We start from the raw sequence: 57,671 nt of genomic DNA, 5'->3' as shown, positions 1-57,671 counted from the left end.
GAAATTGGTGAAGTCGTGTATCGAAAATATGAAAAGCCCGAAAAAGAAGATTCATCCGATACCGCTTGTAATACGAGCGCTTCTGATGCTCTTGATTATGGATTTTGGTATTGTGATTTGGTTAGGAAATAATCTATTTAGTGGCTACTAAATTCATCGCTTTAGGATTGATTTCATTTTTTATAGTTAGGGCTTTAAAATAGAAAAAGAGCATCAAAAGTTTTTCAACTTCTGAGTACTCTTTAGCAAAAGTGCTTCATAATCCTAAAATTAACCAAAACTAAACCTTATGAAAATGTTCAATAAGCACTTATAATTTACTTTTCATATTCTAATCCGGGACCATCGCAATAGCTCCATGTACTGGACAAAGAATTATTGGCATTCAAAAACAGTACTTCTTTTTGGTTTCCATAACAGCTTCCTATAATTTCGCTGTCATTGGGATATGTTAATTCAAAAAATATTCCGTCAGATTGAGTTGTGGTCGTATAAGTTCCCGAAAGTGTTGTTTTTACAGAATTTTCCTCTCTGGATTTTGTAAAAGTTCCATTGGTATTGAACAAATAAAATTCTTGCCAAGCCATTGCTGCGCCTGTAGTTTCAGAATTAGGAATAGAACCCGACATCGCAACCAAAGTCCATTTTCCATAATAACCACTGTTATCTATTGTTACACCATCATCTTTAGAACAGGAACTGAAAATAGTAAGGAAAACAACAAAAATGATTAGTATTTTCATGTATCAGATTTTATAGATATTCTTAAGACGCTACTTCTTACAAAAGGTTGCGTCAAATTATAATTATTTTTTTCTAAAATAAAAAAAGTTAAAATAGTTTCTGAAACATCCTTGTTTTGACTCTAAAAAAACACCGCCAATTCGCAATTTTCAAATGGATGATAACATTTAAAAATTAGCAAATTAGCGGTCAAAACAGACTTAAGTCTTATTATCTTTACTCGTACATTTTAAGCAGTTGCGTAACTGTATTCCAATTGCGAATTGTTGCAATAACATTCAGTTTTTTCTCGATATATTTTTGATCGAATCTGGTTTTTCCGGCGCCAACAGCATATTTTATAAAAATTCTGTTGCCATCAATACTGGCTTCATCCGGTTTGAATTGACTAATTTTTAAATCATTCATACTGTTGCTCTGCAAAGTAGTCGAAATGAAAGCCACATATAACTTCTTAGTATCAATGTCTATTTCCTTCAAGAAAGGATTATTCTTGAAACATGCTTCCAAATCTGTAGAACCAATAACCACAACTGGTACTTCATGACCAAAAGCCTTGAAAATTTCCTGCTTTATTTTGAAACCAACAGCTGCAGGATTCTCCTCCTCAGTGTCTACGAAAACATTTCCGGATTGAATATACGTTTGAACATTTTGAAAACCAATGGCTTCCAAAGTCGTTTTTAACGCCTCCATTTTTATCATACTGTGACCGGAAACATTGATACCACGAAGTAATGCGAGATGAGTTGTCATGATTTAATTCTTTTTTTGCAAATGTATTATCTATTTAGGATAAACAATAGGTTCAGCAACTCAATATTCCAAATTGCTTTTTGAAATAACAATTAATGATGCTAAACTCTTATTTAAATTGAATTGGAATCCATACTTCCTCCTCAGAATTGGGATTGTTTTTTTGATATTTTTCTCCAAGAATTTCAAAATGCGGACGATCTGCCAATTCATAAATAGAATTTGGCAACCAACTGCTATAAATCGATTCAAAGAAAGAGGGTGCCGTTGATCCATCTCCTTTGTACACAAATACAGCATACAAGCCAGCTGGAATAATTAATATGTCCATTTCGGAGGGAATGTCTTCTAAAACACTTACCTCGACCGCGGCCCATTTCTGAAAAGTATTTTCTGCATTAAAAGTATTCCAATACGAGTTCCCAAATACCTGAATGGATAGATAATCAAGACCTACTCTATTTTTGATTTCATTGCGCCTTGGCATAAAACGTTTCCAAATTTCTTGCGCTTTATAATCAGCATAGGACATGTTTTGGTTCAGACCAATACATTTTTTTTCAGTGAGTCTAGTTATTGTTGGATTCATCTATTAAGCGATTTATTTGTAGGTAACATCAAGAAACCATTTGTATTTCAAACTATTATTTAAAGCAAAAGTAACTAACCTCAATGACAACAAAAGAACATTGCTTCTTTTGTTGTTTTTTTGATCTTATATTTTATATTTAACGAAATAAGGTTGGATTTTTTAAGTGTTTTTTCTTTTCAGATCGACTGAATTCAAGAGTTAGCTGTTCTTCAGTGTAAAGTAACTCATAGTCATTGTTTTACACGATTTGTGCGACACCACTTTCAGTAACAGAATAGGGAGCTAAATAGGTATATTTAGAAAGGTAATTTTGAAAAAATTGTTTGGATGCTGTATTAATTTCTTTGTCGGACCAATAAAAAATAAAAAATCTGCTCGATAAACACCTGGATTGAATTCTTCTATTACTCCTAACTCAGTTTGAGGATAGACGGTTTGACCTAATTTTACAAATATTAGATTTTTTTTAAATCCATTGTATATCGCTGTTGTTCCATCTGAATGTTCCACAGTGATAGAATTTCTTTTACTTGTCTACATCATAGAGCGCTCACCTCTAAAGTCAGGAAACAAATAGCTATTAGCAAGATAATTTTATTTCGCATGGAATTTAAAATAATTTAATTGTTGGATTCCAAATATACCAATCCTTCGTGAATGCCCCATACGGTATCCCGTAAATACAAAAAAAGCCTAAAACAAAATATGATTTTGATTTAGGCTTTTTGTTAGTAGCCATACTATAGTATTGTATGACAGAACTTAATACATTATTTTACTTGTACGCTACTACAAACTCTTCGGTTGGTACTCTTACTTTTTTCATAGGAGCAATCCAGTCGTTTGGAGTATCAGCATAACCAACGTACATTAGTGAAACACTTTTTAGCCCTAATTTGTCTAATTCTAGTATTTCATCTACTACACTGTTTTCAAATCCTTCAACAGGTGTACTGTCAACTTTTAACTCTGCAGCTTGAGCCAATGCCAATCCTAATGCAATATAAGTTTGTCTGGCAATGTGCGCAAAGTTCTCCTCAGGTGCTTGTCCCAAATAAATTTTCTTCAACATATCGGTATAACTATTAAAGCGACCTTGTGGCAATCCGCGTTCAGTAGTAGTAAAATCGTATACTTTATCAATTCGTTCTGCTGTGTAACGATCCCATCCTGCAAAAATAATTACATGAGAACAATTGCGCATGCATTCTGGATTAAGAGCACCTTGTACTAATTTTTCTTTCAACTCTTGATTTTCGACAACCAAAACCTGAAAAGGTTGTAAACCTGAAGAGGTTGGTGCCAAACGAGCAGCCTCGATAATCTTATCAATTTTGTCCTTGCTTACTTTTTTTGTAGGATTGTATGCTTTTACAGCATGTCTCCAATTTAAATCCTCAATTAAAGCCATTTTTTTATCTTTTTTTAGTTTTGAACCTCGTCATTTGATACCGTTAATGTCACTTCCATATTTCCTCTAGTAGCATTAGAATACGGACAAACCTGATGTGCTTTTTCTATTAAATCCTGAGCAATATCTAGTGTCACACCCGGAATATTGGCATGTAAAGCAGCTTCGAGAGCAAATCCTCCAGTTGTGTTTGGACCAATTCCCACCGTGGCACTTACGCTTGTTTCACCAGTTTCGATTTTTTCTTTTTTAATTACTAAATTGAGTGCACTATCAAAACAAGCGGCATAACCTGCTGCGAATAACATTTCGGGATTCGCAAAATCATCGGTTGCTCCGCCTAAGGCTTTTGGATATTGAACAGCCAAGTCTAAAATTCCGTTTTCACTTTTTACTTGTCCATTTCTGCCTCCTAGGGCAGTTGCTTTAGTATTGTATATTGTTTTCATTTTTTATTATTTTTATTTGAAATTTTTGAAATAATGTTTTTTAACTCCTGTAACTCTTCTACCGTTACATTCATGGCTTCGATTAGTTGTGCGGGAACATTTGCTGCTTTTATTTGCAAAGCTTTACCATTTTGCGTCAAGGCAATGTTTACAATACGCTCATCACTGCTACTCCTAGTGCGTGTTACCAATAATTTTGATTCCATACGTTTAAGCAAAGGTGTTAGTGTACCACTATCTAGTTTTAACTTTTCACCTAATTGATTTACGGTTTGTGACTCAAATTCCCACAGGACTAGCATTACTAAGTACTGGGGATAGGTCAATTCAATCGCATCTAATAAAGGTCGGTATTGATTGATAATTTCCTTTGCAAAAGCATAAATAGGAAAGCAAACTTGCTGACTTAAAATTTGTTGCTTTTTCATGTTCTAGTTTTAATGATACAAAGATATCAGTTAAATAAATTGCACACAATTTAATTGTTTACAATTAATATTATTTTAACATTTGAGTCATAATGCACAACAACCTCCTTTTGAAGACCTTGATTGCAAATGGTTTTAAAAATAATCAGCAACAGGATATGGAATGTATACTTTTACGTATTTATCCTTGATGGCAAAGAAAAGTCTTTGAGAGAAAAAAAGTTTTGTGCCGCAAAGCTTGTAATGCATAGCGATAACGGTTACTAAAAAAAGGTAGTACAGCACCACGTTGCAATTCCTTGTGTGAATGACGCTGCAACAAGAATATTTTTTTGCCTTTGCTCTATTTTCGATTTACCAAACAAAAAACTATCTTCGCTTCATCAAACTAAAAATCCGTTTTTATCCGCGTTTTTGCTTTTGCAAATCCGTTTTATCCGAGTCCAAAAAAATCTAAATGCAAAACCTCCTACTTACTCAAATAGAATACCTCAAAGGCGTTGGTCCCAATCGGGGCGAATTACTGCGTAAGGAATTGGGAATTTATAAGTATCAGGATTTAGTTAATTTTTTTCCAAACAGATACATTGACCGGACACGGTATTATAAAATTAACGAACTGCAAAACAACATTGCCGAAGTTCAGATTATCGGTAAAATCATCAATATCAAAACTGTGGAATTTGGCAAAAACCAGAAACGATTGGTAGCGACTTTTGTGGATGATACAGGTCAAATGGAACTCGTTTGGTTTCAAGGTCACAAGTGGATTCGGGAGAGTTTAAAGTTGAACGAAATGTGTGTGATTTTCGGAAAATGCACTTCTTTTGGGAGCACCTTTAATATGGCGCATCCGGAAATTGAGTTGATGAGCGAGCATGAAAAAAGTCTTCGTTCAGCCATGCAACCAGTCTATCCTTCTACCGAAACCTTGACAAATCGCGGGATTTCAAACCGAGTGATTAATAAATTGATGCAGCAATTGTTTTTGGAAACGCAAGCGTTATTCACGGAAACTTTACCGGATTATTTAATCAACGAATTAAAGCTGATTCCTAAAAAAGCGGCTTTATTCAATATCCATTTTCCAAAAAGTGCAGACGTTTTGGCGAAAGCCAAATTCCGATTAATATTTGAAGAATTATTCTTTATTCAGTTGCAATTAATCACAAAGAATCTCATCCGAAAACATAAAATAAAAGGACATCCGTTTGCAACCGTAGGAGAATATTTCAATGATTTTTATCAGCATCATTTGCCTTTTCAATTGACTAACGCCCAAAAAAGGGTCATCAAAGAAATACGGACGGACATGGGAAGCAACGCCCAAATGAACCGATTGTTGCAAGGCGATGTAGGTTCCGGGAAAACAATTGTAGCGTTTATGAGCATGCTTTTGGCACTTGATAATGGCTTTCAAGCGTGCTTGATGGCGCCCACGGAAATCTTGGCAAATCAGCATTTCATTGGTTTGTCTGAATTGGCACAAACGCTAAATATAAATATCCGAATCCTAACGGGTTCCACCAAAATAGCACAACGTAGAATTATCCATGAAGAACTGGAAAACGGAACGTTACACATTATCATCGGAACGCATGCTTTACTAGAAGACAAAGTAAAATTTAAGAATTTAGGACTGGCCGTGATTGATGAACAACACCGTTTTGGCGTAGAGCAACGCTCTAAATTGTGGAAGAAAAATGTGATTCCTCCACACGTTTTGGTAATGACCGCCACGCCTATTCCGCGAACTTTGGCGATGAGTTTGTATGGCGATTTAGACATCTCAGTGATTGATGAATTGCCTCCAGGACGAAAACCGATTCAAACCGTACACCGATTTGACAGCAACAGATTGAAGGTTTGGAAATTCCTTCGGGATGAAATCGCTTTGGGTCGCCAAATCTATATTGTGTATCCGCTCATTCAAGAATCAGAAAAAATGGATTTCAAAGATTTAATGGACGGCTACGAAAGTGTTTCCAGAGATTTTCCATTGCCACAGTATTCGATTTCAATCCTTCACGGAAAGATGAAACCAGCAGAAAAAGATGCTGAAATGAAACGTTTTTCGGAAGGGAAAACCAATATTATGGTAGCTACAACTGTAATTGAAGTTGGCGTGAATGTTCCTAACGCAAGTGTGATGATCATCGAAAGCGCGGAACGTTTTGGATTATCGCAACTCCATCAGCTTCGCGGTCGTGTGGGTCGTGGTGCAGAGCAAAGTTATTGTATTCTGATGACGAGCCATAAATTGAGTTCAGACAGTAAAACCAGAATGGAAACGATGGTGCGAACGAACGATGGTTTTGAAATTGCCGAAGTCGACTTAAAGCTTCGTGGTCCCGGTGATTTAATGGGAACGCAACAAAGCGGCGTGCTTAATCTTCAAATTGCCGATTTAGTTCGAGACCGAGATACTTTGGCTTTAGCCAGAAATTATGCTTTAAAACTTCTAAAAGAAGATGCAGGTATGCAAAAACCGGAACACGCATCTTTAAGAGCTGTTTTTATCGAAATGACCAAAAAGAAGAACATTTGGAATTATATTAGTTAGTTTAATTTTATTCATTCCTTTTATAATATAAAAAGTCATTTGAGAAATTATAATTTGATAATTTCTCAAATGACTTTTACGATAAAATCGCTTATTATTTATAGTTTACTGATAAAGCTACCGTAAATATCCTTGAACTGATAGCCCTCGGAAAAGCGGTCTTTGCTCAGTTTTTTATATTCAACCAATCCCCAAAGAATAAATTCCTTCATGAAAAATTTATCTTCATTTTCCAGTTGAGGTTGGTATTTTTTGATTAAAATTTCAAGTGGAACAATACTTCCTAGGATTCTTTCGTATTCTTCATCAGAACAATCGTCTAATAATTCAAAACCGCTTTCGGCAAAAAACCATTCGATGATATCCGTATAGGCATTTTTTACGCCTTCTTTCTCTAATTTTTCAATTTTTGGAAAATAAGCAGGAAAAAAAGTATGAATTGCGTCACCTAATAAATGTTGTGCTACAGCGGCAGCTCCCTCCTGCTCTCCTTCATAAACCAATTCGACTTTTCCAGTAATAGCAGGAATAATTCCCATAAAATCAGACAAACGCAAAGTTGTTTTGTCAGCTCCGGACTTCAAAGCCCTTCTTTCTGCAGTACTTAATAAATTCTCAAAAGCGGTTATGCTCAATCGCGCACTTACACCGCTTTTGTTATCAATATATTCGCTTTCTCTAGCTTCAAAACTGATTTGTTCCAACAAATCCCTTGCTAATGACGGCACGTAAACCATATCATTTTGCGTTGCATCCAGTTTTGCTTCCTGTTCTGTAATTGTTCTGGCAATTTTAATGGTTTCTGGGTAATGCGTCAAGATTTGAGAACCTATTCTGTCTTTTAATGGCGTTACAATACTACCACGATTCGTATAATCTTCTGGATTTGCCGTAAAAACAAATTGCATATCGAGCGGCATTCTTAATTTGAATCCACGAATTTGAATATCGCCTTCCTGCAAAATATTAAACAATGCTACTTGGATTCTCGCTTGTAAATCAGGTAATTCATTGATTACAAAAATACAACGATTCGCTCTTGGAATCATCCCAAAATGTATCACACGATCATCTGCATAAGACAATTTTAAATTGGCTGCTTTTATTGGATCGACATCACCTATTAAATCAGCAACGGTAACATCCGGCGTAGCTAATTTTTCGAAAAAACGCTCGCTTCTGTGCAACCAAGAAATTGGAGTTTCATCGCCTTTGGTTTCAATAATGTCTTTTGCAAAACGTGAAATCGGTTGCAACGGATCATCATTAATTTCGGAACCCGTCACAAATGGAATGTACTCATCTAACAATTCAATCATTTTACGTGCCAATCTGGTTTTGGCTTGACCACGAAGACCTAACAAATTGATGTTGTGACGTGATAAAATAGCACGCTCTAATTCCGGAATTACGGTGTTTTCAAAACCATGAACGCCATCGAATGTTGGTTTTCCAGATTTTATTTTTTCTCTAAGATTAGAACGCAATTCATCTTTAATGCCTTTGCTTTCATAACCTGATTTTTTTAATTCTCCGAGTGTTTTTATATTTTCTATTTTCATTTTTTTACTTTATTGTTATTTATTGGATCAACTAAACACTAAAATCTGAATATTGATCACTTATTTAATTCTCTTCTTTCGATTGGTTTCATAATCCTCAAAAATCATTTCGCCCAGTCCTTTTAATCCGGTATAAAATGCTTTACCCTGATTTGATTCCGTGAATTTATTTACGAATTTTTGCAGATACGGATCATTTGCAATCATAAAAGTAGTGATTGGAATGTGCAATTTTCGGGCTTGTTGCGCCTGATTGTAGCATTTATCAACGATGTATTCGTCGAGCCCGTTACTGTTCATGTAATAGGAACCGTCTTTTTCGCGAACACAGCTCGGTTTTCCATCGGTAATCATGAAGATTTGTTTGTTGGTATTCCGTTTTCGGCGCAAAATATCCATGGCTAATTGTAAACCAGCAACCGTATTCGTATGATAAGGACCCACTTTTAAATACGGTAAATCCCGAATTGCAATCGTCCAAGCATCATTACCAAAAACTAAAATATCTAAAGTATCTTTTGGATAACGGGTCGTAATCAATTCAGCTAGAGCCATTGCTACTTTTTTGGCAGGAGTGATTCTATCTTCGCCGTACAAAATCATACTGTGACTGATGTCAATCATCAAAACCGTACTCATCTGCGATTTATACTGTGTTTCTTCGACAACCAAATCATTTTCGGTCAACATAAAATCCGCTACTCCATTGTTGATTTGGGCGTTACGTAAACTTTCGGTCAATGAAATTCGTTCGAGTCCGTCACCAAAATGAAATTCCCGAAATTCACCGGTGTGTTCATCTCCATTTCCGGAATGCTTCGTTTTGTGATTCCCGCTTCCGGAACGTTTTAGATTACCAAAAATGTTATCTAAAGCTTGTTGTCTAATGGCGCGCTCCGTCTTAGCAGTAATTCCAATTCCCGAAGTTCCATCCTCTTTGAGTTCGTCGCGGATGTATCCTTTTTTCTTTAAATCTTCGATAAAATCATCGATTGTGTAGTGTTCATCGGTGAGTTTATATTCTTTATCTAATTCCCGCAACCAATCGATTGCTTCATCAAAATCTCCCGAAGTGTGCGTAATTAACTCTTTGAAAATACCAAAGAGTTTATCAAACGGAGATTGAAATGGGGCTTCGTATTGCTTGAAATAAAATCCTTTTTTATTGTCATTTTTCATAGACAATAAAATTACATTAATAAAAAATGTACTCTGTACAAACGTTTATTAATTTTTAGTTAAAACAATACTGTGAAAAGGATACTCTGAAGCTAATTAAAAAATTGTCCATCAACATAGAACCAACTTCCATTTTCGAATTTGAAAGTCGAAAGTTCATGATGAATTTGTTTTTGAAGTTTGCTGTCTAAAAAATAAGCTTTGAATTCAACCGTATTTTCTGTAGCATTAACAATCTCTAATTGAAGCCAATGATTGTTGGTTGCCCAATTTAAAATTTCGGATTTCGAATAGTATTTCCGTTCTGGAATATGAGTGGTTTCCATCAAATAATCTGCCTGATGTGTTGCATAAGCAGAATATCTGGAACGCATCAAGCATTGAGCTGTTGTCGCTTTTTGAATGCCTTTTATAATCGGTTCGCAACAATCCTGAAAAATTATATTTGAACCGCAATAACACTTATTTGTCATTATTTTTGATAATAATCGTTTAAAGAGATTCCGTTGCCTGACCATTAAGTCCTACTATTCGTTGATGCAGCTGATTCAATAATACCTGATAGCGACTAATTTCCACTAGATCTTCATCTTCCTCTGCAAAATCGAGTAATTCATCCAATTCTTCGCTAACTTCTGCTAATTTGTTGTTGGCCTCTTTGGCATTTTTCTGTGCTATAAAATCAATTATTTCCTGAACACCACTTTTTACTTCGTCAAATCTATTTTTTTTCATGATATGAATGTATATTTTATTCTTCTGAAGCCTTATCTTCATTGAACTTTTTAGTAATTTGTTTTAGTTTTTCCTTGCGCAATAGCACGGCTTGTTTGGCTTTATCTTGTGCTTTATGCAACTTATCATTATGCTTTTTGATATTTCTTTCGTTATTTCTGCTCATGTGTTTATTTTTAAATAATCAAATCACGTATTAGATTCGAAAACCGCAGCAAAGTTCGGATTTATTATCGAAATTATATTCATTTAGTTTGTTAGTTTCTTTCTTGTTTAAAATTGAAGCTATGATTTGGTAATTAAATATTTGGAGAATAAAAAAATATTTATTTTAAAACCATTAAGGCTTAAATTATGAGTTTTAACAAAAGTTTGCCTACTTCACAGATTCATTAAAAAGTATTTTAAAAACTATTAACTGAGAATAAAACTATAATTCACAAATAAGTATGGTCATATATTTATTTTTTATATATTTATTTTTTGAACCAAATTGCCGCCCAAACCTACTAATAAATTAAATGAAGTCTGAAAAAAAATATCCTAAATTCATCAGATGGTTCTTAAGAAGGCCGAAAACAACTGGTTTTGTAGTATTCCTATTTTTAAGTTATGTTGTAGGTTTTATACTCTTACAGCAATACAAACTAATAAAAGAAGATGAGCAACGTGAAATGAATAACATTTTGAATGTTGTTCATCAAAATATAGAACAAGCGCTAAAAAACTGTTATACGACCACTTTAACGCTGGCACTAACAATAAATGATAAAGGCATTCCTGAAAATTTTGACTACGTGAGTGAAAAATTAATGGAATCAAATGCAAATATTAGTACGGTCCAATTGGTTCCAGATGGCATAATTAAGTATATTCATCCATTGAAAGGTAATGAACCCGCTTTAAATTTAAATATTTTAACTGAACAGAACCTTAAGACAGAAGCTTTAAAATCAATCGCTAAAAAAAAGATGTATTTTGCTGGTCCTTTTGAACTAAAACAAGGCGGAGTAGGCATTGTTGGGAGGTTTCCGGTTTTTCAAAATAATAAATTCTGGGGTTTTTCTGCTGTTATCATCAAATTAGAAACTTTTTTAAAGGCCTCGGGGATCAAAAATGTAGATGATTCAAAGTATTACTTCCAATTTTCAAAATATGATGTTGAGAAACAAAAAGAAATCTTTTACCTACCCAATCAAACTGATTTCTCAAAAAAATACAGCATCATCAGAACAATCCCTGATGGCGACTGGAAGTTATTTTTGATCTCAAAAAACAACAATTATATATATTTCCAAATTATAATTCCTGGGATTATTGGAATTATTCTTGCTGGACTTTTTGGTATCCTAATTTATTTTCTTGTAAAAACACCCGAAGAATTGCAATCTTTAGTTACCGCACAAGCTACTAAATTATTGAATTCTGAAATCAAGTTTAAAATTATTTTTGATCAAGCAGCAATTGGGATTGCTAGTGTAGATCTTTCTACAGGGACTTTTTTGGAAGTAAATAATAAATTTTGTGACCTTTTGGGCTATACTCAAAGCGAAATTAAACAAAAAAATTTTCAGTCCATAACTCATCCTGACGATCTTGAAACAGATTTAATATATGTAAGCAAACTGAAAAATGGAATAATCAATGAATATTCCATGGAAAAAAGATATTACACAAACCATGGAAAAATTATTTGGGTCAATTTGACGGTTACACCAATAATAGACAGAAAAAACAAACAAATTACTGCTATTTCAATTATTGAAGATATTACTTTAAAAAAAGAAGCTGAAGAATTAATCAAAAAAAGTGAAATTCGATTTAAAAGTTTATTTGATGATTCGCCTTTACCATTAAGAGAAGAAGATTTTTCTAATGTTAAAAAATACCTTGAAGAACTTAATTTAATGCATGAAGATATAGAAGTTGTTAGAAACTACTTTGAAAAAAATCCAAATATTGTTGATAAATCCCATTCGTTAGTTAAATTAATTGATGCAAACAAAGCCTGCCTTAAACTACATAAGGTTAAGACTAAAGAAGATTTAATCCAAACAAAATCTAATTTATTCAACAACAAGGCATTATATTGTTTTACCGAGCATCTTATTGCAATAACTCAAGGTGAAAATAAATTTATTTTAGATACGATTATAAAAAATTCAGAGGGAGAATATCGTAATATAAATTTGCGTTGGAATACAATCCAAGGATATAAAAATTCATTAGCAAGAATTATAGTTTCTACCGAAGATACTACTGACAGGAAAGCTGTAGAAAAGATTATTCTTGAAACAAATCAAAGAATGGAATCCTTGATTAATACAATTGATGGGATTGTTTGGGAATGTGACGCAGTAACTTTTAATTTTAATTTTATCAGTCAGAAAGTACAGAATATATTAGGTTACAGCCCTGAAGAATGGCTCGAAAGTCCTACTTTTTGGCTAGACCATATTTATGTAGAAGATACTGAATGGGTTCAGAATTATTGCAGGATAAAAACTAATGAGAAGGCAGACCATGATTTTGAGTATAGAATGGTCGCCAAAAATGGAACCTTAGTTTGGCTCCGTGACATCGTAAATGTTGTCATTGAAAATGGCAAAACAAAAAGTTTGCGAGGTATCATGATTGATATCACTAAAACAAAAGAAGCTGAAAAGGAACTGAATAACTCCTTCAACCTGGTTACCGAACAAAATAAAAGACTACTAAATTTCTCCTATATCGTTTCTCATAATCTAAGATCGCATACCAGTAATATTTCCTCTATTGTAACTTTGATTGAATCCTCGGAAACTGAAGAAGAAAGAGAACAAATGATGGAGTTATTAAAAACAGTTTCCTGTTCGTTAAACGAAACCATGCTTCATTTAAACGAAGTCATTAACATTAGAACAAATATTGGTTTAGTATCGGAACCTTTAAATTTAGAGCATTACATTACAACAGTAAAAAATGTACTTTCGGAACAAATCACAACCAATGAAGTTACGATTTTAACAGAAATACCCGATGAAGCTATAATTAATTACAATCCTGCATATCTGGAAAGCATCCTTTATAATATCATTTCAAATTCAATCAGATACAGACATCCATCACGCAAACCAATTATAACAATTAAATTTTTGATGGAGAATGACATGAAAATTCTACAAATTTCGGATAACGGGATAGGAATTGATCTTGTCAGAAATGCAGATAAAATTTTCGGGATGTACAAAACATTTACAAACAATTCCGACTCAAAAGGAATTGGATTATTTATCACCAAAAATCAAATAGATGCAATGGGAGGAAATATTACAGTAGAAAGTGAACCCAATATTGGCACTACATTTAAAATCTATATTCAATGACAAAAAAAGCAATCTGGATAATAGACGATGATGCAATTTACCAAATCATCGTTAATAAAATAATTCAAAGATCCGAAATGTTTTCAGAGAGTTCCTCTTTCAAAAATGGAAAAGACGCTATTGATGAATTGCATAATGCTTTGGAAAATAACGAATCCCTTCCGGATATAATTTTATTGGATATCAATATGCCAATAATGGACGGTTGGGAATTCATGGAGGAAATGGGAATGATTAAACCTAAGTTTCCAAAAGAAATAGTCGTTTATATTGTAAGTTCTTCCATTGCGGTAGAAGATAAAAACAAATCAAAATCGTACTGCAATATTTTAGGGTATCTATCTAAACCACTTACAGTAAACGATTTGATATTAATTGCTTCAAATGATTAAAAGTTTAAGCTTAATTATAAATAGCAGAAAAGACAGGAATTAGAAACCTTAGATGAATTGTTTTTTTATTTCCTCCAAAGTTTTAGTGGTAAAAATTAATTCATGGATAATTTTTTTCCTCAAATCATCTATGTCTTCATATTCAAAATACTTGGCCCAAGAAGTAAGACTGAATAAATTCCGAATTTGTTTGATGCGTTTAGTGGTTTCAAAGCTGGTTCTTAATATTGCCCTTTTATCGTAGTTTGGATTATTCTTGTGTTGGTAATTGACCGTTCGGTTTTGGTAATTTGCTTCTAAATAATATAGTTCTTCAACAGCATTATCGGGATAAAAATTTTCCCAAGAAGCATAACCCAATTTAATTTTGGATATGGTTTCAGGTTCCAAAGGTTCTAAACGCCATTTGCTATTAGCCAAGCGGCCCCAATGATTTGATAAGCGATACATACCTGTTTTTGTATAGTAATATTTACTTCCAGATTTACTGTCGTATTGAATTTTCAATCCATTTATAGACTCAATAGCCACTTCATCAAAAACACAGAACGTATTTTTAAACGAATTGGGATTTGGTCGAAAATTTTTTTCCATGATACAAAGGTAATCAGAAAGGCTAATTCATAGCAAGACAAACTATATTTGATTAACTTTGCGAACTAGAATTATTAAAATAAACGGATTATGACTAAAGCTTCTGAAGAAAGAATGTTACAAAAAGGTGTTTTCACCGGAATTATGGAAAAAGATGAAAACAACAATTTTTTTTGTGGTGAATACCTGTTAGACTATAAAATGGCTCAAAAACATGCTATTGGAGATTGGATTACTATTAAATCAATCATAGAAAATCCAAGCGATATCAGTTATAACAAATATCCAAAAAAATCTAAAAACTTCGATAAAGCAAATAATAAGCCGCAACAATAGCTTTTTTTAACTTCAGTAGTATTCAAATAAGAACTTTAAAAAGTACTTTTTGATTAAAATTTATTGGTCTGAAACCAAAAAAATAAAAAAAAGTGTACCTTTGCAAAAAATTGTCGATTTTGAAATCAAATTATATTGATTTTATAGTAAAAGACAAGTAGTTACCTTATTTATGAAAAAAATAGTTGAATACCGCAAACTGCTAAATGTAGACAAAACTGCAGAGCTAAAAGATTTGAAAACAATTTATCGCAATGCGATGAAAGAATCACATCCTGATAAATTTTCAGGTGACGAGGATGGATTGAAAGCTGCAGAAGAAAATAGTAAAAAAATTATTGAAGCCTACCACTTTTTGGTGAGCATCAATCCTGAGACTATAAAAGCAAATTTACCAGAATATACTGAAACAATCTCTACATCAACAATTACAGATTACAAATTTGTTGAAGGACGATTAATAATTAATTTTTCTAACGGCAGCGTTTACGAATATATTAGTGTTCCTAAAGCAACGTATGTAAAAATGGTCAATGCTGATTCTCCTGGCAGATTTGCAAAAAGACACATTTTGAATTCATTTACTTGGAGAAAAACGATCAATCAAGATTAATTTTCTACAGATAGAATACATAAGCATCCTAATCAAGGATGCTTTTTTTGTTTAAAATAATTTGATAATTAAATTAAAAAATCATTTAAGCAATTCAGATAATAAATTATGTTGCGTAATAAACTTGATTATACTAAATTAGCATCTCAAAATTATACAAACTTACCTTACATATTATGATAGACTTTTGCAAGATATACAAGTCGCAATATAAAAAAGCAAAAGAAATACTTGATGTATTAAAAGAGCAAAGAAATCAAATTGATTTTAAATTACAATCAAATTCATCTTGCGCAATTCTTCATAAAGAACTAAGGGATATAAACTTAGATATTAGAATTACAGAAAATGAAATAGAACATGCTGAATCCGTCATAATTAGACACAACCAAAGCAGCGTAATTTAACTGTAAATAATTTCTTAGCATTACAACGCTTTACATCCTTAAGCTGCAACTTTACTTTTTACAAGAAACAAACAATTCCGCTACCAAACATAATAAGTTTCGATATTTTTGAAATTAAAATCCTATTTCGAATACGATTCAAAAATCCTTTTTCCGAATCTTGTTTGGTGTAATCTATAAATCTCTTGACTTTTTAAATAGTATTCAATTTAGCTATCAGCCAAAGACTATAATAATAAGGGTGGATTATTTCATAATTAACTCAAAACAATACATAATTATTACTAAATTATAACAAAAATTTAGGTTCTAAAATTATTTGTATTTTATATTTTTTAAATACTTTTGCACACTTAACTCAATTAACTAATTAATAATGAAAAAAATAATTTTATTACTTTCGGCTGCTGTTGTTTTAATTTCTTGTAACAAAGTTGGCAAAGATGAATACCTTATTTCAGGAACTGCAACAGGAATTGACAATGGTAAAACGATTATCTTAGAAACACAAGATGCAACAGGAATGATGTTACCAAAAGATACTGTAAAAGTTGAAAATGGTAAGTTTGTAATGAAAGGAACTATTACAGAGCCTGCTTTTTATACGATTCAATTAGAAGGAGCACAGGCTAAAATACCTTTCATATTAGAAAATGGCGAAGTTACTATCGCTATTAACAAAGACAGTATTCAAAAATCTAAAGTTTCTGGTACGTATAATAATGATGAGTACGTATCTTTCAATGAAGAAATCACTAAAGTTCAAAAGAAACTAATGGATTTCCAAACTAAGAATATGGAAGCCATGAATGCTGCACAACAATCTAAAGATACTGTTGTGATTAATAATTTGATGCAAGAATTCTCTAAAATTCAAGAAGAAGTCGGTGTTGCTTCAAAAGCAAAATATGTTGCTTATGCTGAATCACACCCGAAATCGTTTATTACTGCTTTGATCATTCAAGGTATGTTAAACGATCCAACTGCTGACATTGCAAAATCTGAGAAACTTTACAACGGTTTAGATGAATCATTGAAAAAAACTAAGCCAGGTATAGCAATTAAAACTAAACTTGCTGAAATGAAAGCTCCTTCTGCTGTAGGCGCTGCTCCAGCTCCTGCTGGAGAAGCTAAATGAAGAGCAGATTTTTCAGGTCCTAATCCTCAAGGGAAAACTATTTCTCTAAAAGAAAGTTTAGGTAAAGTAACAATAGTTGATTTTTGGGCCTCGTGGTGTGGACCATGCCGTCAAGAAAACCCGAATGTTGTTGCTCTTTACAAAGAGTTACACGGAAAAGGTCTTAACATTATTGGAGTATCTTTAGACAAAGATGCTAAAGCCTGGAAAGATGCTATTGCAAAGGATAAATTGACTTGGAATCATGTTTCAAATTTAAAATTTTGGGATGAGCCAATTGCAGCACAGTATAAAGTAGAATCTATTCCGGCAACTTTTATTCTTGATGCTTCAGGAAATGTAGTCGCAAAAGATTTAAGAGGTGAAGCGCTTAGAGCTAAAATTTTAGAACTTTTGGCAAAATAAAGACGTACTTCGATACAAAATAAAAAAATCTCCCTAGTGGAGATTTTTTTATTTTATTCAATACCAAGGCATTAAAAATAATAGTAAAATTAAGTGCAAATTTAGTTTGGAAACATCAAAACAGTTTTTATATTTGCACCCGGTTAGCACAACAAGCAATGCTTGTTAAGTCTTGGGGAGATACTCAAGCGGCCAACGAGGGCAGACTGTAAATCTGCTGTGCAAACTTCGCAGGTTCGAATCCTGCTCTCCCCACTAAAACTCTTCAAGAAATTGAAGAGTTTTTTTATTCACACTAATTGATACTTTCATCATTTTATATTTAGCTTATTCAAAAAAAAATCCATCTCATTTTATCTGAGATGGATTTTTTTTTAAATACAATTTTTAGCTTCTTTACTCTAAGATAAAACTTACTGTAACATTAGCTGTAATATTGATTTCTCCTACCGCAAGAGTTTCTCTTGGTTCACTGGCATCACTTCTTTCCATTGTTTTCATCGCTGCATACATTGGCTGTGGATAATACGTTTGTGAATTGTCAGATATGGTCATCGCACGACCCACTTTTTGTCCCAATACTGACACATAATCTTCTGCTTTTAATTTTGCCTCTTTCATCGCTAATTTTCTAGCCTCCGATTGATATTGTGCTAATTTCGAAGATTGGAACGTAACGGCATCAATTCTATTAATTCCTTCATTCACCAAGCCTTCCATCAATTCATCATATTTTGATAAATCTCTTAATAAAATTTCAATGGTTTGAGTAGCGTTGTAGCTGTGCTTCTTTTTTTCGTAATCGTATTGCGGATTCAATGAAACACGTTGCGTTTTATAATCTGCCGGTGCCAAGTTCATTTTTTTAATAAACTTTAAAACAGCATCAATCTTTTCATCATTTTGTTTTTTTACATCTTTAGCATTGTTCCCTTTTGTCTCAACAGTTACTGCTATAGTAGCTTGATCCGGAACAACCTTTACTTTACCTTCTCCGTTTACATTTATTTGAGGAATTTGCTTCACTTCTTGTCCATAAGACATGGAAACAAATAGAATAGACAGAATCAATAGTGCTTTTTTCATTTTTATATAAATTAATTGTTTGTACTAATTCCTTTTCAAAAGTTGTGCCATTAAAGTTTTCCCATTTTTTCCATCACGAAAAGAATGACTATTGGAATAGCCAATAATATGACCATCAAAGTATGATCTACTAATAAAGTAGGTTCCTTTAGCAAAGTAATCAAATAACCTCCTACAGCGCCCCCAAAATGCGCCGTATGACCAATATTATCATTCTTAGCTTTCATTCCGTAAATGGAATACAGCAAATAAAGGATTCCAAAAATGTAAGCAGGCATTGGAATAATAAAAAAGATTCCCAACATCATATCAGGTTGCAGCAATATTGCCGAATATAAAACTCCCGTTACAGCTCCAGAAGCACCTACTGCCCGATAGCCGTAGTCATTTTTATGAAAAACCATCGTCAACAAACTTCCAAAAATCAAACTTCCAAAATAAACCAGTAAAAACGAAAAATCACCTAAATAACTAATAACGACCGGAGCAAAAAACCAAAGTGTCAACATATTAAAAATCAAATGGGTCATGTCAGCATGCAGAAAACCTGACGATAACATTCTGATTTGTTCTCCTGAACGAATACTTCCAATATGGAATTCGTATTTTCTAAAAAAAGAAAGGTCATTAAAACCTTTGTAACTAATTAAAACATTTACTACAATTATTGCAATTAAAACGGTATTCATAAAGTATATTTATTGTGAATTGTAAAGATAGTCATTCTCAAATACGGAAGCAGTAAGCTGTCAAAATTTATATCAGTCTACATTTTTGACTTATATTTGCATAAAAAATTCTGCATGCAATTCCTTATTTTTATTATTGCTTACCCCTTTCTTTGGATTGTTTCTATACTGCCATTCCGTATTTTTTATGGATTGTCAGATGGAGTTTATTTTTTAGTTTACCATATTATTGGATATCGAAAAAAAATAGTTCGCGCAAATCTAGCTCTTGCTTTGCCGCATCTTAAAGATGAAGAACGTCTTATTATCGAAAAAAAATCATACCATCATTTATGCGATATGTTTATGGAAATGATAAAAACCATGACTATTTCATCGGAAGAAATGAACAAAAGATTCACAATCACAAATCTGGAAGTCATCAAAGAATATGAAGAAAAAGGAAAAAGCATTATGCTTATCGCCTCCCACTATGCAAGTTGGGAATGGCTGATTACACTGAACCAAAAAATATCTTTCCGAGGAGTAGCAGTTTATAAAAAATTAGCTAATAAATATTTTGATAAACTCGTAAGGGATATTCGATCTAAATACAACACGGAATTAGTACCAACTAGTAAAACAATTCCTTTAATTTCCGATAATCAAAAAAATGGTATTCATTGTGTGTATGGCCTCGCCAGTGATCAATCCCCAAAAGCAGATCGAATATTTCATTGGGAAAGCTTTATGGGCGTTGAAGTTCCTGTGCATACCGGACCTGAAATGTTAGCCAAAAAATACGATATGACCGTAGTTTTTGCAAAAGTCAAAAAGGTAAAAAGAGGATATTATGAACTTACTATAATCCCAATTAGTGACAATCCTAACTCGATTCCTAATTTTGGAATTACGAGTGCCTATATAAAAGAAGTTGAAAAACAAATCCGGGAAGCACCTGAATATTATTTCTGGACTCACAAAAGATGGAAACATAGAAGATAGTATTCAATCGCAGTTTTCAGTTAAAAAAAATCACTAATTCAAAAACATAAGCTTTTGAATTAGTGATTTTTTTTATTTTTAAAAGTTCAATTCTATTATAATGAGAACCAGTTTTTTACCAATTCATCTTCTAGAGGTTGAGCGTTCTTATTCACGAACTCATTTGTAGCCGAATTATAATTATAATCCAAAGCCCAAGTTTTATGGTTTTCCGCCAATGTTTTTATTCCGTTACAAACAAATTCAATTTCAGCATTTGTAGTTGTTGGATGAATAGACATCCTGATCCAACCTGGTTTTCTGATTAAATCTCCAAGTGTAATTTCGTCAATCAATTTATGAGAAGTTTCCTGATCTACATGTAATAAAAAGTGTCCGTAGGTTCCGGCGCAACTACAACCGCCACGAGTTTGAATTCCGAATTTATCATTCAGCAATTTTACACCCAAGTTAAAATGTAAGTCTTCCACAAAAAAAGAAATCACTCCTAACCTATTCTGATGCTGTCCTGCAAGAATTTTTATATTGGAAATATTTCCTAATTCAGAGAAAATATAATCCACTATTTCGTGCTCTCTTTTTAAGATATTTTCAATTCCCATTTGCTCTTTCAACTGAACAGCCAATGCAGTTTTTATGACCTGAAGAAAACCCGGAGTACCACCATCTTCCCTATCTTCAATATTATCGATGTATTTATGTTCTCCCCAAGGATTCGTCCAACTTACTGTTCCTCCACCAGGATTATCAGGAACTAAATTTTGGTATAATTTTTTATTAAAGACCAAAACTCCGCAAGTTCCGGGTCCGCCCAGGAATTTATGAGGCGAAAAGAAAATGGCATCCAAATAACTTTCAGCATCTTCAGGATGCATATCGATTTTCACGTAAGGTCCTGAACAAGCAAAATCCACGAAACAAAGTCCGTTATGTTGATGCATTATTTTTGCCACTTTATGATACGGCGTTCTGATTCCCGTTACATTTGAACACGAGGTAATAGAAGCTATTTTAAAAGGTCGTTCTTTATATTTTTCTAATAAAATTTCCAGATTTTCTATGCTGAACAATCCATCTTCCGTTGAAGGAATAACTTCAACATCAGCAATTGTTTCCAACCATGACGTTTGATTGGAATGATGTTCCATGTGAGAAATAAAAACAATTGGTTTCTTTTCGGCTGGAATAGTGATGAAATTTTTTAAATTTTCAGGTACTTTTAAACCCAAGATTCGTTGGAATTTATTGACAACACCTGTCATTCCGGTTCCATCAGTAATCAAAACATCATCAGTACTGGCATTGACATGATGTTTAATAATGTGACGCGCCTGATGATACGCTTTAGTCATTGCAGTTCCTGAAACAGTGGTTTCTGTGTGCGTATTGGCCACAAAAGGACCAAATTGATTCATTAATTTTTCTTCAATAGGACGATACAAACGACCACTCGCCGTCCAATCCGTATAAATAATTTGTTTTCGTCCGTAAGGAGATTCAAACCCTTGATCTATTCCGATTATGTTATCGCGAAACTGTTGAAAGTATTGCTCTAATTGTGTTGGCGCTTCTTTGGTAATCATTGTATGTCTAATTTGAGTTCAAAGATATTGATTTTTACTAAATAGTCATTTTCAATTTTTGTTAATACTGATATCAAATAAATCAATAAACATGATTCAAATGTAAAGTAGCCGACAAACAGTAATCTTGATTCTTTTTATATTTGATTTGCGAATTTAAAAAAGGTTTACCATGAAAAGAATTATTTTTATACTGCCTCTACTCTTGCTTTTAATTTCATGTGAAGTTGAAGGCGATTTGACCCGTGATGTTGAGTTAACTTCACCAATCCCTGAAAATACTCCTCCTCTTGCCACCGGTAATTTCATGCCAACCTCAGGAATTAAGGTAACCGGTTCTGCCAAAATTTATTTAAATGGAAATCAAAGCGAAGTTCGATTAGAAGATTTTAGTGTATCAAGCGGGCCCGATCTTAAAGTATACCTTTCAAAAAATGACACCCCTCTAGAATTTGTGAATCTGGGCAATTTAACATCTTCTACTGTGTACTCAATTCCAACCCAAGTCAATGTTTCTGCCTATAAATATGTACTAATTCATTGCCAGCAATACAGTCATCTATTTGCAGTGGCACAATTATCTCAAAATTAAAACCTAATTTATGAAAAAACTACTGCTAATAATCGCTTTCGGAATGTTCTCTAATTCCTATGCACAAGGATGTAGCGATGCTGGAATTTGTTCCATTGGAAACAGTTTCCAAACTACAGACAAAGAATCAAAAAATGGAATTGAAGCAGGAGCTATTTTTGGCACAGGCGAAGCTGATGTTACTTATATCTCACCGTACCTAACTTACACCAGAACTATAAACGAAAGATTATCTTTGAGCTCTAAAATTACATATTCCGTTGCCAGTGGAAGCTTTGGTCAGCGAGGCGCTTTTGGTGATGCTTTTTTGATAGGGAATTACAATTGGAAACCAAAATCGCATACACAATGGAGTTCACTTTTAGGTTTAAAAATCCCTTTTACGAGTTCAAATCTTAAAATAAATGAGTTTTCACTTCCTTTGGATTACCAATCCAGTTTGGGAACATTTGATTTAATTGCAGGATTGAATCTTAACTATAAAAAATGGGATTTTAATACTGCTGTCCAAATTCCCGTTTTCAATAACAACAAGAATTCTTATTTTAGGGAGTTCTCAAATACAGATGATTTTCCTTCCACTAATTTATTCGAAAGAAAATCAGATGCTTTGTTTCGAACCACATATACGTTTCAAACCACTACAAAAAAATTCACTTTTAAACCCAATGTTTTATTTATTTATCACTTAGGAGAAGATAGTTTCGAGAATGCTTTTGGACAAAGAGAAACGATAAAAAACTCTGATGGATTGACCATTAACGGAAATATAATTGGCGCGTACACCATTAATACTAAAAATAGCATCGAATTATCTCTGGCCACACCATTTTTAGTTCGAGAGGTTCGCCCAGATGGACTAACTCGGGGATTCACCGCTGGAATAATTTACAAAGTCTCTTTCTAATAATAGGTTAATTCTCTTTGGAAAAACATAAAAAATGCCCAAGAAATATACTTGGGCATTCTTATTAAAGAACAAATCTATTATAGAATATTAATTTTATTTTCCTCCATTGGCACGAAGATCAGCAATACACTGACTATCGAGTTGGGGAGCTGCACCACTGGAAACCATATTCCCATTTCCTCCTCCTATTTCAGATGACTAATACATTAAACACGTTTTTTCAATATAGTGTTTAGGATGCTCAGCATCTTCATGGTTACTCTGTAAAGCTGCACCTAGATTGGTCAAGCCTAATATATGCCCGAATTCATGAGTGATTACGGTGGTTTCTAATAAACTTCTGTTGGGTTCAAATAGGCTGTCACTTAAAACTTGAAACGTTTGTTCATTAATAACAAAAGAAGTATTTCTATAAGCCGTTCCCAGAATAACAGAGGTATCCGTATCCTTCGAAGATTTTCCATCTGCAAAAAAGGCCCAAACTGCTATTTCATCAGCATTATTGTATTTTGTTCTGTTCGCATCTTCAATACTCACAATCTCCTCATTTGTATAAGGCGAAATTCCTAGGGATCGTATGGCTCTAATTTTGTTGGCGCATTTTTGGTAATCATTGTATGTCTACTTTGAATTAAAAGATATTGATTTTTACCAAATAGTCTTTTTCAAATTTTTGTTAAGACTAATATTTTTAAATAAATATCGTAAACAAGACCCAAATGTAAAGTAGCTAAAAAAGTGTGATTTTGATTCGTTTTATAATTGAAATAACAACTATTGCTTATTTACGCATAAAAGCAGAAATTAGAAAAGATCTTTGATATTTAATTTATAAAGGATCGTATTATATCATAAATATTGCTTTTCTATTTGCTACATGTATACCAAAACTATAGTCTTATGAATCAATAATAAGAAATTCAATCTAGAAGAAAATATATTATAAAACTTGTCTGATAAAACCCATAACGGTATTATCCGGAACGATATGATAATTGTCATACTCGCATCAAAAGTTAAGTCAGTCATTTGTACTATATTTACACTAAAGCAATAATAAATATGTTTAATAAAATTTTAAGCTGCCCCAGATCTGCACAAAGGGATAGAATTATCTTACTGACTTTTTTGAGCCTTTTTATAATTCTTCCAATGAAAGCGCAACAAAAAGACCGCACTTCCTCAACGGATACAATCAAAAACTATTCGGCTTACAAGAGAAAATTGAGCTTTGCTGGCGTACTTCAAACTCGATATGTCTTTTCATTAAATAAGGATTCTGATGTGAATGGAAAGAATTTCGATCCCGATGCAACAAATGGCATTACAAATACTTTTATGCTGAAACGAGCAAGAGTAATGTTAAAAGCTGATATCAACGATCATTTTTCAGCAAACGTTCTAGCCAATTTTGCCGAATTTAATGATAATCCTTCTAACAAGGTACTTGAAAATGCCTATATAAAGTATACCGTTAGCAAATACTTCAGCCTTCAGGCAGGACAATTTCGCCCTTTTTTCGGTATTGAAGATGCTGTTCCTGTAGATATTATACGCACACTTGATTTTTCGAACCAATATTATGCATTTGGGAAAAATGGATGGCAGAGTTTCCAAGTGGGACTTTCTATTTTTGGGAAAATAGTTCCTGACGGGAGCTTACGTTATTACGCGGGAGCTTATAATGGAAATAACAAAAACCAAAAAACAGATGACAATAATTCTAAAAACACCTATTTGAGACTGGAGACTGATTTTAATAAGAGTCTGACTTTAGGAGCCAATGTTTCCAGAGGTAGCTTTGGCGAAAGCGGTATTGGCAACGCATATGGTGCCGACCTAACGGGTAAATTTGATTTTTCAGATAAATGGCAACTTTTAATCATGGCGGAAGGAAAGATAGGAACGAACTTTTTAGCTTACAGTGCAAGCAAAGCCGATGAAAACCAAATAGTAAAACCTGCTCTTGACCAATTCAAAATGCATGGTTTTTATCTGCTGCCCACTTTACGATACAATTGCCAGAACCGACGGCTAAGAGCAATTGAGTTTTCTTCTCGATATGAATATTTTGATGAAAATTACAAATTAGACAGTAATATCAGACAGACAATTATTCCCAATCTATCGCTGATTTTTGCAGATGATTTTTATGCCGCACTTCAAATGGGTGTTTCTTTAGATATTTATAATAAAGATATTCCCTTAACAACAACAAATACACACAGCCTTTCCTACGTACAATTACAGGTAAGATTCTAAAAACAATTATTATGAAAGAAATCAATTTCAAATCAGGTCTAATTACCTGCGTTATAGGACTAGCTATCTGGTTCATTCCAGCTCCAGAAGGCGTCCAGCCAAATGCTTGGCATCTCCTCGCAATCTTTGTGGCCACCATTGTTGGAATCATTTTAAAAGCGGCTTCTATGGGAACCATGGCTATTATTGGAATCACACTGTGCGCAGTCACACAGGTTTTGGCTCCTGGAGATCCTACAAAATCGATCGTTAATGCCTTGAGCGGTTTTGGAAATTCTACCATATGGTTGATTGGTCTTGCGTTTTTTATCGCAAGGGGATTTATAATAACCGGCCTTGGAACCAGAATAGCGTACAACTTTATCAAAATATTTGGCAAAAGCCCGTTGGGACTTGCCTACGGATTGAATACGGCTGACCTTATACTCGCACCAGCCATTCCGAGTAACACAGCCAGAGCTGGAGGTGTCATTTATCCCATCATGAAATCAATTGCCACAAACATGGGATCTTATGCTGAAAAACCAGAAACACATAGGAAAATTGGGGCATTCCTTACTCTTAGCAGCTATAATGCCAACATGATTACTTCTGTGTTATTCTTGACAGCTACCGCGAGCAATCCGATGGCGCAAAAATTTGCTGCCGATTTAGGAGTAGAAATTACTTGGGGAAGCTGGGCACTTGCGGCATCGGTTCCCGGGCTAATCTGTTTCTTGCTGATTCCTCTATTTCTGTACAAATCCTATCCACCTGAATTAAAAGAGACCAAAGAAGCTCCGGCAATAGCGGCAAAACAGCTCAAGGAAATGGGACCGGTTTCTTTAAAAGAATGGTTGATGGTAGCCACTTTCATCATATTATTAGTACTATGGATATTCGGGAACTTATTTGCAATCGATGCAACAACCGCAGCGCTTATTGGACTATGCATTCTGTTGTTGAGCGGCGTATTGACTTGGGAAGATGTCAAATCAGAAAAAGGAGCTTGGGATACCATCGTTTGGTTCTCTTCTCTGGTAATGATGGGATCGTACTTAAATTCGTTAGGTTTGATAGGTTGGTTCGGAAAATTGGTTGGCGATGAACTGTCACAACTTAGCTGGAAAGTAGCTTTTCCTTTGATTATAATCGTGTATTCTTATTGTCATTATATGTTTGCCAGTGCAACGGCACAAGTTGCCGCGATGTATTCTGTGTTTCTAGCAGTGGGTATCGCAGTGGGTATTCCGGGCACAATGCTAGCAATATTTCTGGGAGCCTGTGCTTCGCTAATGGGATCGCTTACCCATTATGGTCATGGACCTGCTCCTATTTTCTTTGGTAGCACCTATGTAGATCTAAAAGACTGGTGGAAACAAGGTTTTTTTATGAGCATTTTATTTCTTCTTGTATGGTTTGTAGCTGGCGGGCTTTGGTGGAAAGCAATTGGGCTTTGGTAAATAATAAAGTCCTTAAAACATAAATTCGAAAATTTATTGATCCTATGAAAAACACGTTAAATAACAAGCTGATCATGGCTTCAACGGGACTTTTCCTATGCTTTTTTCTGGTGATTCACCTGCTTGGTAACTTGCAGTTATTGTTGCCCGAAGATGTTGCAAGAGAACAGTTCAACTGGTATTCGCACATGCTTTCAGGTAATTTATTGATCAAGATAATTTCTTGGATATTATATGCTTCGCTTATTGGTCATGCGGTATATGCTTTAATTATTGCTGTAAAAAATAATACCGCCAACGGAAAAAGCTACCAATATGACAAGAGAAATTTTGCCAGCGCATGGAACAGCAGAAATATGGGAATTCTGGGTACCATCCTACTCTTGTTCCTCATCGTTCATTTCAAGGATTATTGGTACACCTACAAGTTTACTGCATTGCCGGTTGATGCTAATGGTAACAAAGATTTGTACGAGATTGTTGTAAGTTCCTTTTCTCAAGCATGGTATGTTATAATTTATGAAATATCCTTCTTGGCATTAGGCTTTCATCTATTGCATGGTTTTTTTAGTGCATCCCGAACACTAGGGTTGTATCATCCAAAGTATGCAAAAGCAGTGAAAATAATAGGATGGTTTTATTCCATCGCCATTACCGGAGGTTTCATGGCAATACCACTTTATATTTATTTTAAATAATATGAAAAAGATAGATTCGAAAATACCGGAAGGACCGCTTGCTGACAAATGGAATAATTACAAAGCAAAGGCAAAATTGGTAAATCCAGCCAATAGAAACAAGCTCAGCGTTATTGTAGTGGGAACGGGACTCGCCGGATCGTCCTGTGCTGCTTCGCTTGCGGAACAGGGGTACAATATTAAGTCGTTTTGTTTCCAAGATTCTCCAAGACGCGCCCATTCTGTGGCAGCACAAGGTGGCGTTAACGCTTCCAAAAATTACAAAAATGACGGTGACAGCACTTTTAGAATGTTTTATGACACGATAAAAGGAGGCGATTTCCGATCTCGAGAAGCTAATGTTTACCGTCTTGCTGAATGTTCCGCTTCTCTTATTGACCATGCGGTAGCCCAAGGTGTTCCCTTTGCCAGAGAATACGGTGGCTATCTGAACAATAGGTCTTTTGGAGGTGTTCAGGTATCGCGTACTTTTTATGCTCGCGGGCAAACGGGGCAACAACTTTTATTGGGTGCCTACCAATCTCTTTTGCGTCAGGTTAACACAGGAAAAGTAACGATGCACACCCGTCATGAAATGGTGGAATTAGTCGTTATTGATGGAAAAGCAAAGGGAATTATCGCTCGGAATTTAGAGACAGGAACTCTGGAACGCCATGAAGCAGATGCGGTAGTACTGGCTACAGGAGGCTATGGCAAGGTTTATTATCTTTCTACACTAGCTATGGGTTGCAATGGATCAGCTATCTGGCGTGCACACAAAAAAGGCGCTTACATGGCCGGAGTAAGTTGGATTCAGTTCCATCCTACTTGTCTTCCTCAGCACGGTGAAAATCAGTCTAAACTAACCTTGATGTCAGAATCTCTTCGAAATGACGGACGCATCTGGGTATCGAAAAAAGTGGGTGATGACAGATTACCCAATTCCATTCCGGAAGAAGAGCGTGACTATTATCTGGAGCGTCGCTATCCTGCTTTTGGAAATCTTGCACCGAGAGATATTTCTTCGCGTGCAGCAAAAGAACGGATCGATGCCGGCTTTGGCGCAGGCGCAATGAAAAATGCAGTGTATCTCGATTTTTCAAAAGCTATTATTGCTCAAGGCGTTGACAAAATCAAAGCTAAATATAGCAATCTGTTTTCGATGTATGAAAAAATCAACGGAATCGATGCTTACAAAGAACCAATGCTGATTTCTCCGGCAGCACATTTTACTATGGGTGGACTTTGGGTCGATTATGAATTGATGACCACCATTCCCGGACTATTCGCACTTGGAGAAGCTAATTTTTCGGATCATGGCGCAAATAGACTTGGAGCTAATTCCTTGCTACAGGCCTGCGTTGATGGTTACTTTATAGCACCTTACACGATTCCGAACTATCTTTCTGGGGAATTAAAAACAGACAAAATCACAACGGATCACCCCGCTTTTGCGGAAGCAGAAATAGCCGCCCGAAGACAACTGGACCGTTTCTTGAATACTAAAGGGAAATTCTCAGCGGATTATTTTCATAAAAAAACAGGGAAGCTACTTTATGAGAAATGTGGATTGTCAAGAAGTAAAGAAAATCTGGAAGAGGCAATTATTTCTTTAAAATTACTTAAAGAATCGTTCGAAAAAGATCTACTGATAACTGGCGATGACACGCTAAACAGCGAATTAGAAAAAGCCGGTCGCGTAGCGGATTACATCGAATTGGCTGAACTGATGTGTCACGATGCCCTGCAAAGAGAAGAATCCTGCGGAGCGCATTTCCGAGAAGAATACCAGACCACAGAAGGTGAAGCAGTACGGAATGATAGTGATTTCTGTTATGTTTCTGCCTGGGAGTGGAAAGGCGCACAACAGCCTCCTGAACTTTATAAAGAGCCGCTTACGTTTGAATCTGTGGAACTTGCCGTACGAAGCTATAAATAATTTGAACCTAAAAAAGTATATATGAAACTGTTTTTAAAAATATGGCGCCAACTAAATGCTTCCTCAAAAGGAGAAATGGTAAATTATGAGATTGACGGCATATCCGAACAGATGTCTTTCTTAGAAATGCTGGATCTTTTAAATGAATCGCTTATTCAGCTTGGGGAACGAGTTATCGAATTTGACCATGACTGCAGGGAAGGTATTTGCGGGCAATGCGGTATTATGATAAACGGAAGAGCACACGGTCCGCTAAAACATACCACCACCTGCCAGCTGCATATGCGAAGTTTCAAAGATGGTGATACCATTTATATAGAACCTTTTAGGGCAGCTGCATTTCCTATATTGAGAGATCTCAAAATTAACAGAAAATCTTTTGATGCCATCATTACTTCGGGTGGGTACATTAATGCAGGAACGGGACAAGCGCCGGAAGCCAATAGCATTCCCATTACCTATGAACAGAGCGAAGCTGCTTTTGATACTGCCGCATGCATAGGCTGTGGCGCGTGTGTGGCGACTTGTAAAAATTCAAGTGCGGCCTTGTTTACTAGTGCCAAAGTGACACATCTTTCTTTGCTGCCACAAGGACAATTAGAAGCCTCGAAAAGAGTCATTGCGATGGTTCGCCAGATGGATGCGGAAGGTTTTGGAAGTTGCTCGAATACGGAAGCTTGCGAAGTGGAATGCCCGCAGGACATATCGGTGCTATCAATTGCCAAGATGAATTATGAATACAATAAAGCGGTACTCTTAAAAAAATAGTCTGTTCTCTATTAATTTAGCTAATTCGTGTAGTACTTAAAAGCAACAAATTACTTGATAAAAAATGCTAGTTTTTGGTTTAAATAAAAGTAAATAAACGCCTGATTCTAAAATAATAATTTGAATTAAAACTGCTACTTTCACGTTTTATGTTTAATATTAAAAATAGTTAAATCACAAAAAAATCTCCAAACTCAAATGATTTTGGAGATTTTTAATTTTATATTTTTTCTACTTGCAAAACTTAGCTTTGCGCCAAAGTTATTCTTCAAAATAATTACTTCCCTCCATTAGCCCGAAGGTCCGCAATACATTGCGCGTCTAATTGTGGAGCTGCACCGCTTGAAACCATGTTTCCAATACCGCCTCCAATTTCAGATGACCAATACATCAAACACGTTTTTTCAATACAATGTTTTGGATGTTCTGCATCTTCGTGATTGCTTTGCAAAGCTGTGCCAAGATTAGTCAATCCTAATATGTGCCCGAACTCATGAGTGATTACTGTTGTTTCTAACAAACTTCTGTTGGGTTCAAATGGACTGTCACTAAGACCTTGAATGGTTTGCTGGAAAATTACAAAAGAAGTATTTCTGTAAGCCGTTCCCAAAATAACAGACGTGTCAGTGTCTTTTGATGATTTTCCATCCGCAAAAAATGCCCAAACCGCTATTTCATCAGTATTATTGTATTTTGTTCTGTTCGCATCTTCAATACTTACAATTTCTTCATTCGTATATGGCGAATTTCTAGGCGAAGGTATAGCTCGCTTGACAACAGTAATCCCGTTTGGCTTATATGTTCTTGCTGTAAGAAAGTTTATAAAATTATTTATAGCAGTATTGCTTGGCTCAAAACCGGTTACATACACTACTTCAATAACCATTTTCTTGAACTTTTTATCCGATAATAAATCGTTAGCAGAACTTCCTGTTGGTTGTTTGTTAGTTATAGGATTTACTGCAATCGGATTATCTATGGGATCATCTTCTTTTGAACAGGATACTACTGAGAGGAACAAAACAATCGCGAGTAATGTAAATATTTTTTTCAAAGTTTTTTTAAATTAGGAGTATTGATACTATCTTAATTGAACATAAATTATATGTACTTAATCATCTACGAAAACTAACGCCTTTTGGATTAATATTATTGTCTTCCATAATTTAAACGAAAAGTCAGACCATCATATCTCAAACGAAAAAACCCTTTCAAATGCTATTTTGAAAGGGTTCGTTTTATATAAAAATGCGGGATTATATTCCAGCCACTGCTTTTATTTCGTCAATGATTCTAAGCGCCAAAGCATCTGCTTTTTCTTGCGAAGCCGCTTCCGTATATATACGTATAATTGGTTCTGTATTCGATTTTCTCAAGTGAACCCAATTTTCAGAAAAATCAATCTTCACACCGTCTATAGTTGTAATATCTTCATTTTTGTATTTTTCCGTCATCGCAACAAGAATAGCATCCACATCAATTTGTGGTGTCAATTCGATTTTGTTTTTGCTCATGTAATATTCCGGATACGAAGCACGTAAAGCAGAAACCGTCATTTTTTTATTAGCCAAATGCGTTAAAAACAAAGCCACTCCTACCAAACTATCACGACCGTAATGAAGCTCCGGATAAATGATTCCGCCGTTTCCTTCTCCTCCTATTACAGCATTATTCTTTTTCATCAACTCGACTACATTCACCTCGCCCACGGCACTTGCTTCATAACTTCCGTTATGCAAATTAGTCACATCACGCAACGCACGGGAAGACGACATATTCGATACCGTATTTCCTGGTGTTTTACTCAAAACATAATCGGCGCAAGCCACCAAAGTATATTCTTCACCAAACATTTCTCCGTCTTCACAAATGAAAGCCAAACGATCTACATCAGGATCCACAACGATTCCTAAATCGGCTTTTTCTTTGACAACCAATTCGGATATATCAGTCAAATGTTCTTTTAACGGCTCTGGATTATGAGGAAAATGTCCGTTTGGTTCGCAGTATAATTCGACCACTTCAACGCCCATTAATTCCAATAATCTTGGAATAATAATTCCTCCCGAAGAATTTACACCATCCACAACCACTTTAAATTTAGCTGCTTTCACCGCATCAACATCTACTAAAGGCAAATTCAAGACTTCATCAATATGAATATCCATGTACGCATCGTTAATCATAATGGTTCCTAAATCATCCACATCCGAGAAATCGAAAGCTTCCGCTTCAGCAATTTCAAGAATTTTTAAACCTTCTTCTCCATTCAGGAATTCTCCTTTTTCATTTAATAATTTCAAGGCATTCCATTGTTTTGGATTGTGTGAAGCGGTAAGGATAATTCCGCCTTCGGCTTTTTCTAAAGGAACAGCCACTTCAACAGTTGGTGTTGTCGAAAGTCCTAAATCAATCACGTCAATTCCTAAACCGATTAAAGTATTTACCACTAAATTGTGAATCATTGGTCCTGAAATACGGGCATCACGACCTACAACAACAGTGATTTTTTCTTTACCAATATATTTTTTCAACCAAGTTCCATACGCCGAAGCAAATTTAACTGCATCAACAGGTGTCAGGTTATCACCTACTTTACCTCCTATTGTTCCACGAATTCCCGATATTGATTTTATTAATGTCATTGATTATTATTTTAATTTTTGAATTATAAATTTTAAATTGCTCACAAATATAATAATTGACGGTTTATAAAAGTCATTTAGAATTCAAAATTCATCATTTAAATTCCTAAATTAGGCGAATGAATTTTCTAGCACACATCTATCTTTCTGGTGATAATGATTTAATAAAAATTGGCAATTTCATGGCCGATGGAATTCGTGGGAAACATTTTGAAACTTATCCAATTGATGTTCAAAAAGGAATCATTTTACATCGTGCCATTGACACTTTTACTGATGCGCATCCCATTTTTAGACAAAGCACCAAAAAACTGCATGAAAAATACCATCATTATGCAGGTGTAATTGTGGATGTTTTTTACGATCATTTTTTAGCTAAAAACTGGAATACGTATTCCGATGAAAAATTGGAAGAATTTGTAGCCCGTTTTTACCAATCCTTGCACAATAATCACAGCATTCTTTCGGAAAGAACTAAGGGAATGATGCCTTACATGATTGAACACAATTGGCTGGTGAGTTATCAAACGGTGGACGGAATTAATCGAATTTTGACGCAAATGGATCAACGCACCAAAAACGAATCTAAAATGCGGTTTGCTACCAATGAACTTTCTGAATTTTATCTCGAATTTGAAAATGAATTCACCAATTTCTTTCAAGAATTAATATTATTTACGAATACTAAAATAACCACTTTATGAAAAAAATAATTTTCCTACTCGCCTTTGCCATTTTAGGTTGTAAATCGAATGAAAAAACGGTAGAACCAACGGGCTTAGTAACTTCAAAAGCTATGGTTGTCTCCGCACGTGAAGAAGCTTCACAGATTGGAGTGGAAATCATGAAAAAAGGTGGAAATGCTTTTGATGCGATGGTTGCCACAGAACTGGCTTTGGCAGTTTCACATCCACAAGCAGGAAATATAGGTGGTGGCGGCTTCATGGTTTTCAGAAAAGCAAATGGCGAAACTGGCGCTATCGATTATAGAGAAAAAGCACCTTTAGCAGCCACAAAAGACATGTACTTGGACACAAAAGGAAATGTAATCGAAGGAAAAAGTACCGCAACGGCTTTAGCATCGGGAATTCCGGGAACGATTGCAGGAATATTTGAAGTCCACAAAAAATATGGCTCTTTACCCATCAATGAAATTCTGAAACCTGTAATTGCTTTGGCAGAAAGAGGCGTTGTTGTCACTAAATTTCAAGCCGAAAGCTTGGCTTATTACAGAGCTTCCTTTATAAAAAGTAATGGTAAGAATAGTTTGTTTTCGAAAGTATACAAAGAAAATGACACCATAAAATATACTGCATTAGCAGCAACATTAAAAAGGATTGCGAAAAACGGTCGGGATGAATTTTACAAAGGAGAAACAGCTCAAAAGTTAGTTGCATTTCTGGCTAAAAAAGGCGGAAATTCTACAATTGAAGATTTAAACAGTTATAATGCCAAATGGCGAACTCCAATTACTTTTCAATATAAAAATTTAAAAATCACTTCGATGTCTCCACCAAGCAGTGGCGGAATTTGTCTGAATCAAATCATGAAAATGATTGAGCCTTTCAACCTATCGCAAATGGGACACAATAGTATAAAAACTGTTCAAGTAATTACAGAAGCCGAACGACGGGCGTATGCCGACAGGAATTATTTCTTGGGTGATCCTGATTTTGTAAAACTTCCTGTAAAAGAATTACTAAGTCCATCCTATTTAGAAAAAAGAATGAGTGATTTTTCATTCGATCAAGCTTCTAAATCTTCGGATATTGCCCATGGGGAAATTAAAGGATATGAAAGCAACCAAACCACCCATTATTCAATTGTGGATTCAGAAGGAAACTCAGTTTCGGCAACGACTACTCTGAATGATAATTATGGTTCCAAAATATATTGCGACGAATTGGGTTTCTTTTTGAATAATCAAATGGACGATTTCAGCGCCAAACCTGGAGTTCCCAACTTATACGGACTGACTGGAAGTGAAGCTAACAGCATTGCGCCGGGAAAAAGAATGTTGAGTTCCATGACGCCAACGATTGTAGAAAAAGATAACAAACTTTTCATGGTTGTAGGAACGCCAGGAGGTTCCACTATTATCACATCGGTGTTGCAAACGATATTGAATGTGTATGAATTTGATATGAGTATGCAAGAAGCGGTAAATGCACCCCGTTTCCACCATCAATGGATGCCGGACGAAATTACATTTGAACCCAATTCTTTCGATAAAGAATTATTGAATGGTTTAAAGAAAAAAGGATATTTCATCAATGAAAAAAATAAAGAAATTATTGGTGAAGTAGACGCGATTTTGATGTTGCCAAATGGAAAATTGGAGGGTGGCGCTGACAAAAGAGGCGATAACAAAGCCGTTGGTTTTTAAATTTATAGTATTCAAATGAAAAAAATTATTATTCTATTGAGTGTTCTTTCTATTGGTTGCAAAACCCAAAATGTATTGGTTCAATCCACAGGACTTGTTGCTAATGAAGCAATGGTTGTTTCGGCACGTGAAGAAGCTTCAAAAATTGGAGTTGAAATCATGAAAAAAGGCGGAAATGCTTTTGATGCGATGGTTGCTACTGAATTAGCTTTGGCTGTAGCCTATCCGTTTGCAGGAAATCTTGGAGGTGGCGGCTTTATGGTGTATCGAAAAGCAAACGGAGAAATTGGTTCTTTGGATTACCGAGAAAAAGCGCCATTAGCTGCAACTAAAGATATGTTTCTTGACGAAAAAGGAAATGTAATAAAAGGAAAAAGCACCGAATCTCCTCTTGCTATTGGAGTTCCCGGAACAATTGCCGGTGTTTTTGCAGTTCATGAAAAATTGGGTTCATTACCGATTGAAGAGATTCTAAAACCTGTAATTGAGTTAGCAGAAAGAGGGGTTATTGTTACCAAAAAACAAGAAGATAGATTAGCGGCGTATAGAGACAAAATCATAAAAGTAAATGGCAACAAAACATTATTTGCAACTGCTTTCAAAGAAAATGATGTTATAATATATCCTGCGCTGGCAACTACATTGAAAAGGATTTCAAAAAATGGCAGAGATGAATTTTACAAAGGTGAAACAGCTAAAATATTAGTCAAATACCTTCAGGAAAAAGGAGCAATAATTACTTTGGAAGATTTGAATAAATACGAAGCCAAATGGAGAACGCCACTCACTTTTGATTATAAAGATTTAAAGGTTATTTCAATGCCTCCACCCAGCAGTGGCGGAATATGCTTGGCTGAAATATTCAAAATGATTGCCCCTTTTGACCTAGCTAAAAAGGGCCATAATTCAACCGAAGCCATTCAAGTTATTGTTGAAGCTGAAAGAAGAGCGTATGCCGACAGAAGCTATTATCTGGGCGACCCAGATTTTGTAAAAATACCTTTAAAAGCTTTAATGGCAGATGATTATTTGAAACAAAGAATGTCGAATTTTAGTTTTGAAAAAGCCACTTTATCATCGGAAATAAAAGAAGGAAAAGTAACTTATAATGAAAGTACGGAGACCACCCATTATTCGATTGTAGATCAGTTCGGCAATGCGGTTTCGTCCACTACTACATTAAATGACGGTTATGGTTCTAAATATTATTGTGCTGAACTGGGGTTTTTCCTCAACAACGAAATGGATGATTTCAGTGCCAAACCAGGTGAACCCAATATGTTTGGGTTAGTAGGAAATGAAGCCAACAGTATTGCACCGCAAAAAAGAATGTTGAGTTCCATGACTCCAACAATTGTAGAGAAAAACGGAAAATTATTCATGGTTGTGGGTTCTCCCGGCGGTTCTACCATTATTACATCAGTATTACAAACAATATTAAATGTTTATGAATATAGTTTGAGTATGCAGGAAGCTGTAAACGCACCTCGTTTTCACCACCAATGGTTGCCGGATTTAATCACTTTTGAGCCTAATACTTTCGATACTAAAACCTTTGAAAACTTAAAATCGAAAGGATATTTAATCAATGAAAAAACGACTCCAGTAATAGGAAAAGTAGATGCTATTTTGGTTTTACCAAGTAACAAACTCGAAGGTGGTGCTGATTTTAGAGGAGACGATAAAGCAGTTGGATTTTAAGAAATAGCAATTTATGAACTTTATACTTGCCTTAGAAAACTCTTTTGAAGCAAATAAAAATCCTGAAAATGCTTTTGCGATGGCAAAATACATGAAGAACAACTTTCCTTTTTTTGGAATAAAAACCGAGGAACGAAGACGCATTTTTAAGGAAATTTGGAAAGAAAACAATGAAGAGGTTTCAGCAAACGCAAGGGGAATTGCATTAGATTTATATTCAAAACCAGAACGGGAATTTCAGTATTGTGCCATTGAAATTTTGATAAAGGAATTAAAAGGAAATTATAAAAAAGAAGACATTCAACTGATTGAAAAACTAATTCTGAACAATTCTTGGTGGGACAGCGTGGATACGATTGCAAAGTACATTTTAGGAGAATATCTATTAGAATTTCCATCGGAAACCAAAAAAGTAATAACACGATTTTCAGATTCACAGAATATGTGGTTGAACCGAAGTGCTATTTTATTTCAATTGGGTTACAAACAAAGAACGAATGTTGATTTTTTATTCTCCGAATGCTTAAAACAAGCTCATTCTAAGGAATTTTTTATTCAAAAAGCAATCGGTTGGGCGTTACGGGAATATGCAAAATCAAATCCTGAAGATGTTCAAGAATTTGTAAAAACCAATACTTTAAAACCATTAAGCAAAAAAGAAGCGTTAAAAAATATGTGTTAGGATTAAAATAATAGTAGTTTTGTAGCCCTCTTAAAAAGTATCATGTTCAAAAAAGTAATAGCCAAACTAGAAGTAATAATTGCCGTAGCACAGTCTATATTGACTCCAAAACAGTTTATATTTTTATCTGCCGTTTTGGTTGGAATCTCCTCTGCATTTGCCGTAATAGTTCTGAAAACTTTTGCGCATTGGGTATTTTCCTTTGCAACTTATGTCAGCGGAATTTTAAAATTGGGTTTCATTAATAGTATTCTACCTATAATTGGTATTGTGCTCACCGTTTTTGTCATCAAAAGAGTTTTAGGAGGAACAATACAAAAAGGGACTTCGCAAATTTTATATGCAGTTGCTAAAAAAGCGAGTATTATTCCAAAAAAACAAATGTACGCCCAAATTGTAACGAGCTCATTAACGGTTGGTTTAGGTGGTTCTGCAGGTTTAGAAAGTCCAATTGTAATTACAGGAGCTGCTTTTGGTTCAAACTATGCACAAAAATATAAATTAAGTTATAAAGACCGAACTTTACTAATTGGTTGTGGAGTTGCAGCTGGAATCGCCGCAGCTTTCAACGCACCTATTGCTGGAGTATTATTTGCTATCGAAGTACTGTTGGTGGATGTTAGTATTGCAGCCTTTACACCCATCATGATAGCTGCTGCTACAGGAGCTTTGGTTTCTGTAATTGCATTAAACGAGGAAATTTTACTATCCTTTAAACAGCAACAGAGTTTTGATTATCATAATATTGCTTTTTATATTCTTTTAGGTTTATTTACCGGATTCATTTCCGTTTATTACTCCCGAAATTTTCAGAAAGTAGAACATTTTTTCGCAAGACTTAAATTATCACCCTATAAAAAAGCGTTGTTTGGTTCTTCAATTTTAGCCATTCTTATTTTTATTTTTCCAACACTTTTTGGAGAAGGATATGAAAGTATCAAAACATTATCAGAGAACGATCCCGGAAAATTATTAGAAAACACATTATTCAGTAGTTTTCGCGATAATAGTTGGGCACTTTTACTTTTTGTAGGGTGCACGATGATGATAAAAGTTTTTGCAACCGGAATTACTTTAGGAAGTGGCGGTAATGGTGGAAACTTTGCTCCCTCGTTGTTTTTGGGTTCTTATGTTGGTTTCTTTTTTTCCAAATTTTTAAATCTCACAGGACTTACTAAATTACCCGTTAGTAATTTTACTTTGGTGGGAATGGCAGGTATTTTGAGCGGTTTATTTCATGCTCCGTTGACTGCGATATTCTTAATTGCTGAAATTACCGGAGGATATAACTTGATGATTCCGCTTATGATTGTAGCATCAATCAGTTTTGCCATTTCAAAGCGTTTTGAAAAACACTCGATGGATGTGAAAAATCTCGTGCAAAAAGGGCATGCCTTTACCAGCAACAAGGACACTAATGTACTTTCTACACTAGAGACAAGTACCATTATTCAAACAGATTTTCTTACGGTAACTCCTAATGAAAATTTAGAAAGACTCGTTGATCTCATTTCTCATTCCAACCAAGTGATATTTGCAGTAGTTGATACCGAACAGAACTTATTGGGCATTGTTCATTTTAATGATATTCGCGAAATAATATTCAATAATTACCGCGTTAAATATACATTGGTGAAGGAAATAATGCTAAAACCTGTTGAAACAATTTCACCGGACGACAGCATGGAAATGGTCATGAATAAATTTGAAAAATCGAAAAAAGCATTCTTACCCGTTCTTAAAGACGGAAAATATTATGGATTTATTTCTAAATCTGTTGCGCTTGAAGCTTACAGAACCAAACTAAAATCCATGACGATTGAATAAATTTTTAATACTTCTTTTAACACAATCTTCTAAACTGTTGTATCGAAAGAATAAATCAAAATGGTAACTTTGCTTCCGACCATTCGGAATTTGCAAAAAATTATGTTAGACAAAGACAATACCATTGAAGTTCAAGGCGCTCGCGTCCACAACTTAAAAAATATAGATGTTTCCATTCCTCGTGAAAAACTGGTCGTAATTACTGGTCTTTCGGGTTCCGGGAAATCCTCCTTAGCTTTTGATACGATTTATGCCGAAGGGCAACGCCGTTATGTAGAAACTTTTTCGGCGTATGCGCGTCAGTTTTTGGGTGGGTTGGAACGTCCAGATGTTGATAAAATTGACGGACTTTCTCCAGTAATTGCCATCGAACAAAAAACAACCAGTAAAAGTCCGCGTTCCACCGTGGGAACTATCACTGAAATTTATGATTTCCTGCGTTTATTGTACGCTCGTGGCGCTGATGCGTACAGTTACAATACCGGCGAAAAAATGGTTTCCTATTCTGATGAGCAAATCAAGGATTTGATTATTCAGGATTTTACGGGAAAACGAATTAATATTTTGGCTCCAGTTATTCGGGCTAGAAAAGGACATTATGCGGAACTTTTTCAACAAATTGCCAAGCAAGGTTTTCTTAAAGTTCGCGTGAATGGCGATGTGCTGGATATTACTTTGGGAATGAAACTCGACCGTTACAAAACACATGATATCGAAATTGTAGTGGACCGAATGGTTATTGAAGATACTGCTGACAATGAAAAACGTTTGACAGAAAGTATCAATACAGCCATGCATCACGGAGAAAATGTGTTGATGGTTTTAGACCAAGATTCTAATGAAGTTCGTTTTTTTAGCAGGAATTTGATGTGTCCAACTACTGGAATCTCCTACCAGAATCCAGAACCCAATTTATTTTCTTTCAACTCACCAAAAGGTGCTTGTGACCACTGCAACGGATTAGGAACGGTAAATGAAATTAATCCAAAGAAGATTATTCCAAATCCAAAATTATCAATAAAAGCGGGAGGCTTTGCTCCATTAGGAGAATATAAATCATCCTGGATTTTCAAGCAATTGGAAATTATTGGTGAAAAATATGGCTTCAAATTGACAGATGCAGTTAACACAATTCCTGCTGAGGCGATGGAAATGATTTTGAATGGCGGAAAAGAAAAATTCACCATCAATTCTAAAGATCTTGGCGTTGCCAGAGAATACAAAATTGATTTTGAAGGGATTTCGCATTTTATCAAAAATCAACATGACGAAAGCGGTTCAACAAGCATAAAACGTTGGGCCAAGGAATTCATGGACGAAATAAAATGTCCGGTTTGTGATGGTTCTCGCTTGAAAAAAGAAGCACAGTTCTTTAAAATTAATGGAAAAAATATTACCGAATTGTGCGATATGGACATTTCGGATTTGACGGTTTGGTTTAATGCTTTAGATAACCATTTATCTGATAAACAAAAGCGTATCGCTACTGAAGTAATCAAAGAGATTAAGGACCGATTGAACTTCTTGATGAATGTAGGTTTGGATTATTTGGCTTTAAGCCGAAGTTCCAAATCACTTTCTGGTGGTGAGGCACAACGCATCCGTTTGGCAACTCAAATTGGTTCGCAGTTGGTTGGTGTTTTGTATATTTTGGATGAACCAAGTATTGGTTTACACCAAAGAGACAACGAAAAACTAATTCATTCTCTGGAACAATTACGAGATATTGGAAACTCTGTAATTGTGGTGGAACACGATAAAGACATGATTGAACGCGCGGATTATGTGATTGATATTGGACCAAAAGCGGGAAAATACGGAGGAGAAATCATCAGCAAAGGAACGCCTGCCGAAATCCTGAAACACCATACCATTACCGCCAAGTACATGAATGGCGAGATGAAAATTGAAGTTCCAAAAAAACGTAGAGAAGGAAATGGAAAATTCCTAAAACTGACCGGAGCAACAGGAAACAACTTGAAAAATGTTTCGATAGAATTGCCTTTGGGTAAAATGATTTGCGTGACTGGAGTTTCGGGAAGTGGAAAATCAACTTTGATTAATGAAACGCTCTACCCTATTTTGAATGCTTATTATTTTAACGGTGTCAAAAAACCGCAGCCCTATAAAAAAATTGAAGGATTGGAGCACATCGATAAAGTGATTGATATTGACCAAAGTCCGATTGGAAGAACACCCCGAAGCAATCCGGCAACTTATACGGAAGTTTTTACCGAAATAAGAAATCTGTTTACGATGACTTCCGAAAGTATGATTAGGGGTTATAAAGCGGGCCGATTTAGTTTTAATGTAAAAGGCGGACGCTGTGAAACCTGCGAAGGTTCCGGTGTACGAACAATTGAAATGAACTTTCTGCCAGATGTTTATGTGGAATGTGAAACCTGTCAAGGAAAGCGTTTTAACAGAGAAACATTGGAAATTCGATACAAAGGGAAATCCATTTCGGATGTTTTAAATATGACGGTGGATGAAGCGGTTCCGTTTTTTGAAATGATTCCGAAGATTTACAGAAAAGTAAAAACGATTCAGGATGTTGGTTTGGGTTACATCACATTGGGTCAACAAAGTACAACGCTTTCCGGTGGCGAGGCGCAACGAATCAAATTGGCGGGAGAATTATCTAAAAAAGACACTGGAAATACGTTTTATATTCTGGACGAACCCACAACTGGATTGCATTTTGAAGACATTAGAGTCTTGATGGAAGTAATCAATAAGCTGGTTGATAAAGGAAATACGATTTTGATTATCGAACATAATATGGATGTTATCAAATTAGCGGATTATATTATTGACATTGGCCCTGAAGGTGGAAAAGGCGGTGGACAGCTTATCGCCAAAGGAACACCTGAAGAAATCATAAAAATTAAGAAGAGTTATACTGCGCAATTTTTGAAAAAAGAATTACTTTGATTCCCCTCATTTGGAGGGGTGCCTGAAAGGCGGGTTGGTTTTCTTTACTATTAGTGTTTTCTTTTTGTAAATTTATTCGTAGGTTCCGTTCCAAAAAAAGGGAATAGAAACAACGATTATGGAAAACAATGGCGAGATAACGGCTTATATAAACATGCAGCCTATTTATAGAAATTTCATTGAAAACTTACCGTATAACATAAAACTAAAAGCTAGATCACGAGCATTGCGCAAAGCAGGTGTGTTGTCAGAAGTTATTTTTTGGTTGCAAGTGCACAAAGGAATGTTTTGGAAAATAGATTTTGACAGACAAAGAATCATTGGTAATTATATTGTAGATTTCTATGTAAAAACCTTAGGTTTAGTAATTGAAATTGACGGTTCAAGCCATAATAATAAAGAAGATTACGACCAAACAAGAGAAGATTATCTCGTTTCTTTAGGATTAAAGGTTTACAGAATATCTAATTTAAGGGTAAAACATGATTTGAATAATGTAATGTTGGAACTGGAAAGCTACATTGTTTTAGAATTTGGAAATAAAGAGGCTATTTGTTGAAATTTAGACAATAAAACCACCCCGCCCTAACGGGCACCCCTCCAAATGAGGGGAAAAATACAATAACAACTCGATGTGAAAATAACTTCTTGTAAAAATTATAAAAAATTAAGAAGAGCTATACGGCGCAGTTTTTGAAAAAAGAATTACTTTAGTAATTGAGAGCCCTAGCCCAGATAGCAGCGGAAATCCTTATGAGCCGGGGTTCGGCGATTAAGATTGAAACGAATAGCTGGAAGTGGCTCCAAAAAAATAAGATTTAAAATAGAGAATATGAGATTAGAAGACTTTGATAATGACGAGGATAAAGTAATCCAAGACCGATTAAAAAGAAAAACTTGGAACGAAATTAGAACCAATGATAGTTGGGCTATTTTTAAAATCATGGCCGAATTTGTGAACGGTTACGAGAGCATGGGACGCATAGGTCCTTGCGTAACTATTTTTGGCTCTGCTAGAACAAAACCAGAGCATGAATATTATTTGCTTGCCGAAAAAATTGCTTATAAAATCAGTAAAGCTGGTTACGGAGTGATTACTGGCGGCGGACCAGGAATTATGGAAGCGGGTAATAAAGGAGCGCATTTAGGCGGTGGAACCTCAGTGGGACTTAACATTGTATTACCCTTTGAGCAACATTATAATCCATATATTGACAGTGATAAAAATTTGAATTTTGATTATTTCTTTGTTCGAAAAGTAATGTTTGTAAAATATTCTCAAGGCTTTGTGGTAATGCCAGGAGGTTTTGGTACTTTGGACGAAATGTTTGAAGCGATGACTTTGATTCAAACTAAAAAAATAGCCAAATTCCCAATCATATTGGTTGGGAGCAGTTTCTGGACGGGATTGATTGACTGGATAAAAACAGTATTAGTAGAAAGAGAAGGTACAGTGCATGCGGAAGATTTGAATTTATTTAAAATTGTAGATACAGAGGATGAAGTGGTTGATGTATTGAATGCATTTTATAAGAAATACGATTTATCACCAAATTTTTAATAAAAACGAAGCTGCCTCAAAAACAGCTTCTTTTTTTGCTTAATTTTAGTGAACATCTGAATAATTATATCGAATTATAAGTATATTTATTTTTTTAATAAATAATACCAAAATTTGAAAGCATATCTTAAAATAATATTTCAATTCCTTATTTTATTAACGTCATTCAATCAATATGCCCAACATCAATCTAAGATGAAAGTTGAGGTTAATGCTGCTAATAAAACACTAGCTATTAAGCAGGAAATTATTTTTGTTAATCAGTCGGATGATACTTTGAATTCGATTGTTTTGAATGACTGGAATCATGCATTTTCCAATAAAAATACACCACTTGCCAAGCGGTTTTCGGATGAATTTTACAGAGGTTTTCATTTAGCCAAAGAAGAGGAACGCGGTAGTACAATAAATTTGATTATTAATGATGCCACTCAACAGTTTTTATCTTGGGAAAGAACAGATAATAATCCTGATTATATTGTTGTTAAACTTAAAAATTCGTTACTTCCAAATCAAAAAGTAGTTTTACATCTTTCCTACATCACCAAAATTCCTAGTGACAAGTTTACTAAATATGGTTATACTAACAATGGTAGTTTTAACCTCAAAAACTGGTACCTTACTCCTGCCCGATATGAAAATCATTCTTTTGTAAAAAACAGTAATAACAATCTGGATGATATTGCCAATGCTGTTTCTGATTTTGAAATTGACCTTAAAATTCCTAAAACATTAGTCGCCACTTCCGACTTAAATAGCGAGAAAACAACTGGAAATGATGACTTTTTATATTACCGATTATCAGGAAATAACCGAACTGATTTCAGTCTTATTATTGAACCTAAATCCAGTTTTGAGAGTTACAAAAATAGCTCCGTTGAAGTGCTGACTGATTTAAAAAACAACAAATTAGACAATATTCAAAAAGCGATTGTAATTGATAGAATTGTAAACTTTGCCCATAATTTAATTGGAAAATATCCTTACGATAAGATTATAGTTTCGCAAACGGATTACGAAAAAAATCCTTTTTATGGATTGAATCAACTTCCGTCGTTTTTAAGTCCGTTTCCAGATGAATTTATTTTCGAAATTAAATTTTTGAAAACCTATTTAAATGAATATTTAAAAAAGAGTTTGCACTTGGATCCAAGAAAAGATAATTGGATTTATGATGGAATTCAGGTTTTTGCAATGATGAAATATATGGACGAAAATCATCCCAAAGCAAAAATGATGGGAAGTGCCTCCAACATCCGCTTGCTTAAAAGTTTCAATCTAACTAATATTGATTTTAATGGTCAATACAGCTATTTTTATATGTTGATGGCTCGAAAAAATCTCGATCAGCCGTTGGGAGATCCAAAAAACACTTTAGTGAAATTCAACGAACAAATAGCAAGTAAATATCGAGCGGGATTAAGTATTCGGTTTCTTGATGACTATTTACAAAGCAATGCTGTGCTGAACAGTATTAAACAATTTTACGAAAAAAATCGAATTACGCAGGTTTCCAGATCTGATTTTGAAACAATCATAAAATCAAACAGCAATAAGGATATCAATTGGTTTTTTAATACCATTATTAATTCAAGAGACATCATTGATTATAAATTTTCGAGTGTAACAAAAACCAAAGACAGTATCACTTTTTCTGTCAAAAACCGCACAGGAGCTCCGATTCCTATTCCAATTTATGGTACCAAAAAAGGAGAAATTGTTTTTAAGCAATGGCTGGATATCGAAGAATGTGACAGCACTTTTACAATTCCTCGAAATAATATTGATAAGATCGTATTAAATCTGAAAAACGAAGTACCAGAGTACAATTTAAGAAATAACTGGAAAAAATTAGAAGGTTTTTTTCCGAATAATCGTCCCGTTAAATTTGTATTTATGAAAGACTTGGAGGACCCCTATTACAATCAAGTATTATATGTTCCATCAATATATTACAATTTATACGATGGTATAACTCCGGGACTTCGACTGCACAATAAAACCATTCTGGAAAAACCATTTATTTTTGATGTGAATCCGTCCTACTCTACTAAATCGAATAATTTATCCGGTTCTGCTGTATTTGTAGTCAACCAAAATTTTAGAAAAAGTAACCTATACAATGCCCGATATTCTATCAGCGGTTCTTATTTTCATTATGCAGAAGATGCTTCTTATTTTAGACTGAATCCGGCCATACAGTTGCGAATTAGAGAACCTAATTTTAGAGATAACAGAAAACAACTTTTCTTGTTTCGACAAGTAATTGTGAATAAAGAGAAAAGTGCTTTGGTAATTGATAATTCCCCTGAAAATTATTCAGTTTTTAATGCGCGATACATTAATACAAAAACGGAGGTTACCAATCATTTCAATTTTACTACGGATTTACAAATTTCTGGAAAATTCGGAAAAATCACTGGTGAAATTGAATACCGAAAACTCTTTGAAGACAATCGCCAAATTAATTTGCGCTTCTATGCGGGAAGTTTTTTGTACAATAAGACGCAATCCGATTTTTTCAGTTTTGCATTAGACAGACCAACGGATTACCTTTTTGATTACAATTATTTTGGAAGATCCGAAAGCACTGGACTTTTTAGTCAACAATACGTAATAGCGGAAGGTGGTTTTAAATCAAAAATTGCAACACCTTTTGCCAATCGATGGATTACCAGCTTTAATGCAAGTTATAGTATTTGGAACTGGATTGAAGTATATGGTGATGTTGGGTTTATTAAAAATAAGGATGTGAAACAACGATTTGTTTATGACAGTGGAATTCGGCTAAATTTAGTCACAGACTATTTTGAATTGTATTTTCCGGTGTACTCTAACAATGGATGGGAAATTTCACAAGATAATTACAATGAAAAAATACGTTTTATTGTAACTTTTTCTCCTAAAACATTAATCAATCTTTTTAATCGAAAATGGTTCTAATCCAATATTATTATCCCTATTTATTGAACTATTCTTAGTAATTAAAGTATAAAATTACATATAGTAAAAAAATAAAGTTCTTTTTCATAGAATAAATTACAAAAATTAAATTCTATTTTTTTTAATGTACTATGAAAATAGGTTGTTTTTAAGTAAATTTGCAATTCAAAGTTATACTTTTCAATTATGATAAAAGAAAAAACCAATAGTACATTGACATTTGAAGATTTCAAAATTGAAGTTTTAAAGGACTATACAACAGCCATAATAAGCAGAGAATGCAGCTTATTAGGACGTAAGGAAGTATTGACTGGAAAAGCCAAATTTGGGATTTTTGGTGATGGAAAAGAAGTGCCACAACTGGCAATGGCAAAAGCTTTCAAAAATGGCGATTTCCGTTCTGGATATTATCGCGATCAAACTTTTATGATGGCTATTGGTGAACTTACAATGCAACAATTTTTTGCCGGACTATACGGTCATACTGATATTGAACAAGATCCGATGTCAGCCGGAAGACAAATGGGCGGTCACTTTGCCACGCATAGTTTGAACGAAGATGGTTCTTGGAAAGATTTAACAAAGCAAAAAAACTCTAGTGCCGATATTTCTCCTACAGCCGGACAAATGCCAAGATTATTAGGTCTTGCTCAAGCATCAAAAATATACAGACAAGTTACAGGAATACCAAATGCTATGAATTTTTCTAATGCAGGAAATGAAATTGCATGGGGAACCATTGGGAATGCAAGTACATCCGAAGGATTGTTTTTTGAAACAATAAATGCCGCTGGAGTTTTACAAGTTCCTATGGTAATGAGTGTTTGGGATGATGAATATGGAATTTCTGTTCATGCCAGACACCAAACTACAAAAGAAAATATATCCGAAATTTTAAAAGGATACCAAAGAGATCATGATACCAATGGTTTTGAAATTTTAAGAGTAAAGGGTTGGGATTATGCAGACTTGATTGCTACTTATGAGAAAGCTGCTGAAATTGCCAGAGAAAATCATATTCCAGTTTTGATTCACGTAAATGAATTGACGCAACCTCAAGGACATTCGAGTTCAGGTTCTCACGAAAGATACAAAAACGCTGACCGATTGGCATGGGAAAGAGATTTTGATTGTATTCGTCAAATGAAATTATGGATGATTGCGATTAATATTGCATCACCTGAGGAAATCGAAGCTATTGATGTTCAAGCTAAAAAAGACGTTTTAGAAGCTAAAAAAGCCGCTTGGAATGCTTTTATAGAACCTATAGTTGAAGAGCAAAAAGAATTAGTTGTTTTATTGCAAAAAATAGGGGAATCCAGTAATAATAAGGAAACAATATTAAAATTCATTGCTGATTTAAGCGGAATCAAATCTCCTTTGAAAAAGGAAATTTTGGTAACAGCCCGAAAAGTATTGCGTTTAATCCTAAATGAAAATGGAAAGCAAGAATTATCGCAATGGATTACAGATTATACAATTAAAACCCAAAAGAATTTTAGCAGCAACTTATTTTCAGAAACTGAATTAAATGTGTTTTCTGTTGAAAAAGTTTTACCAGTTTATCCTGAAGATGCCAAAGAAGATACTGATGGACGAATGATTTTGCGTGATAATTTTGACGCTATTTTCACCAAATATCCTGAAGCATTAATTTTTGGAGAAGACGCAGGAGCTATTGGCGATGTAAACCAAGGTTTAGAAGGGATGCAGGAAAAATACGGAGAACTTCGCGTTGCCGATGTCGGAATTCGTGAAGCTACTATTTTAGGTCAAGGAATTGGAATGGCCATGAGAGGTTTACGTCCAATTGCCGAAATTCAATATTTAGATTATTTATTGTATGCTATTCAAATCATGAGTGACGATTTGGCAACACTACGATATAGAACAGTTGGTAAACAAAAAGCACCATTAATTATACGTACGCGTGGCCACCGTTTAGAAGGAATTTGGCATTCTGGTTCTCCTATGGGAATGATTATCAATGCCATCCGTGGGATTCACGTTTTGGTACCTAGAAATATGACACAAGCAGCCGGTTTTTATAACAGTTTGTTAGAATGTGATGAACCTGCTTTAGTGATTGAATGCTTGAATGGCTACCGATTAAAAGAAAAAATGCCGTTAAATTATGGTGAATTTAAAACACCAATCGGAGTTGTAGAAACCTTGAAACAGGGAACTGATATTACATTAGTTTCGTATGGTTCAACTTTACGACTAGTTCAGCAAGCCGCCAAAGAATTACTTGAAGTTGGAATTGATTGTGAAATAATCGACTTACAATCTTTGCTTCCATTTGATATCAATCAGGATGTGGTGAAAAGTATTGCTAAAACAAATCGTCTGTTAGTAATTGATGAAGATGTTCCTGGTGGGGCTTCAGCTTATATTTTACAACAAGTAATTGAGCAACAAGACGCTTACAATTATTTAGACAGTAAACCGCAAACATTAACTGCAAAAGCTCATAGGCCTGCTTATGGAACCGATGGAGATTATTTCTCTAAACCTTCTGCAGAAGATATTTTTGAAAAAGTTTATAAAATGATGAATGAAGTAAATCCTTCAAAATATCCTAGTCTTTACTAAAATTTATTTTAAGATACAAATCCTAATCAGCAATGGTTAGGATTTTTTTTATTTTAAATTCAAACAAATAAAACGTTACCTTGTTTAATAATTTAACAATTTTAATATAAACAAAATGAGAAAAATAAGGTTAATTTTAGGAATGATAGCAATGATTACTATTGTTTCCTGCAAAGAAAAAGAAGATGCCGTTGTACCTGCACCTGAAACGCAAACAGAAACTTCAAATGAAACTTCTGACCAAAAAACTACCACAGTTTCTACTGAAGCCAAAGACAGTACTGCCATAAAAATAAGTACTGATGGAGTAAACGTAACTACCAAAGATGGAAAAACTAAAACCAGCGTGAATGTTTCTGGCGGAGAAGCTAAAGTGGAGATAAAAAAATAGTAATAGAATAGATTTCACAAAAGGGAAAGCTTTGTTTACAAGATTAAGAAACTCAATGCTATTCTAAAATTAGTTTTCTAAATAATTGAATGGCTTAATTCTAAATTATAAGTTATAATGCCAACGTAAAATTTTTATGTTGGCATTTTTTATTTAAATTTAGTGTTTTAAAAAAAATACTATACATGATAGCATTAGAAACGCTCTTACACTACATTGAAAATGTTAAAGTGATAGACGCAAAAATTGATTACAATCAATACGTTCCTTTGGATTTATCCATTAAAAACGAAACCCTCAGAGAACGTAATATTGACAATGCCGTAGATTTCGAAAAATATATCGAAAACTATTTGACGGAAAACAATGCCAAAGTAGCCTACGGAGGTTATAACGAAATAAGAAATTTATACAAAAGAAGTGAAATCTTCAACGATTCAAAAACTGAAGAACGTAATATTCACATTGGTTTAGATTTATGGATTAAAGCGGGAACACCTGTTTTAGCTGCAGTTGACGGATTTATCCATAGTTTTAATTACAATACAGGCGTGGGAGATTATGGTCCAACTATAATTTTAGAACATAAAATTGAAGAGTACACCTTTTATACGTTATATGGGCACTTGTCTTTAGAAAGTATCAGTCACATTGAAATTGGAGATCTTTATGAAAAAGGACAGCAAATAGCCACTTTGGGTGATGCTACCGTAAATGGGGATTATGCCCCGCATTTACATTTTCAAATTATAAAAAAAATTATAAATTCCTTTGGCGATTATCCCGGTGTCTGCAGTGCAAGTGATTTGAATCACTATTTAGAAAACTGTCCAGACCCTAATATCTTATTAAAAATAAAATAAATCATGAAAAAATTAATTATTGTTTTAACTATTCTTTTACTTATTGGATGTAAATCAAAAAAAGTGGTCACTGAACCCGAAGTAGCTAAAATCGAAAAAATTGGATTAGCTGAAATTAGTGAAAACCAAAAGAGTAAAGCGTATGAATTAGGAAAAAGAGTTTTGATGACTTGTAACACCTCTAAATTCAAACCTTTTACTTCAAGTGAGGCAACGCCATCAGTAATTAAAAACACGACTGTTGAGCGGTTATCAAAAACATGTAATAGATTTCGTCAATATTATGGAACTTTTATTGATCTTCAATTAGTGGAAGCTTATAGAAATAACTTCGAAAACACAACCGTTTTTCGCTATAAAGCTTTGTACTCTAAAAAAGTCGCCAATAAAGAACTTCGAGTTACGATGAACGCAGAAAATAAAGTAGCTTCCATAAAATCATTAGATTGGATTAATTCTTTTCCTCTGGATTAAATACCAATTAAATTTTTTTTATAAAATCCGCTGGCTATTAATTCCCGCTTTAATCGAAAAATAAGAATAAAACATCGGATTTTAATTATGTTGGCCTTTCAAAACAAGAAGTTATTTGTCCAAAAAACACTGCCAATTAGCAGGAAAACAATAGTGATAATTAAACAAGCTTTAGAAATAATTATGTAACAAATTTTTAATTCCCTGAAATTACCTTTAAACCCTCATATAATATCTACCTAAAGAAATAAAAAAAATATGTCCTTAAAGATCAATTCATTCGACAATAGCGAGTTAAAAAAATCAGAATCCCACATTATAGTAGAAATCATTCAATATGTTCCCAATGCCGTTTTAAGTAGAACTATTATAAAAAAAACAACTGGTAACATAACTGCTTCTTCATTTGATGCAGGCGAAGAATTAGCAGAACGTACTTCCCCTTTTGATTCCTATGTTCAGATAATAGACGGCACAGCTGAAGTATTTATTGATGAAATAAAACACAATCTCAAATTGGGAGATGGAATAATTATACCGGCACATTGCACCCATTCTTTTAATGCGAATGTCCAGTTCAAAATGATTTCAACAACGATAAAAAACGGATACGAGAATTAAAATACACTTTATAATTAAAAATGATATTAGTTTCTTTGTTAAATGAAACTACGAGAAAAGAATTAGAAAAATTAAATAGAAAAAAACATATAAAAACAAAGTGATTTTTTTCTAAAGGATTATTTTTACATAAAGAAACACAACGTAAAATTAATAAAATCAGACAAATAGTCGTGTTTTAAATATAATTTAATTTGAAGTATCAGTCTAAAAAAGCAAAATAGACTTGACAACAGATTATTTAATAACTTAAAACTATAATTTTATGATGTATCTTTAAATTGAAAAAGTAAATTTGCGCAAACTGTAAAATAAAAATATTTGAAACTATATATAAAATACATGGTAAGCAATCGCTGCAAAATGGCAGTGAAAGAGGAATTGAAAAAGCTAAAACTTCACTTTATGGTTGTTGATCTTGGCGAAGTAGAAATCATGGAAAATATTTCTATGGAACAAAGACAACTCTTAAAAGCGGCACTTTTAGATTCTGGACTAGAATTGATGGATGATAAAAAATCCATGTTAATCGAAAAAATTAAAAATGTAATTATACAAATGGTGCATCATACGGTTGAACCCATTAAAATTAATTTTTCGGATTATTTGAGCGAACAACTCAATCATGATTACACCTATTTGTCTAACTTATTTTCGGAGGTGCAAGGAACCACGATTGAACAATTTATAATTTCCCATAAAACGGAGCGCATCAAGGAGTTGATAATTTATGGCGAATTGAATATTACGGAAATTGCATGGAAAATGAATTATAGTAGTGTGGCTCATTTATCCAGCCAATTTAAAAAAGTTACAGGCCTATCCCCTTCTCATTTTAAACAACTAAAAGACAAAAGACGCAACCCAATTGAAGAAATTGGTAAGTAGAGAAAATAGTTAAATCAATTTTTGATAAAAAATTTAATAAAAATAGAAATCATATATAGTTACGTATCAAAATATACCAGAAACTTGATTGAAGTCATTCTAGACCCTACAATCTCATTAAATCCTGCAGTAAAAATTTCGGACGTTAATGAAACAATAAACATTACGGGAATTAATCGTAACAGTTTAATTGGTTGTGATTACTTTAATAATTTAATCAACCCTCAAAAAGTAAAAGCAGTATATCAATACGCTGTTGTAAATGGATGCGTCACGGATGCTCCTCTTACACTTCATCGCAAAAATGGGAAACTAACAATATTTCATAATAAAATTACACCTTTTTAATAAATCCAACATTTGCAATTTAATAGGAAAGTTAAAGATAAAGAAGAAACTGTATCCAAAAAATACAACATATTGACTTGGTCAATTTAAACCAAAGAACTAAGACAAGTGCATTAATTTTACAGAAGACAAAACTAAAGAAGTAGCAAATCTGGTTTTGGAATTGAAAAAAAATTTTTTACTAGCATGCGAGGAACTTCAGGAAGAATTAAACATAATTAAAAATGCCATATAAATGAACACCAACAATAAAGTAAAAATATTTCTTGTAGACGATGATGCATTGTTTTTGAAATCCCTCGAAATCGATTTTTTAGAAAATGCTGATTTCATAGTCGAAACCTATCCAACTGGAGAACTCTGCATAGCAAATTTGTCTAATAATCCTGATGTAGTAATATTAGATTATCAACTTGATGGTATTGTAGAAAACGCTATGAATGGTCTCGAGACTTTGGACCAAGTAAAGGCTTTCAATCCTGAAATTCCGGTTATAATGTTATCCTCTCAAGATAAAATTGAAGTAGCTGTAAATTGCATGCATCACAAAGCGTTTGATTATGTAGTAAAAAGCGAGACTGCTTTCGTTCGACTGCAAAAAATAATTACCGCTATTTTTAAATATCAAAAAATGGAGAAAGAATTAAATTGGTACATGGATCGTATGTAATGCATGCTGATTTTGTTCGAAATTAAGGTAAAGATTAAAACTGGTTTTTTTAATTTGTTCCAAATTAAAAACCAAAATTGTTAAAAAAAGATGCGAAATAAAGAGACATCAGACTTGGAAATTTCATTGTTATTGGAAGCAATCTATCAGAAACATGGTTATGATTTCAGAGAGTATTCCCAAGCCCATATCAAGCGCAGGATTATGAATAGAATGGCGGTGTCGCAATTTGAAGATGTTGCTGAAATCCAATCAAAGGTTTTAAATGACGCGACATTTACTTCAGAACTGTTACAAGATTTATCCATTACGGTAACAGAAATGTTTCGTGATCCTTTATTTTACAGATCATTACGAGAAAATGTTATCCCTATTTTGAAAACTTATCCCTTTATAAAAATATGGCATGCTGGCTGTTCTACTGGAGAAGAAGCCTATTCCATGGCTATATTATTGCAAGAAGAAGGTTTGTATGACCGCACAACCATATACGCAACTGATTTTAACCAAATGGCTTTGAATCGCGCCAAAGATGGTATTTTTTCGAATAAAATGATTAAAGAATATACGTCTAATTATCAATTGGCTGGAGGAAAAGAATCTTTTTCGAATTATTACACTTCCAATTATGATCACGTTATTATGAATCAATCATTAAAAAAAAATATTGTTTGGGCCAATCATAATTTAGTAACCGACAGTGTATTTGCAGAAGTAAACTTGATTTTATGTCGTAATGTGCTGATTTATTTTGATAAAAATTTACAAAATAAAGTTCAAACTCTTTTTTATAACAGCCTTATAAATGGTGGGGTTTTATGTTTGGGATCAAAAGAAAGTTTACGATTTTCTGATTTGTACGCCCATTATATCGAGCTAGACACAAAACAACGAATATTCAAAAAGAAATATTAAGAATGTATTATGAGGCAATTGTAATAGGCGTTTCTTCGGGAGGAATGAAAGCTTTAAAATTTTTATCATCATCCTTACCGAAATATTTTAGTATTCCAATTATCATTGTGCAGCACTTAAGCGCACAATCTGATAGTCAATGGATTCATCTTTTAAATGACAAAAGTCATCTGAATGTAAAAGAAGCTGATGAAAAAGAAAAAATCACAAAAGGCTACATATACATTGCTCCTCCAAACTATCATTTGATGATTGAAAAGGATAAAACTTTTTCACTTACAATTGACGAGCGTGTAAATTTTGCCAGACCATCCATCGATGTGTTATTTGAATCAGCCGCCGAGGTCTTTAAAAATAAATTAATTAGCATAGTACTTACAGGATCTAACAGTGATGGAACAAATGGAATTATTCGAATAAAAAAATACGGTGGTTTAGCTATTATTCAAGACCCAACAACAGCTGAATCTGAATATATGCCAAAGTCAGCAATTGCAGCCATAATCCCGGATTATGTTTTGTCATTAGAGAAAATAATTGAGTTACTGCTAACAATAGATCAAAAGAACAAATAATCAGCATTACCATTACAAATAATACTATCAAATGAACCTAGGAAGAAAAATAATTATTGGATTTATTGCTTGTGCGATAGTACTTTTTGGTGTTGCGATTTTTTCATTTAAAAATACTGAAAAATTTGTTGCTTCAAATACTTTAGTAAACCATTCCAATACTGTTTTATATGAATTCGAACAAATACTGAAATATTCCATTGATGCAGAAACTGGCGTACGAGGATATATCATAACTGGTGATGCTATTTTTTTGAGAACCTTTGCATCAGCAAATTCAAAGTTGATTGAGAAAATTGAAAAGGTAAAAAAATTAACGAAAGACAATTCTACTCAACAAAAAAATATTGAGGAGCTTTCAAAACAAATCAAACTTAGGTTAGAGAATTTAAATACAGGAGTTACATATCGCAAAATTAATTTTGAGAAAGCCAGAGCTTTTGTTGCTTCACGTGAAGGAAAACAAATTCAAGATGAAATAAGAAAAATAATTGAACAGGCGCAGGAAATAGAACGCACATTACTTGCTCAAAGAATTCAGGAAAGTCAGGATGATGCCAGTAAGTTTAATTTTGTTTTTGCTGTATTATTGTTGGTTATTGGGATGATTCTTATCGCTGTATACACCATCATTGCAACAAATTTGAAAGCACTTAAAAATTCTGAGGCACAAACTGCTGGAAAAAATTGGTTGCTTACAGGTAACTCTGAACTTAACAAAAAACTTATTGGAAATCAAAACATACTACAATTGGCAAATAGTACGATTAGTTTTTTATGTACTTATCTTAAAGCCAATATTGGAGCCGTTTACCTACTTAATGAAAAGGACAATACCTTGATATTAACTGGAAAATTTGCTTTTACTTCAGCCAAAGATACCACCGAAATTTTCAAATTGAATGAAGGATTAATTGGTCAGGCAGCGTGGGAACAAAAACAAATTTCATTAACAGATATTTCAGAAGATCAGATCCGTATTACATCATCAGTATTGAATGCGAAACCAAAAAGCTTGCTTATTACTCCTATTTTACTTGACGGCAGAACCATAGGTGTTATAGAAATTGGTAAGCTTAGTGATTTTACCGAAACTGAAAAAGAATTCATTGATGTATCAATGAGAAGTATTGCTATCAGTGTAAATACTGTTCAACAAGCAGAAGAAAAAGAATTGAGAGCCGCAGAATTAGCAATTGCCAATAATAAATTGGCGCATCAAAATGACGAAAAAGAAAAAAGAGCAGCAGAGTTAGCGATTGCAAATGAAGAACTCGCCTATCAAAATCAAGAGAAAGAAAAAAGAGCTGTTGAATTAAGTTTTGCAAACAAAGAACTTTCAAATCAAGCAGAAGAACTTCAAATTCAACAAGAAGAACTCAGACAGTTAAATGAAGAATTGGAACAGCAAGCGCAAAATCTCAAGCAACAGCAAGAGGAATTGCAGATGACCAACGAAGAACTAGAAGAGCAGACGCAATCATTGGAGGAGAAAAACAAAGAAGTTGAAGCTTCAAAAAATGATATTGAAAAGAAAACAAAACAGCTCGAAATTAGCAGTAAATACAAATCGGAATTTCTTGCAAACATGTCGCATGAATTAAGAACGCCTCTGAATAGTTTGTTAATTCTCTCCAAAGATTTATCCGAGAACAGAAAGAAAAATTTAGATGCTGTACAGGTTGAAAGCGCAGAAATAATTTATAAAAGTGGTCATGATCTTCTGGTATTAATAAACGAAGTATTGGATTTATCCAAGATTGAAGCCGGAAAAATGAATGTAAATATTGAAAAAGTATCCCTCAAAAATTTCAGTCATAATTTACTTCGTGATTTTAAACATCAAGCGGAACAAAAAGGATTAACTATACTGTGTGAATTAGCATCAGATTTACCTGATTTCATCCATACCGATTCTCAACGTTTGAATCAAATATTGAAAAATCTTTTATCTAATGCGATCAAATTTACCGAAAATGGAAGTGTGACCATACGCATCGAACCTTATACGGAAACTACTTTAAACATTTCTGTTACTGATACAGGAATTG

At 34.1% G+C, this 57,671-nt stretch carries 53 protein-coding genes, 1 tRNA gene and 1 pseudogene (2 of these 55 running past the window's edge); 37 read left to right on the top strand and 18 right to left on the bottom strand.

Annotated features, from left to right (window positions below; all coding sequences use genetic code 11):
- On the top strand, positions 1–132 hold the 3' end of the coding sequence (locus tag DR871_RS07520; RefSeq protein ID WP_113665849.1) for a Dph6-related ATP pyrophosphatase. Its footprint begins 606 nt before the window's first position; 132 of the gene's 738 nt are visible here — the last part of the coding sequence; its start codon lies beyond the left edge, outside the window; it ends in the stop codon at positions 130–132.
- A 185-nt stretch (positions 133–317) separates the two neighbouring features.
- Here DR871_RS07520 and DR871_RS07515 read toward each other — a convergent pair whose 3' ends face one another.
- The 6 genes from DR871_RS07515 to DR871_RS07485 form a co-directional block, all read right to left on the bottom strand.
- Positions 318–743, bottom strand: coding sequence for a hypothetical protein (locus DR871_RS07515; protein ID WP_113665850.1), 426 nt, complete (start codon positions 741–743; stop codon positions 318–320).
- Between the two features lie 217 nt (positions 744–960).
- A complete protein-coding gene (locus tag DR871_RS07510; protein ID WP_113665851.1) occupies positions 961–1,500 on the bottom strand; it encodes a DUF1697 domain-containing protein in 540 nt (179 codons plus the stop codon).
- Between the two features lie 109 nt (positions 1,501–1,609).
- The gene (locus DR871_RS07505) at positions 1,610–2,089 is read right to left on the bottom strand and encodes a GyrI-like domain-containing protein (protein ID WP_113665852.1); all 480 of its coding nucleotides are present in this window, start codon (positions 2,087–2,089) and stop codon (positions 1,610–1,612) included.
- 778 nt (positions 2,090–2,867) lie between these two features.
- The gene (locus DR871_RS07495) at positions 2,868–3,503 is read right to left on the bottom strand and encodes a nitroreductase family protein (RefSeq protein ID WP_113665854.1); all 636 of its coding nucleotides are present in this window, start codon (positions 3,501–3,503) and stop codon (positions 2,868–2,870) included.
- Between the two features lie 14 nt (positions 3,504–3,517).
- On the bottom strand, positions 3,518–3,952 hold the full coding sequence (locus tag DR871_RS07490; protein ID WP_113665855.1) for an organic hydroperoxide resistance protein: 435 nt from the start codon (positions 3,950–3,952) through the stop codon (positions 3,518–3,520).
- Positions 3,949–4,380, bottom strand: coding sequence for a MarR family winged helix-turn-helix transcriptional regulator (locus tag DR871_RS07485; RefSeq protein ID WP_113665856.1), 432 nt, complete (start codon positions 4,378–4,380; stop codon positions 3,949–3,951). Before DR871_RS07485 ends, DR871_RS07490 begins: the two co-directional genes overlap by 4 nt.
- 457 nt (positions 4,381–4,837) lie before the next feature.
- Here DR871_RS07485 and recG point away from each other — a divergent pair, with 457 nt between their 5' ends.
- Entirely contained in the window at positions 4,838–6,943 is a 2,106-nt protein-coding gene (gene recG / locus DR871_RS07480) for an ATP-dependent DNA helicase RecG (RefSeq protein WP_113665857.1), read from the top strand.
- A gap of 98 nt (positions 6,944–7,041) precedes the next feature.
- On the opposite strand, the gene DR871_RS07475 is transcribed toward recG, so the two are convergent.
- The 5 genes from DR871_RS07475 to DR871_RS16415 all read right to left on the bottom strand — a co-directional run bounded on the left by DR871_RS07475 (position 7,042) and on the right by DR871_RS16415 (position 10,585).
- A complete protein-coding gene (locus tag DR871_RS07475; protein WP_113665858.1) occupies positions 7,042–8,505 on the bottom strand; it encodes a magnesium chelatase in 1,464 nt (487 codons plus the stop codon).
- A 60-nt stretch (positions 8,506–8,565) separates the two neighbouring features.
- Positions 8,566–9,684 carry a vWA domain-containing protein gene (locus tag DR871_RS07470; RefSeq protein ID WP_113637414.1) on the bottom strand — a complete coding sequence of 373 codons (1,119 nt, stop codon included), beginning with the start codon at positions 9,682–9,684 and terminating at the stop codon, positions 8,566–8,568.
- Between the two features lie 92 nt (positions 9,685–9,776).
- Positions 9,777–10,157, bottom strand: coding sequence for a YchJ family protein (locus DR871_RS07465; RefSeq protein WP_113665859.1), 381 nt, complete (start codon positions 10,155–10,157; stop codon positions 9,777–9,779).
- Positions 10,158–10,176: 19 nt separating this feature from the next.
- Positions 10,177–10,419, bottom strand: a complete 243-nt coding sequence (locus DR871_RS07460) for a hypothetical protein (protein ID WP_113665860.1) — start codon at positions 10,417–10,419, stop codon at positions 10,177–10,179.
- A gap of 16 nt (positions 10,420–10,435) precedes the next feature.
- Positions 10,436–10,585, bottom strand: coding sequence for a hypothetical protein (locus DR871_RS16415; RefSeq protein ID WP_165151136.1), 150 nt, complete (start codon positions 10,583–10,585; stop codon positions 10,436–10,438).
- A gap of 355 nt (positions 10,586–10,940) precedes the next feature.
- On the opposite strand from DR871_RS16415, the gene DR871_RS07455 reads away from it, so the two are divergent.
- Positions 10,941–13,784: a PAS domain S-box protein gene (locus DR871_RS07455; protein WP_113665861.1), complete on the top strand. Its 2,844-nt coding sequence runs from the start codon at positions 10,941–10,943 to the stop codon at positions 13,782–13,784.
- Positions 13,781–14,176 (top strand): response regulator, encoded by a 396-nt coding sequence (locus tag DR871_RS07450; protein ID WP_113665862.1) that lies wholly within the window; start codon positions 13,781–13,783, stop codon positions 14,174–14,176. The genes DR871_RS07455 and DR871_RS07450 overlap by 4 nt, the downstream gene beginning before the upstream one ends.
- Positions 14,177–14,224: 48 nt before the next feature.
- Here the strand turns inward: DR871_RS07450 and DR871_RS07445 are convergent, their stop codons facing one another.
- The gene (locus tag DR871_RS07445; RefSeq protein ID WP_113665863.1) at positions 14,225–14,770 is read right to left on the bottom strand and encodes a hypothetical protein; all 546 of its coding nucleotides are present in this window, start codon (positions 14,768–14,770) and stop codon (positions 14,225–14,227) included.
- Positions 14,771–14,860: 90 nt separating this feature from the next.
- On the opposite strand from DR871_RS07445, the gene DR871_RS07440 reads away from it, so the two are divergent.
- From DR871_RS07440 to DR871_RS07420, 5 genes and pseudogenes are all read left to right on the top strand, one after another.
- Positions 14,861–15,106 (top strand): hypothetical protein, encoded by a 246-nt coding sequence (locus tag DR871_RS07440; RefSeq protein WP_113665864.1) that lies wholly within the window; start codon positions 14,861–14,863, stop codon positions 15,104–15,106.
- 172 nt (positions 15,107–15,278) lie between these two features.
- Positions 15,279–15,719, top strand: coding sequence for a KTSC domain-containing protein (locus tag DR871_RS07435; RefSeq protein ID WP_113665865.1), 441 nt, complete (start codon positions 15,279–15,281; stop codon positions 15,717–15,719).
- A gap of 783 nt (positions 15,720–16,502) precedes the next feature.
- Positions 16,503–17,264 carry a DUF4369 domain-containing protein gene (locus tag DR871_RS07430; protein WP_113665867.1) on the top strand — a complete coding sequence of 254 codons (762 nt, stop codon included), beginning with the start codon at positions 16,503–16,505 and terminating at the stop codon, positions 17,262–17,264.
- Between the two features lie 18 nt (positions 17,265–17,282).
- Positions 17,283–17,669, top strand: a pseudogene (locus DR871_RS07425) (TlpA family protein disulfide reductase); the annotation flags it as partial.
- Positions 17,670–17,843: 174 nt separating this feature from the next.
- Positions 17,844–17,924: transfer RNA gene (locus DR871_RS07420), tRNA-Tyr, on the top strand.
- Between the two features lie 141 nt (positions 17,925–18,065).
- Here the strand turns inward: DR871_RS07420 and DR871_RS07415 are convergent.
- Both DR871_RS07415 and DR871_RS07410 read right to left on the bottom strand, forming a co-directional pair.
- Entirely contained in the window at positions 18,066–18,755 is a 690-nt protein-coding gene (locus DR871_RS07415; RefSeq protein ID WP_113665869.1) for an SIMPL domain-containing protein, read from the bottom strand.
- 50 nt (positions 18,756–18,805) lie between these two features.
- On the bottom strand, positions 18,806–19,444 hold the full coding sequence (locus tag DR871_RS07410) for a rhomboid family intramembrane serine protease (protein ID WP_113665870.1): 639 nt from the start codon (positions 19,442–19,444) through the stop codon (positions 18,806–18,808).
- A 114-nt stretch (positions 19,445–19,558) separates the two neighbouring features.
- Between DR871_RS07410 and DR871_RS07405 the strand changes: the two genes are divergently transcribed.
- On the top strand, positions 19,559–20,428 hold the full coding sequence (locus DR871_RS07405) for a lysophospholipid acyltransferase family protein (protein ID WP_113665871.1): 870 nt from the start codon (positions 19,559–19,561) through the stop codon (positions 20,426–20,428).
- A gap of 95 nt (positions 20,429–20,523) precedes the next feature.
- Here DR871_RS07405 and DR871_RS07400 read toward each other — a convergent pair whose 3' ends face one another.
- Positions 20,524–22,011, bottom strand: coding sequence for an aminotransferase class V-fold PLP-dependent enzyme (locus DR871_RS07400; RefSeq protein ID WP_113665872.1), 1,488 nt, complete (start codon positions 22,009–22,011; stop codon positions 20,524–20,526).
- Positions 22,012–22,183: 172 nt separating this feature from the next.
- Between DR871_RS07400 and DR871_RS07395 the strand changes: the two genes are divergently transcribed.
- A complete protein-coding gene (locus DR871_RS07395) occupies positions 22,184–22,603 on the top strand; it encodes a DM13 domain-containing protein (protein ID WP_113665873.1) in 420 nt (139 codons plus the stop codon).
- Positions 22,604–22,613: 10 nt separating this feature from the next.
- Positions 22,614–23,510: a hypothetical protein gene (locus DR871_RS07390; RefSeq protein ID WP_113665874.1), complete on the top strand. Its 897-nt coding sequence runs from the start codon at positions 22,614–22,616 to the stop codon at positions 23,508–23,510.
- 201 nt (positions 23,511–23,711) lie between these two features.
- Here DR871_RS07390 and DR871_RS07385 read toward each other — a convergent pair whose 3' ends face one another.
- On the bottom strand, positions 23,712–24,050 hold the full coding sequence (locus DR871_RS07385; RefSeq protein ID WP_242497084.1) for a hypothetical protein: 339 nt from the start codon (positions 24,048–24,050) through the stop codon (positions 23,712–23,714).
- A gap of 615 nt (positions 24,051–24,665) precedes the next feature.
- Here DR871_RS07385 and DR871_RS07380 point away from each other — a divergent pair.
- From DR871_RS07380 to DR871_RS07360, 5 genes are read left to right on the top strand one after another with little or no spacing between them, the layout of a single operon-like run.
- A complete protein-coding gene (locus DR871_RS07380) occupies positions 24,666–25,775 on the top strand; it encodes a porin (RefSeq protein WP_207209800.1) in 1,110 nt (369 codons plus the stop codon).
- Positions 25,776–25,786: 11 nt separating this feature from the next.
- Positions 25,787–27,217, top strand: a complete 1,431-nt coding sequence (locus tag DR871_RS07375; RefSeq protein WP_113665876.1) for an anion permease — start codon at positions 25,787–25,789, stop codon at positions 27,215–27,217.
- Positions 27,218–27,261: 44 nt separating this feature from the next.
- On the top strand, positions 27,262–27,915 hold the full coding sequence (locus DR871_RS07370) for a succinate dehydrogenase cytochrome b subunit (RefSeq protein ID WP_113665877.1): 654 nt from the start codon (positions 27,262–27,264) through the stop codon (positions 27,913–27,915).
- A gap of 1 nt (position 27,916) precedes the next feature.
- The gene (locus DR871_RS07365; protein ID WP_113665878.1) at positions 27,917–29,833 is read left to right on the top strand and encodes a fumarate reductase/succinate dehydrogenase flavoprotein subunit; all 1,917 of its coding nucleotides are present in this window, start codon (positions 27,917–27,919) and stop codon (positions 29,831–29,833) included.
- A gap of 21 nt (positions 29,834–29,854) precedes the next feature.
- A complete protein-coding gene (locus DR871_RS07360) occupies positions 29,855–30,601 on the top strand; it encodes a succinate dehydrogenase/fumarate reductase iron-sulfur subunit (protein ID WP_113665879.1) in 747 nt (248 codons plus the stop codon).
- Between the two features lie 277 nt (positions 30,602–30,878).
- Here DR871_RS07360 and DR871_RS07355 read toward each other — a convergent pair whose 3' ends face one another.
- Both DR871_RS07355 and glmM read right to left on the bottom strand, forming a co-directional pair.
- Positions 30,879–31,655, bottom strand: a complete 777-nt coding sequence (locus tag DR871_RS07355; protein WP_113665880.1) for a membrane metalloprotease — start codon at positions 31,653–31,655, stop codon at positions 30,879–30,881.
- 202 nt (positions 31,656–31,857) lie between these two features.
- Positions 31,858–33,246, bottom strand: coding sequence for a phosphoglucosamine mutase (gene glmM / locus DR871_RS07350; RefSeq protein WP_113665881.1), 1,389 nt, complete (start codon positions 33,244–33,246; stop codon positions 31,858–31,860).
- A 119-nt stretch (positions 33,247–33,365) separates the two neighbouring features.
- Between glmM and DR871_RS07345 the strand changes: the two genes are divergently transcribed.
- The 20 genes from DR871_RS07345 to DR871_RS07250 form a co-directional block, all read left to right on the top strand.
- Positions 33,366–33,950, top strand: a complete 585-nt coding sequence (locus DR871_RS07345) for an acyl carrier protein phosphodiesterase (RefSeq protein ID WP_113665882.1) — start codon at positions 33,366–33,368, stop codon at positions 33,948–33,950.
- A complete protein-coding gene (gene ggt / locus DR871_RS07340; RefSeq protein ID WP_113665883.1) occupies positions 33,947–35,632 on the top strand; it encodes a gamma-glutamyltransferase in 1,686 nt (561 codons plus the stop codon). The genes DR871_RS07345 and ggt (DR871_RS07340) overlap by 4 nt, the downstream gene beginning before the upstream one ends.
- A 15-nt stretch (positions 35,633–35,647) precedes the next feature.
- Positions 35,648–37,333: a gamma-glutamyltransferase gene (gene ggt / locus DR871_RS07335; RefSeq protein WP_113665884.1), complete on the top strand. Its 1,686-nt coding sequence runs from the start codon at positions 35,648–35,650 to the stop codon at positions 37,331–37,333.
- Between the two features lie 13 nt (positions 37,334–37,346).
- Entirely contained in the window at positions 37,347–38,015 is a 669-nt protein-coding gene (locus DR871_RS07330) for a DNA alkylation repair protein (RefSeq protein WP_113665885.1), read from the top strand.
- A 42-nt stretch (positions 38,016–38,057) separates the two neighbouring features.
- Entirely contained in the window at positions 38,058–39,842 is a 1,785-nt protein-coding gene (locus DR871_RS07325; protein ID WP_091169138.1) for a chloride channel protein, read from the top strand.
- A gap of 102 nt (positions 39,843–39,944) precedes the next feature.
- Complete coding sequence (uvrA, locus tag DR871_RS07320) at positions 39,945–42,776, top strand: excinuclease ABC subunit UvrA (RefSeq protein WP_113665886.1); 2,832 nt, start codon at positions 39,945–39,947, stop codon at positions 42,774–42,776.
- A gap of 118 nt (positions 42,777–42,894) precedes the next feature.
- Positions 42,895–43,335 (top strand): endonuclease domain-containing protein, encoded by a 441-nt coding sequence (locus DR871_RS07315; RefSeq protein ID WP_207209799.1) that lies wholly within the window; start codon positions 42,895–42,897, stop codon positions 43,333–43,335.
- A gap of 273 nt (positions 43,336–43,608) precedes the next feature.
- On the top strand, positions 43,609–44,337 hold the full coding sequence (locus DR871_RS07310; RefSeq protein WP_113665887.1) for an LOG family protein: 729 nt from the start codon (positions 43,609–43,611) through the stop codon (positions 44,335–44,337).
- 195 nt (positions 44,338–44,532) lie between these two features.
- Positions 44,533–47,280, top strand: coding sequence for a gluzincin family metallopeptidase (locus DR871_RS07305; protein WP_113665888.1), 2,748 nt, complete (start codon positions 44,533–44,535; stop codon positions 47,278–47,280).
- A 186-nt stretch (positions 47,281–47,466) separates the two neighbouring features.
- Complete coding sequence (locus DR871_RS07300; protein ID WP_113665889.1) at positions 47,467–49,875, top strand: alpha-ketoacid dehydrogenase subunit alpha/beta; 2,409 nt, start codon at positions 47,467–47,469, stop codon at positions 49,873–49,875.
- Between the two features lie 115 nt (positions 49,876–49,990).
- Positions 49,991–50,266, top strand: a complete 276-nt coding sequence (locus DR871_RS07295; protein ID WP_113665890.1) for a hypothetical protein — start codon at positions 49,991–49,993, stop codon at positions 50,264–50,266.
- A gap of 185 nt (positions 50,267–50,451) precedes the next feature.
- On the top strand, positions 50,452–51,129 hold the full coding sequence (locus tag DR871_RS07290) for a peptidoglycan DD-metalloendopeptidase family protein (RefSeq protein WP_113665891.1): 678 nt from the start codon (positions 50,452–50,454) through the stop codon (positions 51,127–51,129).
- Positions 51,130–51,132: 3 nt separating this feature from the next.
- Positions 51,133–51,603: a hypothetical protein gene (locus DR871_RS07285; protein ID WP_113665892.1), complete on the top strand. Its 471-nt coding sequence runs from the start codon at positions 51,133–51,135 to the stop codon at positions 51,601–51,603.
- A gap of 258 nt (positions 51,604–51,861) precedes the next feature.
- On the top strand, positions 51,862–52,224 hold the full coding sequence (locus DR871_RS07280; RefSeq protein WP_113665893.1) for a cupin domain-containing protein: 363 nt from the start codon (positions 51,862–51,864) through the stop codon (positions 52,222–52,224).
- 342 nt (positions 52,225–52,566) lie between these two features.
- The gene (locus tag DR871_RS07275) at positions 52,567–53,112 is read left to right on the top strand and encodes a helix-turn-helix domain-containing protein (protein ID WP_113665894.1); all 546 of its coding nucleotides are present in this window, start codon (positions 52,567–52,569) and stop codon (positions 53,110–53,112) included.
- 84 nt (positions 53,113–53,196) lie between these two features.
- Positions 53,197–53,460 (top strand): nitrogen regulation protein NR(II), encoded by a 264-nt coding sequence (locus tag DR871_RS07270; protein ID WP_129752534.1) that lies wholly within the window; start codon positions 53,197–53,199, stop codon positions 53,458–53,460.
- 235 nt (positions 53,461–53,695) lie between these two features.
- Positions 53,696–54,130, top strand: a complete 435-nt coding sequence (locus DR871_RS07265) for a response regulator (protein WP_113665896.1) — start codon at positions 53,696–53,698, stop codon at positions 54,128–54,130.
- Positions 54,131–54,220: 90 nt separating this feature from the next.
- Positions 54,221–55,045: a CheR family methyltransferase gene (locus DR871_RS07260; protein WP_113665897.1), complete on the top strand. Its 825-nt coding sequence runs from the start codon at positions 54,221–54,223 to the stop codon at positions 55,043–55,045.
- A 2-nt stretch (positions 55,046–55,047) separates the two neighbouring features.
- Positions 55,048–55,620: a chemotaxis protein CheB gene (locus tag DR871_RS07255; RefSeq protein ID WP_113665898.1), complete on the top strand. Its 573-nt coding sequence runs from the start codon at positions 55,048–55,050 to the stop codon at positions 55,618–55,620.
- A 31-nt stretch (positions 55,621–55,651) separates the two neighbouring features.
- Positions 55,652–57,671 carry the 5' portion of a response regulator gene (locus DR871_RS07250; protein WP_113665899.1) on the top strand. It continues 1,499 nt past the right edge of the window, so only the first 2,020 of its 3,519 coding nucleotides appear in the window; the start codon lies at positions 55,652–55,654; its stop codon lies off the right edge, out of view.

Source organism: Flavobacterium petrolei, assembly GCF_003314435.2.
In the GTDB taxonomy this organism is placed as follows: domain Bacteria; phylum Bacteroidota; class Bacteroidia; order Flavobacteriales; family Flavobacteriaceae; genus Flavobacterium; species Flavobacterium petrolei.
The sequence above is the reverse complement of the archived record's forward strand: the minus strand, read 5'-3'. Positions and strand labels throughout refer to the sequence as shown.

Excerpts from the sequence above, each read along its gene's own strand:
- DR871_RS07515 (WP_113665850.1), bottom strand. The coding sequence starts at position 743 with ATGAAAATACTAATCATTTTTGTTGTTTTCCTTACTATTTTCAGTTCC.
- DR871_RS07510 (WP_113665851.1), bottom strand. The coding sequence starts at position 1,500 with ATGACAACTCATCTCGCATTACTTCGTGGTATCAATGTTTCCGGTCAC.
- DR871_RS07505 (WP_113665852.1), bottom strand. The coding sequence starts at position 2,089 with ATGAATCCAACAATAACTAGACTCACTGAAAAAAAATGTATTGGTCTG.
- DR871_RS07495 (WP_113665854.1), bottom strand. The coding sequence starts at position 3,503 with ATGGCTTTAATTGAGGATTTAAATTGGAGACATGCTGTAAAAGCATAC.
- DR871_RS07490 (WP_113665855.1), bottom strand. The coding sequence starts at position 3,952 with ATGAAAACAATATACAATACTAAAGCAACTGCCCTAGGAGGCAGAAAT.
- DR871_RS07485 (WP_113665856.1), bottom strand. The coding sequence starts at position 4,380 with ATGAAAAAGCAACAAATTTTAAGTCAGCAAGTTTGCTTTCCTATTTAT.
- recG (WP_113665857.1), top strand. The coding sequence starts at position 4,838 with ATGCAAAACCTCCTACTTACTCAAATAGAATACCTCAAAGGCGTTGGT.
- DR871_RS07475 (WP_113665858.1), bottom strand. The coding sequence starts at position 8,505 with ATGAAAATAGAAAATATAAAAACACTCGGAGAATTAAAAAAATCAGGT.
- DR871_RS07470 (WP_113637414.1), bottom strand. The coding sequence starts at position 9,684 with ATGAAAAATGACAATAAAAAAGGATTTTATTTCAAGCAATACGAAGCC.
- DR871_RS07465 (WP_113665859.1), bottom strand. The coding sequence starts at position 10,157 with ATGACAAATAAGTGTTATTGCGGTTCAAATATAATTTTTCAGGATTGT.
- DR871_RS07460 (WP_113665860.1), bottom strand. The coding sequence starts at position 10,419 with ATGAAAAAAAATAGATTTGACGAAGTAAAAAGTGGTGTTCAGGAAATA.
- DR871_RS16415 (WP_165151136.1), bottom strand. The coding sequence starts at position 10,585 with ATGAGCAGAAATAACGAAAGAAATATCAAAAAGCATAATGATAAGTTG.
- DR871_RS07455 (WP_113665861.1), top strand. The coding sequence starts at position 10,941 with ATGAAGTCTGAAAAAAAATATCCTAAATTCATCAGATGGTTCTTAAGA.
- DR871_RS07450 (WP_113665862.1), top strand. The coding sequence starts at position 13,781 with ATGACAAAAAAAGCAATCTGGATAATAGACGATGATGCAATTTACCAA.
- DR871_RS07445 (WP_113665863.1), bottom strand. The coding sequence starts at position 14,770 with ATGGAAAAAAATTTTCGACCAAATCCCAATTCGTTTAAAAATACGTTC.
- DR871_RS07440 (WP_113665864.1), top strand. The coding sequence starts at position 14,861 with ATGACTAAAGCTTCTGAAGAAAGAATGTTACAAAAAGGTGTTTTCACC.
- DR871_RS07435 (WP_113665865.1), top strand. The coding sequence starts at position 15,279 with ATGAAAAAAATAGTTGAATACCGCAAACTGCTAAATGTAGACAAAACT.
- DR871_RS07430 (WP_113665867.1), top strand. The coding sequence starts at position 16,503 with ATGAAAAAAATAATTTTATTACTTTCGGCTGCTGTTGTTTTAATTTCT.
- DR871_RS07415 (WP_113665869.1), bottom strand. The coding sequence starts at position 18,755 with ATGAAAAAAGCACTATTGATTCTGTCTATTCTATTTGTTTCCATGTCT.
- DR871_RS07410 (WP_113665870.1), bottom strand. The coding sequence starts at position 19,444 with ATGAATACCGTTTTAATTGCAATAATTGTAGTAAATGTTTTAATTAGT.
- DR871_RS07405 (WP_113665871.1), top strand. The coding sequence starts at position 19,559 with ATGCAATTCCTTATTTTTATTATTGCTTACCCCTTTCTTTGGATTGTT.
- DR871_RS07400 (WP_113665872.1), bottom strand. The coding sequence starts at position 22,011 with ATGATTACCAAAGAAGCGCCAACACAATTAGAGCAATACTTTCAACAG.
- DR871_RS07395 (WP_113665873.1), top strand. The coding sequence starts at position 22,184 with ATGAAAAGAATTATTTTTATACTGCCTCTACTCTTGCTTTTAATTTCA.
- DR871_RS07390 (WP_113665874.1), top strand. The coding sequence starts at position 22,614 with ATGAAAAAACTACTGCTAATAATCGCTTTCGGAATGTTCTCTAATTCC.
- DR871_RS07380 (WP_207209800.1), top strand. The coding sequence starts at position 24,666 with ATGAAAGCGCAACAAAAAGACCGCACTTCCTCAACGGATACAATCAAA.
- DR871_RS07375 (WP_113665876.1), top strand. The coding sequence starts at position 25,787 with ATGAAAGAAATCAATTTCAAATCAGGTCTAATTACCTGCGTTATAGGA.
- DR871_RS07370 (WP_113665877.1), top strand. The coding sequence starts at position 27,262 with ATGAAAAACACGTTAAATAACAAGCTGATCATGGCTTCAACGGGACTT.
- DR871_RS07365 (WP_113665878.1), top strand. The coding sequence starts at position 27,917 with ATGAAAAAGATAGATTCGAAAATACCGGAAGGACCGCTTGCTGACAAA.
- DR871_RS07360 (WP_113665879.1), top strand. The coding sequence starts at position 29,855 with ATGAAACTGTTTTTAAAAATATGGCGCCAACTAAATGCTTCCTCAAAA.
- glmM (WP_113665881.1), bottom strand. The coding sequence starts at position 33,246 with ATGACATTAATAAAATCAATATCGGGAATTCGTGGAACAATAGGAGGT.
- DR871_RS07345 (WP_113665882.1), top strand. The coding sequence starts at position 33,366 with ATGAATTTTCTAGCACACATCTATCTTTCTGGTGATAATGATTTAATA.
- ggt (WP_113665883.1), top strand. The coding sequence starts at position 33,947 with ATGAAAAAAATAATTTTCCTACTCGCCTTTGCCATTTTAGGTTGTAAA.
- ggt (WP_113665884.1), top strand. The coding sequence starts at position 35,648 with ATGAAAAAAATTATTATTCTATTGAGTGTTCTTTCTATTGGTTGCAAA.
- DR871_RS07330 (WP_113665885.1), top strand. The coding sequence starts at position 37,347 with ATGAACTTTATACTTGCCTTAGAAAACTCTTTTGAAGCAAATAAAAAT.
- DR871_RS07325 (WP_091169138.1), top strand. The coding sequence starts at position 38,058 with ATGTTCAAAAAAGTAATAGCCAAACTAGAAGTAATAATTGCCGTAGCA.
- uvrA (WP_113665886.1), top strand. The coding sequence starts at position 39,945 with ATGTTAGACAAAGACAATACCATTGAAGTTCAAGGCGCTCGCGTCCAC.
- DR871_RS07315 (WP_207209799.1), top strand. The coding sequence starts at position 42,895 with ATGGAAAACAATGGCGAGATAACGGCTTATATAAACATGCAGCCTATT.
- DR871_RS07310 (WP_113665887.1), top strand. The coding sequence starts at position 43,609 with ATGAGATTAGAAGACTTTGATAATGACGAGGATAAAGTAATCCAAGAC.
- DR871_RS07305 (WP_113665888.1), top strand. The coding sequence starts at position 44,533 with ATGAAAGTTGAGGTTAATGCTGCTAATAAAACACTAGCTATTAAGCAG.
- DR871_RS07300 (WP_113665889.1), top strand. The coding sequence starts at position 47,467 with ATGATAAAAGAAAAAACCAATAGTACATTGACATTTGAAGATTTCAAA.
- DR871_RS07295 (WP_113665890.1), top strand. The coding sequence starts at position 49,991 with ATGAGAAAAATAAGGTTAATTTTAGGAATGATAGCAATGATTACTATT.
- DR871_RS07290 (WP_113665891.1), top strand. The coding sequence starts at position 50,452 with ATGATAGCATTAGAAACGCTCTTACACTACATTGAAAATGTTAAAGTG.
- DR871_RS07285 (WP_113665892.1), top strand. The coding sequence starts at position 51,133 with ATGAAAAAATTAATTATTGTTTTAACTATTCTTTTACTTATTGGATGT.
- DR871_RS07280 (WP_113665893.1), top strand. The coding sequence starts at position 51,862 with ATGTCCTTAAAGATCAATTCATTCGACAATAGCGAGTTAAAAAAATCA.
- DR871_RS07275 (WP_113665894.1), top strand. The coding sequence starts at position 52,567 with ATGGTAAGCAATCGCTGCAAAATGGCAGTGAAAGAGGAATTGAAAAAG.
- DR871_RS07265 (WP_113665896.1), top strand. The coding sequence starts at position 53,696 with ATGAACACCAACAATAAAGTAAAAATATTTCTTGTAGACGATGATGCA.
- DR871_RS07260 (WP_113665897.1), top strand. The coding sequence starts at position 54,221 with ATGCGAAATAAAGAGACATCAGACTTGGAAATTTCATTGTTATTGGAA.
- DR871_RS07255 (WP_113665898.1), top strand. The coding sequence starts at position 55,048 with ATGTATTATGAGGCAATTGTAATAGGCGTTTCTTCGGGAGGAATGAAA.